Genomic DNA, 54,944 nt, shown 5'->3' on the forward strand with positions numbered 1-54,944 from the left:
TCACCCCGGTGAACTGGCCCGAGGTGAAACCGGCCGACTGGCTGAAAGAGCATGCCCATGCAGGCGCGAAGATCGGCTTCGACCCGTGGCTGCATGCCAAATCCGAGATCGCGAAAATCCGCGAGGGGCTGGAAGGCACCGGCATCGCGCTGATCGAGAGCGAGAACCTCGTGGACCGCGTCTGGGAGGATCGCCCCGCCCCGCCCGCCGAACCGGCCCGCATTCACCCGCCGGAATTCGCAGGCGAGACCGCCGCAGAGAAACGCGCCCGTCTGGCCGAGGGCTTGCGCGACGACGATATCGCGGCCGCCGTCCTCACCCTGCCGGATTCTATCTGCTGGCTGCTGAACATTCGCGGCTCCGACATTCCCCGCAACCCGGTGGTGCAGTCCTTCGCGGTGCTCTTCGACGATGGCGCGGTGAAGCTCTTTGCCGATGACGCGAAATTCGACGCCGACCTGCGCGCCCATCTGGGCGACGAGGTCTCGATCCTGCCGCCCGACAGCCTGACCGCCGCGCTGGAGGCGATCGAAGGCCCGGTGCTTGTCGACCCCGACAGCGCGCCGCTCGCCGTCTCGCTGCTGCTGGCCGATCACGACACCAAGATCCATGAGGCGCGCGATCCCTGCATCCTGCCGAAAGCGCGCAAGAACGCCGCCGAAGTCGCAGGCATGGAGGCGGCGCATCTGCGTGACGCCTCCGCGATGGTCGAATTCCTCAGCTGGCTCGACACAGAAGCCCCGAAAGGCCAGCTGACCGAGATCGACGTGGTCACCGCGCTCGAAGGCTTCCGCCGCGACACGAACGCGCTGCTCGACATCTCCTTCGAGACGATCTGCGGCGCGGGCGGCAATGGCGCGATCGTCCATTACCGCGTGAACGAGGACACCAACCGGCCCGTGAAACCGGGTGAATTGCTGCTGGTGGATTCGGGCGGGCAATATGTCGACGGCACGACCGACATCACCCGCACCGTGGCCGTGGGCGATGTGCCGGACGACGCCAAACGCCCCTTCACCCGGGTGCTGCAAGGCATGATCGCTCTGTCGCGCACGCGCTTTCCGCGCAGCGTGGCGGGCGCCCATCTCGATGCGCTCGCCCGTGCGCCCCTTTGGGCCGAGGGTTGGGATTACGATCACGGCACGGGCCACGGCGTGGGCGCTGCGCTCTGCGTGCATGAAGGCCCCGCGCGGATCGCGCGCGTCTCGACCCTGCCGCTCGAACCGGGAATGATCCTGTCGAACGAGCCGGGCTATTACCGCGAGGGCGCATTCGGCATCCGGATCGAGAACCTGATCCTCACCGAGGAGGCCGAGGCCAAGGGCGACAACCGCGACCAATTCTCCTTCTCGACGCTGACCTGGGTGCCGATCGACCGCCGCCTGATCGACGTGGATCTGCTTGGCCCCGAGGAGCGCGACTGGCTCAACGCCTATCACGCCGAGGTGCTGGAGCGGATCGCACCGAAGGTCGGCGAGACCGCCAAGGCCTGGCTGCAAGCCGCCTGCGCGCCGCTCTGAGACGGTGCGGGCGGCAAGCCGTCGGATGCCTCCGGCGGGGATATTTCTGCCAAGCCGAAAAGCAGGGCGCCCTCTTTCGTATTGGCCCAAATATCCCCCGCGGAGCGTCCCGCAGGGGCCACACGCGCCGTCGCCTACAGGTCGAGCACCGCCTTCGCCGCCCGCGCGATGACGATTTCCTCATTGGTCGGGATCACGAGCACCCGCACCGCGCCCGACCCGATCTCGCGCGCATTCTCGGCATTGGCGCCGACGTCGATCGCGACCCCGAGGAAGCCCAGACCCTCGCAGGCCTGCGCACGCACGCGCGCCGAGTTCTCTCCGATCCCGCCGGTGAAGACGATCCCGTCCAAGCCTCCCATCGCCGCCGCCATTGCGCCGATCTGACGTTTGATGCGGAAGCAGAAATAGTCGATCGCCTCTTTCGCCTTGGGGTCGCTTGATCCTTCCAGCGTGCGCATATCGTTGGAGATGCCGGACATGCCCAGAAGCCCGGATTCCTTGTAGAGCAGCGTCGAGATTTCGGACGCGCTCATCCCCTCCTGATCCATCATGTAGAGCAGGATGCCGGGATCGAGCTCGCCCGGACGCGTGCCCATCGGCAGCCCTTCGAGCGCGGAGAACCCCATCGTCGAGGTGACCGACTGGCCATTCTCGATCGCGCACATCGACGCGCCCGAGCCTAAATGCGCGACGATCATCCGGCCCTTATGCAAGTCGGGCTCGGTGCGGGTCAGCTCGCCATTGATGAAATCATAGCTCAGCCCATGAAAGCCGTAGCGGCGCACGCCCTTCTCGTAATAGCGGCGCGGCAGGGCGAAGGTGTCGCTGACGAAGGGATGGCCGCGATGAAAGGCCGTGTCGTAGCAGGCGACCTGCGGCGTGCCGGGGAAGGTATCGACCGCCGCGCGGACACCGGCGAGGTTATGCGGCTGGTGCAGCGGCGCGAAGGGAGCGAGCTTGGCCAGCTCCTTCATCAGCGGTTCGGACAGGGGCTCGGGGGCGGCATGGTCGATCCCGCCATGCACGATCCGGTGGCCGACCGCGATCACTTCCAGCCCCGGAAAGGCCGCCTGAAAGGCCGCAAGCGCGGTGTGGAGCGCCGCCGCATTGGTCGCGAAATCGTCCGGGGCGGAGGCGGGCAGCGGTAGCGGCGCGCCATCGGGGCCGCTGAGTTTCATCGCTGCCTCGCGCCGCCCGATCCGGTCGACATGTCCAAGTGCGAGCGTGTCGAGGTCTTCCGAGAACAGCCCCAGTTTCAGCGAGGAGGAGCCGGAGTTCAGTGTCAGGATCGCGCGGGTGCTCATGCGCGATCCCCGCAGGTGCGGTGGTAGTGGATCGAGGCCACGGCGGCGGAGGCCAGCCGCGCCATCCCGCTATCGGAGCGCGAGTTCAGGATCACCGGCACTTTCGCGCCCAGCATCAGCCCCGCCCCTTCCGCATGGGAGATATAGGCGAGCTGCTTGGCCAGCATATTCGCGGAATCGATCCCGGGTGCTACCAGCACCTCGGCCCGGCCCGCGACCGCCGAGCGGATGCCCTTGGTGCGCGCGGCAGCCAGATCGACGGCATTGTCCATCGCCAGCGGCCCATCGACCTCGCCCCCGGTGATCTGCCCGCGCTCTGCCATCTTCGACAAGAGCGCCGCATCGAGGGACGACGGGATCGCGGGCGTCACGGTCTCGACCGCAGACAGCACGCCCACTTTCGGCACGTCGATCCCGATCGAGATCGCCACGTCGATCGCGTTTTGCACGATATGCACCTTGGTCTCGAGATCGGGCGCGATGTTGATCGCCGCATCGGTGACGATCAGCGGATGCACGACGCCGGGCACGTCCATCACGAAGACATGGGTGAAGCGTTTGCCGATCCGCAGCCCCGTCGCCTTGTCGAGCATCGGCTTCAAGAGCGCATCGGTATGCAGATGGCCCTTCATCACCGCGCCGGCGCGCCCCTCGTTGACCAGCTGCACCGCCATGCGGGCTGCATCGCGGGGGTGCTCTGCGGGCAGGATCTCGAACTTGGTCACGTCGCGGCCCAGTTCCTTCGCGACGGACATGATCTTTTCGGGATGGCCGATCAGCAGCGGCTCGATCAGGTGATGTTCGGCGGCGAGGAGCGCACCGTCGAGCGACACCGGCTCTTCGGGGCAGACGACGGCGGTGACCAGATCGGGCAGCGGCTCGGCCTTCTCCAGCAGCTTCTCGAAATGGCGATGGCGCTGCGAGATCAGGCCCGGCACTTCGAGCGCATCGAATTTCAGGTGTTTCTGCGGGGCATGGACCTCGGCCTCGCCCTCGACGATCAGCGCGTCATCGCCCACGCGGCGCACCTCCGTCTTCATCCGCAGAAGATCGCCGGGCAGCTTCTCGAGTACTTCGACGCGGGCGCAGAGCTCCTGTCCGGCGGCCGCGAGATCGTGGAAGCGCAGGCTTTGCGACCGGTAGAGCGTCCCCGGCCCCGGCAGCAGATTGCCCAACACGGCGGTGATCAGCGAGGCCACGAACATGCCCGGCGCATAGGCTTCCTTCTGGCCGTCGCCATCGCCGTCCTCGGCCTCCAGATGAACCGGGTTGTGATTGCCCGAGGCCGCCGCGAAGACATAGAAATCATCGGCCGTGCACAGCCGCTTCAACTCCGCCGATTGACCGACCTCGATCTCGTCCCATTTCCGGCTCTCGAACATCATGGCGCGCTCCTTCTTCATTGCCTGCTACGCAAGTCTGCCGGACCTGCGCGCTGCTAGCTAGGCAGAGATTCGCGACAAATCCTTGATCCGAGACAAAAACCGCCGACAAACCGCAGGAACCCTTTCACTCGCGCGCGGCTGAGCCTAAAGCTTGGGCAGCTAAAAGGGGAGGCGGGCATGGCATTGGCAGAGGCGCTGGCGGAACTCGAAACTTTGCTGGGCGACCGGCTCGACATCTCGAAGGGCGCGCGCGACCAGCACGGCCGCAACGAGACATGGTTCGCTTTCGCGCCGCCCGATGCGGTGGCCTATCCGATCAGCGCCGAAGAGGTCAGCGCGATCGTGAAAATCTGCGCCGCCCATGACGTGCCGATCACGCCCTATGGCACGGGCACCTCGCTGGAGGGCCATGCCGTGCCGGTGCGCGGCGGGATCAGCCTCGATCTGATGAAGATGGACCGCGTGGTGGACGTTCTGGCCGAGGACATGCAGGTGCGCGTCCAGCCCGGCGTGACCCGCGAGGCGCTCAACGAAGACCTGCGCGCGACGGGGCTGTTCTTCCCGGTCGATCCGGGCGCAAATGCCTCTCTTGGCGGTATGGCGGCGACCCGGGCGAGCGGGACGACGACGGTGGGCTATGGCTCGATGCGCGACAATGTGGCGGCGCTGGAAGTGGTGCTGGCCGACGGTCGCATCATCCGCACCGGCAGCCGCGCGAAGAAATCCTCGGCAGGTTACGATCTGACCGCGCTGATGGTCGGCTCGGAAGGCACGCTCGGGATCATCACCGAGCTGACGCTGCGCCTGCATGGCCAGCCCGAGGCGATCTCGTCTGCGGTCTGTGCCTTCGACACGCTGGAAGCGGCGGTCGAGACGGTGCAGATGACGATCCAGATGGGCATCCCGATGGCGCGGATCGAATTCGTCGACGACCTGACCGCGCAGATCTTCAACGAGGCGAACGGCACCGATTTCCCCGCGAAACCGCATCTGATGATCGAGTTTCACGGCTCGGAAAGCGGCGTGGCCGAGGCGTCCGAGCGGTTCGGCGAGGTCGTGGCCGAGATGGGCGGCGCCGATTTCCAATGGGCGACGACGACCGAGGACCGCAACAAGCTGTGGAAGATGCGCCACGGCGCCTACCCCGCCACGATCGCGCATCGCCCCGGCTGCATGGGGCTGGTGACCGATATCTGCGTGCCGATCTCGCGGCTGGCAGAGGCCGTGGCTGCGACGAAGCATGACATCCTCGAAGCCGGGCTGATCGGCCCCGTTGTGGGCCATGTCGGCGACGGAAATTTCCACTCGGTCCTGCTGCTCGATCCCGAGGATAAGGACGAGTTCAAACGCGCCAAGCAGGTGGCCGCGAAGATGGCCGAACGTGCGCTGGAGATGCAGGGCACCGTCACTGGCGAACACGGCATCGGCATGGGCAAGATGGGCTATATGCGCGGCGAGCATGGTGCAGGCTGGGACGTGATGGGCCAGATCAAGCGCGCGCTCGACCCGCAGAACATTCTCAATCCCGGCAAACTGGTGGAGCAGGACGAATGAGCTTCGAGACCCCGGACGCGCTGCCGCGCGCCTTTGCGAAAGCCTGGGGCGCGCGCGATGCGCAGGCGCTTGCGGGCTTCTTCGCGGAAGACGCCGATTTCATCTCGCTCACCGGCGGGATTGCCTCGGGCCGCACCCAGATCGCGGAACTGTTCGCAGGCGAACTCGCCGGCGCCTTCTCGCGCGCGCGGCTGGTGACCGGCAAGGCCAAATCGCGCGCCGTCGGCGCCGAGGCCGCGGTCGTCCTCCAACGCTTCGTCCTGACCGGGATCATCACCGAAAACGGCGCCGATGCCGGCCGGATCGGCTGCACGCTGGCCGCGACGCTTGGGCTGGCACCAGCGGGCTGGGAAATCGTCGCCGCGCAATTCGTGGTGGAGGCGGGGTAAGACGCCGTATGGCGGCTCCCAGCCGCTTAACCTATGGTTGCGACATGGGAGACATCAGACCAAGAATCGTCTTCGTTTGCAGCGACCGGCACCTCTCGCTGGGCAGCACCTTCATGCGCGCCCATCAGCTGATTGAACTGATTTCGCCCGAGCTTGGCGACGAGATCGATCTCTCCATTTCCCTCGCGCCGCGCAAGTCGAAGCTTTGGGGCAAGATCGCGCGCCGTCTCTGGGCCGCACGCCAACCTGAAGACGCGATCTTCTTCGTCACGAAAAGCGCCCTGCCCGTGCTGCGCCCCGAGGTCGCCGCGATCCTGAAGAAACGCGGCGGGACAATTTGCGCCGACTATGTCGATGGCGATCTCGACCGGCTTTTGTCGCCCGCCGCCGATCTGCATATCGCAAGCTCCTACCAATCCGAGCGTCAGCTGCTCGACCTTATCGCTGAGCGGAACGCCGACGGCCCCCGCTTTTCGTCCAAAGTCCACACAATCCTGCACGGCCCCGATATTCGCCTCGCCAATCAGGCTGTACGCGCGCAGCAGGACAAATTCCGCATGGTCTATTTCGGCGACCCGCTGAACTGCCAAATGAGCGAGGCGCTGCGAGACAAGATCGACGTGCTCAACGCGGCCCATGCCGAAGATTTCGAGGCCACTTTCGAGGCGCTTGGAGATTACAGCGCGCATTACTGTGTCCGCCCCGACGCGCAAGGCGGCCGCGTGACGAAACCATTCACCAAGGGGATGATCGCCGCCGCCTGCGGAGCCGTTCCGCTGGTGAACCGCTCGGTGCCCGATGCCGAAGCGCTGCTTGGCGCGGACTATCCCTATTTCACCGAAGACGACAGCGACACGGCGGTAGAAGCCGCGTTCGAGAAGATGGCAACGGAATTCGGCGGGCCAAACTGGACACAGGCCTTGAGCGCAACACAGGCGATGGCTGCGCTTATTTCCGCCCCCGCCATTGCTGAGAGATTCAGAGAACTCGTGAAAATCGCGCGCGGGAGCGTGTTTTCACTTTGAGCCGAGTGGCGCTTTGGATAAGGGGACAGTCACTATGACGATAGCTTCGCGCTCTTCATTTCCTAGAAAGATGGTCGTCTACTCGGCCATCATAGACGATTACGATGTGCCCTTGCCTCCTCGGCGGCTCAATCCGGCCTTCGACTATATTCTTCTGTCCAACACGGCGATGAAGGCTCACGGTTGGACCGTCAGGCCGCTCCCAGAGCCCGCCCGGGGTTTAAGTTCCAGCGATGCGAACCGCTGGTGCAAGATGTTCGCGCATGAAATCTTTCCCGAGTACGACTATTCTGTCTATCTCGATGGCAATATGCGAAGCGTCGGTGAACTCGAAATATTGCTCAACGAGTTCATCACATCGGGTGCCGAGATCGGCCTCTTCAAACATCCGGCGCGCCGCACCGTTTCCGAAGAGCTGATCGCCCTTTGCGCCAGCGATCGGTTCACGAGCGAAGAGAAGCTTGCAATGGCGGCTCAAGCGGCCCGCTACAAGAACGAGTTGCCCCCTGATAGCGGAATTCCTCTCTCTGAAAACGGTGTGATATTTCGAAGGCACGTCAGCCCCCATTTGTCCGATGCGATGTCACTATGGTGGCAGGAATTCCGTCACGGCTCCAAACGGGATCAACTCTCTTTGCCTTGGGTACTCAAGAAGATCCCGCTTCAGGTCCATCGCTGGGGGTGGTCATTCCGCAAACCCAACCCCTACTTCATTCATATGCCGCATCTTCACACGAAACAGCGCACGAAGCTCTCGATCGCGCGTTACTATCTCTCGATGCATCGAAAGACCCTGCGCAATCAGGTACGGCGCTACCTGTCCAATCGCCGCAAAACACGCGCGACCGACGCTTAACCCTTCAGCAAATCCAGTGCCGCCGCCTTCGCGGCTTCGGTGACTTCGGCGCCTGCGATCATGCGGGCGATTTCGTCGGTGCGCTCGGCTGTAGCCAGTGCGCGGACCTCGGAGGTGGTCATGTCGTTGTTGACCGATTTGGCGACGCAGAAATGGGTCGCGCCGCGGGCGGCGACCTGCGGGGAATGGGTAACGACGAGGACCTGCGCGCCCTCAGCGAGCTTCGCGAGACGACGGCCCACAGCATCGGCTGTGGCCCCGCCCACGCCGCGGTCGATTTCGTCGAAGATCAGGGTCAGCGTATCGGCGCCGCGCGCGAGCACGACTTTCAGCGCGAGCAGGAAGCGTGACAGCTCGCCGCCCGACGCGATCTTGTTGAGCGGCCCTGCCGGTGCGCCCGGGTTGGTGGCGACGGTGAAGCGGACGGTATCGGTGCCCTCGGCACCGGGCTCGCCCGCGGAGATCCGCGTCTCGAACACGGCGCGGTCCATCTTCAGCGGCGCCAACTCACCCGCCATCGCGGCGTCGAGCTGCCCCGCAGCCTCGGCACGCGCCTTCGACAGCGCAGCGGCGGCCTTGTCATAGGTCGCGCCTGCTTTCGCCAGATCGGCTTCCAGCGCACCGATCCCTTCCTCGCCCGCGTCCAAGGCCGCAAGCTTCTCGCGCAGACCTTCGGCGAAATCGGCCAGTTCATCGGCGAGCACACCATGTTTGCGCGCAAGGCCACGGATCGCGAACAGACGTTCCTCGCAGGCCTCCAAAGCATGGGGATCGAAATCGAGCGCATCCAGCGCGGTCTCCACGCCTTGCGCCGCGTCACCCAGTTCGAGGAAGGCACGCTCCAAGGCCTCCAGCGGCGCGTCGAGCCGCCCCTCGGCCCGGTCCGCAGCGCCCTGCAGCCAGCGATCGGCGTCGCGCATCATCCCCTCCGCCCCTTCCGGGCCGAGAGCGGCAAAGGCGCGCGACACATCCTCGCGGATTTTCGCGGCGCCCTGCATCAGGCGGCGCTGGCTGTCGAGCTCGGCTTCCTCACCGGGTTTCGGATCGAGCGTGTCGAATTCCTTCACCGCATAGCGCAGGAATTCTTCCTCTTCCTTCACCGCCGCGAGAGAACTCCGCGCCGCCTCCAGCTTGCGCGCAGCCGCCGCCCGCGCTTTCCACGCCGCGCGGGTGGCCTCCAGCAGATCGGAATGGCCCGCGAAGGCATCGAGCAGCGCCCGGTGGCCGCGTTCGTTGAGTAGGCCGCCATCGTCGGATTGGCCGTGCAGCTCCACCAGCGAGGCGGAGACCTGCCGCAGCACGTCGCCCGACGCCCGGCGGTCGTTGATCCACGCGGTCTTGCGCCCGTCGCGCGCATTCACCCGGCGCAGGATCAATTCGTCTGAGACGGGGATGCCCGCTTCGGCCAGCACTTCGCGTGCGGGGTGATCGGAGGGCAGCTCGAACACGGCCGTCACTTCGCCCTGATCGGCGCCCTGACGCACGAGTTCGGCCCGGCCGCGCCAGCCCAGCACGAAGCCCAGACAATCAAGCAGAATCGACTTGCCCGCCCCGGTCTCGCCGGTGAGCACATTGAGGCCGGGGCCGAAGTCCAGCTCCAGCCTCTCGATAATCAGAATGTCGCGGATATCCAGCGAATGTAGCATTTCAGACCATGAGGGCCCCGATCAGAGCCACTTGCCCTGAACCACCTGACGATACACGCTGGACAGCCATCCGTTGCCCTTCGCCTCGGGCTTCAACCCACGCTTTTGCAGCAGGTTGAAAGCGTCCTGATAGAAGGGCGAGGACTGGAAGTTGTGGCCGAGGATCGCGCCTGCGGTCTGGGCCTGATCGGTGATGCCGAGTGCCAGATAAGCCTCCACCAGACGTTCCAGCGCCTCGGGCGTGTGGCTCGTCGTTTGGAATTGCTCCACCACCACGCGGAAGCGGTTGATCGCCGCGGTGTAGTTGCCGCGCTTGAGGTAGTAGCGCCCGATCTCCATCTCCTTGCCCGCGAGGTGGTCGAAGGCGAGGTCGAATTTCAGGATCGCCGACTGGGCATATTCCGAATCCGGGTATTTCTCGATCACGTCGCGCAGCGCCTGCAGCGCCTGGAAGGTCAGGCCCTGATCGCGGCCGACCTCGTCGATCTGATCGTAATAGCTGAGCGCCAGAAGATATTGCGCATAGGCCGCGTCTTCGTCGCCCGGATAGGTGTCGAGGAATCGCTGCGCCGAAGCGCGGGCTTCTTCGTAATTCTTCGCCTTATGCTGGGCATAGGCTTCCATGATCAACGCGCGCTTGGCCCATTGCGAATAGGGGTAAAGCCGCTCGACCTCGGAGAAATACTTCAGCGCGGTATTGGGGCGGCGCGGATTGCCGACCTCCAGCTCGTATTCGCCACGCTCGTAGATTTGCTTCGCCGTGAAGTTTTCGAGGTTCGGTGCTTTGTTCGGGTCAGTACCGCAGGCGGAAAGCGCCATTACAAGACCAAGAGCCCCGAGTTTCGCTGCCGCCAGTTTGCCGCGCGCCATGCCCTGCCCCATCCCTCTTTCGTTGCCGGAGAAAGGCCCCGGACCCGTCAATCACTACCCCGTTTCGGAGGCCGTTCGGCATGTCCTAGCATAGAAAAATCCGGGGCGCAAAATGCCTTTGCGGGTTTTGACGCCCCTTTTCCCGATGCCCGCGAACCCGTGACCGGGCCGCGATGCATTCAGGCCGATGCCAGTGCCGCTGCCGAGCATACACCAGCGCCGGGCAAGCTGTAAGCCTGCGCGGGCGAACAGGTTTCCCAGCACCACGCATCGGGGCGTTCGAACAACGCCCGCAGAAGCTGGTTGGTCATCGCGTGACCCGCACGGTTGCCACGATAGCGACCGAGGATCGGCGCGCCTGCAAGCGCGAGATCGCCGAGCGCATCGAGCATCTTGTGGCGCACGGGTTCATCCGCATGACGCAGACCGCCGGGGCTGAGCACCTTGTCGCCATCGACGACCACGGCATTCTCGAACGTGCCGCCGAGGCTGAGCCCCTTCTCGCGCATCGCGTCGACATCGGCGAGACGGCAGAAGGTGCGGCTGTCCATCAACTCGCGCACGAAGGCGCCATTGGCCATCTTGAGGCGCTTGCTCTGACGACCGATCGCGGCGTCGGTGAAGTCGATCGCGAAATCGATCTCGAGGCCCGCGGCAGGTTCGATGCGCGCCACGGCCTGACCGTTGCGCACTTCGACCGGCTTGAGAATGCGGATCGCGCGCAGTTCAGCGGCAAGCTCACGCAAACCAGCCGCGCGGAACGCCGCGACGAACTGGGCCGAAGACCCGTCGAGGATCGGCACTTCCGGCCCGTCCAGCGAGATCAGCGCATTGTGGATGCCCGAGCCCACGAGAGCCGCCATCAGGTGCTCGATCGTGGAGACCTGAACGCCGTCCTCGTTTTCGATCAGCGTGCAGAGCGTCGCGCTCGGCACGTTGCTCCACAAAGCGGGCACACGCGGGTTCACGCCGGACACATCGGTGCGACGGAACACGATCCCATGGCCCGCAGGCGCCGGATGCACATGCATCTCGACCGGGGCGCCCGAATGGAGCCCAACGCCGGAAAAGGCCACGGATTTGGCAAGCGTCGTCTGCACGATAACCTCACAACTTTTTTCTCTGGCGATCCACGAACACACGGGTCCGAGAGCCGCAGCATCAGTTAGTCAGAGACGGCGGGGTTAACAATTCACTCTTTGTAACGGCCTGAAACATTGCGGCCGTGATCTGGCGGAAGGCCGCGCAGAAGCACATAAGCCGCTGATATAGAATGAAAAAAGGCCCGCTTTCGCGGACCTTTTTCGGCGTTTCGTGAAGCCTTTGTGACCGATTAATTCGCCTGACGGCGCAGGAAGGCCGGGATCTCGATGCGATCCTGATCATCGGATTGCTCGTCATCATAGGCCTCGGCACGCGGCTGAGCGGTTTGCGGACGCTGCTGCTGGGGCTGCGGCGCGGGCTGCTGCGGAGCGTGCTGCTGGGGCGCGTGGCCCTGCTCGGCATGGCCGTGGCCGGTCATGCGATTGATCAGCGAATTGATGCCAAAGCGCGGACGCTCTGCCTGCGGCTGCGGTTGCGGCTGCTGCGGTGCGGCCGGGCGAGTCGCCGCCATCGGACGCTGCGCGGGCGCGCTCGACGGAGCCTTGTTCACCGCCGCCTCGAGACGACGCAGGGCTTCCGGCGACGGGGTGCCGGGCTGACGCGGACGCGGTGCGACATAGTCATGCGCGCCGTCTTCGACATGCAGATCCTGCGCGGGCGCAGGCTGCGGACGATAGGCCGGCGGCGGCAGGTCGTCAGCGGCTTCCTGAGCGCGCGGCTGCTCCATCGTGGCGCGAGCTGCGGGCGCGTCGAACAGGGTCCGCTCTTGCGCGGTCTGCTGCGGCTGCGGCGCGGGCTGCGGGGCTGCCTGAGCGGCCGGTGCCTGTTGCGGCGCGGGCTGCGGGGCCGGAGCGGGCTGCGGCGCCGGAGCAGGCGCATGCTCGATGGTGGCCTCGGCTGCGGTTTCCGCGGGCTTCAGCGGCTCGGCGAGCGAGCGGCGCGGCACCGGGACTTCCGCCGGGGTGGCCAGCGCATCTATACCGGTCGCGACCACGGAGACACGCATCGCGCCTTCCATGTCGGGGTCCAGCGTCGAGCCGACGATGATGTTGGCATCCGCATCGACCTCTTCGCGAATGCGGTTCGCCGCTTCATCGAGTTCGAACAGCGTCAGGTCGTAGCCGCCGGTGATGTTGATCAGCACGCCCTTGGCGCCTGCCAGCGAAATCTCGTCGAGGAGCGGGTTCGCGATGGCCTTCTCGGCAGCCTGAACCGCGCGATCTTCGCCCGTCGCCTCGCCGGTGCCCATCATCGCCTTGCCCATCTCGTCCATCACCGCGCGCACGTCGGCGAAGTCGAGGTTGATCAGGCCAGGACGGACCATCAGGTCGGTCACGCCCTTCACGCCCTGATACAGAACGTCATCCGCCATCGAGAAGGCTTCGGTGAAGGTGGTCTTCTCATTGGCCAGACGGAACAGGTTCTGGTTCGGAATGATGATCAGCGTGTCGACGACCTTCTGGAGCTCTTCGAGGCCCTGCTCGGCCTGACGCATCCGCTTGGAGCCTTCGAACTGGAAGGGCTTGGTCACGACGCCGACGGTCAGCACGCCCAGCTCACGCGCGGCCTGCGCGATGATCGGGGCCGCGCCGGTGCCGGTGCCGCCGCCCATGCCGGCGGTGATGAAGCACATATGCGCGCCAGCGAGGTGATCGACGATCGCCTCGATGCTTTCTTCAGCGGCCGCGGCACCCACGGTGGGACGCGCGCCTGCGCCCAGACCCTCGGTGACTTTGGTGCCCATCTGGACCCGGGCCTGCGACTTGGACTGCTGCAGCGCCTGAGCGTCGGTATTCGCAACCACGAACTCCACGCCTTCAAGCTGCTGCTCGATCATGTTGTTGACCGCGTTCCCGCCCGCGCCCCCGACGCCGAATACGGTGATCCGGGGCTTGAGGTCCTCGTGCTCTGACATCATCAAATTCAACGCCATGTGGTATGTCCGCCTGTTGTTGCTGCCCGACCCTGTCCCAGGCCGATTTCAATGGAAATTAGACCGATTTTAGCGATGAATCGCCGCAGCGTCACGTAAAAAACCGCTTCGGACCACAAAATCTGGAGCTCCAGATTCCGTGACCAGCGGTATTTCGCGCAGACGTCAGGATATTGTGTGGATCATACAGTCAGACCGCCGCCGCTACGCGAACTTGAAGTTCGCGCGACAGGCGTCTGAGATCAGTCAATTTTCACTTTTGCAACATTTCACCAATTATCGCGGAACCAGCGGATGGCCCGGCGCAGCGAGCGCCCGCCCAGCGTTTCTGGGGGCATTTCGAAATCCCACCACTCGTCTTGCGGATGCGCCGCGAAAAGCGACAGCCCCACCACGGAAGAGAAGCCCGACCCGGTCGCGGCCTGCGGCAGACCCTGCACCCGCATCGGGCGTCCGAGCCGCACATTCTGGCCGAGGATTCGCGCGGCCAGCCCGTCGAGCCCCGGGATCTGGCTCGCCCCACCCGTCAGCACGATCTGCTTCGAGGGCAGATGCTCGAAGCCCGCGGCATCGAGGATCGCGCGCACGTCTTCGAGGATTTCCTCGACGCGCGGACGCATTATTCCGATCAGTTCGGCGCGGCTCACCTGGCGGCGGTCCTTCTCCCAGTCGCCCGAGTCGCCGCCCAGCTCGATCATCTCGCGATCGTCCATGCCGGTGGCGACGACGCCGCCGTGGAAGGTCTTGATCCGCTCGGCCACCGACATCGGCACCCGCAGCCCCGCCGCTATGTCGCGGGTGACATGCTCGCCGCCCAGCCGCACAGCATCGGCATAGATCATGTGTTTCTTCATGAAGATCGACACGCCGGTCGCGCCACCGCCCATGTCGATGCAGGCGGCGCCCAGCTCCTGCTCGTCCTCGACGAGGCTGGAGACGCCCGAGACATAGGCCGAGCTGGCGATACCCGCGAGTTCGAGATCGCAGCGCCGGATGCAATAGATCAGGTTCTGGATCGCGGTGTCGGAGACGGTCAGCAGATGCATGTCGACCGCGAGGCGCTGCCCCGCATGGCCCCGCGGATCGGCCAGACCCGAGCGGTGATCGAGCGCGAAGTTCACCGGCTGCGCATGCAGCACCTCGCGCCCTGCCCCGAGCGGCGGGATATCGCACGATGCCAGCACGCGGCTCACGTCGACTTCGGTGACCTGATCGCCCTGCACCTCGATCTCGCCCGCGAGACCATAGGAACGCGGCTCGGCGCCCGCGAAACAGGCAATGACGTGATCGACGCGCGTATTGGCCATCTTCTGTGCGGCCTGCACGGCGGTCCGGATCGCGCGTTCGGTCTCTGCCATCGCGTCGATCTCGCCGAAGCGCACGCCGCGCGAACGGGTCGTCGCGGCCCCGATCACCCGGACCGAGGCGTGCCCGGCCAGCGAGTCTTCGTCCTCGGACCCGTTCGGATTGTCGAATTTCAGAACGAGGCAGGCGATCTTGGAACTGCCGATATCGAGAAGCGCGATCACGCCCCGTTGCATCGCTGCCTTACGCATGTTGCGCATTGCGCGCTGGAACTCGTAGAGATCGGTCATTGCGTGGCCCTCGCTTTGAGAATGTCAGACTGCACCCGGCGGAATTCGGCGAGCGCGTTATCGCTGAGCCGGATCGTCGGACGGTCCTTGTTTCGAAAATCAATCACGGTGAAATCGCGGGCGAGCAGATCCTCGGCGGTATTGAGCGCGAGGATGCGGTCGAGTGCGGCGACGGGGTCTGTCTCGGGAAGCATGATGCGCTGATCGTGATCGAGCACGAGATCCCAGCGTCGTTCGCCCAACCGCTCCAGCCCGCGCAGACGCGGCAGAAGCGGACCGGCATCGGCAATGATTTCCAGCGCCTCGGGCACCGCCTTATCCGCGCCCATGCCGGAAATCACCGGCAGATCGGGGCGCGCTTCGCGGGAAATCAGCGTGGCGACCCGGTGGCCCGACGCATCGAGCATCTCAAGCCCCGCAGGCTGGCGCCAGAGGATCGCGGGGACGCGCTCGGTCACGTCGGCCTCGAGCACCCCGCCCGGACGGATCACCAGCCGCGCATCGGCCACCGCATCGAGGCGGCGGATCGTGTCGCGATAGGCGTCGAGGTCGATATCGAAGCTGGAAGCAGGCAGCCCCACCGGCAACATCGCGCGCACGGCATGGGCGACCTCGGGGCTCGCGCCTTCGATCTTCAGCAGCTTGACCATGAATTCAGGGCGATGCTCGATCGCGTCCTTCACATCCTGCACCTGTGCGACCAGCTCGGCGCGGCGGCCCGGATCGCCCAGCCACACCCCGAGGCCCGCGACGATCAGAACAATCGGCACGCCGATCCGGGTGAAGGCACGCACGGCGGGCGTGAGCCACAGCCGTTCGAGTTTGAAAGCAAGCCGCGACGGTGCGGGATCGCGGCGGGTAGGACGTTTGGAGCGTTGGTAAACACGAGGGGCCATGCCACCCGAAGGGCCTTGGCGATGCCCGGGGGCTTCGCGCGGCGGGGCACCGTTCAGCGGCCGCATGAGGCGTCCTCCACCAACCACGCGCAGAGCTCGGGGAAATCGATGCCGCAATGGGCGGCCTGTTCGGGCGAAAGCGAGGTGGGCGTCATGCCCGGCTGGGTGTTGGTCTCCAGCAGCACGAGACCGGCGAGCCCCCTGCCCTCGTCCCAGCGGAAATCGGTGCGCGAGAGGCCCCGGCAGCCCAGAACCTGATGCGCGCGGACCGCATAATCGAGGCAGGCTTCGGTGATCTCGACGGGGATTTCGGCGGGCAGAACGTGACGCGAGCCGCCGGGGCGGTATTTCGCGTCATAGTCGTACCAGCCCTCGGTGATGATCTCGGTCACGCAGAGCGCGCGCTCGCCCATCACGGAGACGGTCAGTTCGCGGCCCGGAGCGTAGGTCTCGACCATCACCTCTTCGGGCATCTCGGCCGATAGCTGCGGCGGCGAGTTCGCGCCATCCATCACCAGATAGACGCCGACCGACGAGCCCTCGTTATTCGGCTTCACGACATAAGGCGCGGGCAGCACGTGCCGCGCCATCACGTCGTCTTTCGTGGCGATCACGGATTGCACGATGGGCAGGTTCGCCGCGGCATAGGCTTGCTTTGCGCGGGCCTTGTCCATCGCCAGCGCCGAGGCCAGCACACCAGAATGGGTGTAAGGAATGCGGAGCCATTCGAGCATACCCTGAACGCAGCCATCCTCGCCCCAGCGACCATGCAAAGCATTGAAAACGCAATGGGGTGCGGCATCGCTCAGCCGTTGCGGAAGATCCTCTCCCGCGTCGATCTCGATCACTTCGAAACCCGCCGTGCGCAACGCCTTGGCGCATTCGCGCCCCGAGGACAGAGACACCTCCCGCTCAGCAGAAGGGCCGCCCAGAAGAACCGCCACACGGTGGGATGCCCTGCTCGACATACCCGCTACTTTCGCCTCATGCGGGGGTTGACCCCCGTCCGGTAATTGCGTTGCAGGGTGGAGGTCTTACGCCTCGAATTCTCCTACACGCATGATTTCCCACTCTAGCGAAATTCCGCTCGATTGCACAACCTTTTTGCGCACCTCTTCCCCGAGATTTTCGAGATCGGCCGCGGTCGCCCCGCCAGTGTTGATCATAAAGTTGCTGTGTTTTTCCGACATTTGCGCGCCACCGATGCGCGCGCCGCGCATTCCGGCATCGTCGATGATCTTCCACGCCTTCAGCTCATGCGTGTCATCGGCCCGCCCCGTCGAAGAGAAACCGGCGGGGTTGCGGAAGGTCGATCCGGCGGTGCGGTCCTTGGTCGGTTGGGTCGCATCGCGCTTGGCCAGTTGCTCGGCCATCCGCGCCTCGAGCGCTTCCGGCTCGCCCGCCTCCGCGCGGAACGTCGCGCCGGTCAGCACCCAGCCTTCGGGCAGGTCGCTCTGACGGTAAGCGAAGTTGAGATCCTCGGGCGTGAGCGTGACCCGCTCCCCTGCCCGCGTGATCGCGCGCGCTTCGATCAGGTGATCGGCGACGTAAGAGCCGTAGCAGCCCGCATTCATCCGCACCGCCCCGCCGATCGCGCCGGGAATGGTGCGCAGGAAGGTCAGGTCGAGCCCCGCCTGCGCCGCCTTGCGCGCGACATGTGCGTCCAGCGCCGCGGCGCCTGCCGTGACCGTCTCGCCCTCGCAGGCGATCCCGTTGAAGCCGCGCCCCATCCGGATCACCACCGCCCGCAGCCCCCCATCGCGCACGATCAGGTTCGAGCCTACGCCCATCGGGAAGACCGCGATCTCCTCGGGCAGCCCTTTCAGGAACTCTGCAAGGTCTTCCTCGTCGGCAGGCTGGAACAGCCAGTCTGCCGGGCCGCCCACGCGCAGCCAGGTCAGCGAGTCGAGCGGACGGTTCGGCGTCAGCGCGCCGCGCGGGGTATAGGTCGAAGGACAATCAGTCATGGCGCATCTCGTAGCCGCGCGCGCGGGGCGAGGCAAGCGATCTCGATCTCATTCAGCGGGGTCACGCGCGCCGCGCAGCGCCCGGACCAGAAAAATCACCGGCCAGCGCAGCACAGACATGCCACCCGCCAGAACCAGCAGCCCCATGATCGGGCCGTTCTGATAGGTCACCCAGCCCACCAGCGGCACGCCCACCGCGATCAGCCCCCACGCGCCCGGCCAGTGGAACCGCCTCGGTCCCATCGCGATCAGCGTGGCAATGAGCGCCCAGACACAGGCAAGAACGAGCGAGACGGTCATGAGAAACCTCCCAGGGCTGCGATCAGGGCCGCTCCGGCGACCAATGCGCCCACGACCGGAACGGCCATAGGCACCTTGAACGGCGCATAGTCGGACCGGCTTTTCAGCGCGACGAGCGACAGGTTAACGAGAAGGAAGACGCCCAGGAGCACCTTCGAAGTGATACCGGCCAATTGCTCGACCGGGGCAGCGAGCGCAAGCGCAATCATCGCCACACCGCAAAGAAGAGTCGCCAGCACCGGTGTGCCAAAGCGCGGATGCGCCTGATGAAAAACGGACAGCGCGGGGCTGCGGCGACCCAGACCGAACAGCACGCGCGCCGCCATCACCACCTGCGCGAGCACCCCGTTCAGCGCCGCCGCCACCGCGATCGCAGCGAGGATACCGGGCGCATGTCCCGCCGATTGCCAGACCAGCGCCAGCGGCTGCTCGGAGCGGGCGAGATCGGCCAGCGGCACCGCGCGCACGGCAGCGTAGCTTACGGTCAGATAGAGGATCGCGGTGATCCCGAGCGCGGCGAGGATCGCACGCGGCATGTCGCGGATCGGGTCGCGCATCTCCTCGGACATGTTCACCATGTCCTCGAAACCGATGAAGGCGAAGAAAGCGAGCGACGCGGCCGCCGCGATCCCGGCCCAATGCGGCGCGGGCACCGGCGTGAGATCGGGGCTCGGATCGGCGGAGAGCCCGGCCCAGATCACCAGCGCGAGCCCGACCACCTCGACCAGCGTCAGGGCCACGGCGAGGCCCACGGATTCCAGAACGCCGAGGCAGGCCACGCCGATCAGCACCAGCCCGAAGGCGATCATCACGCCCTCGACCGGTAACGGCACCAGCAGTGTCAGATAGCCAGCCCCACCACGCAGCACCGCCGCCGCCGACACCGTGCCCGCGACCACGATACCCAGCCCCACGATCAGCGCCAGCGCGTGACTGCGCAGGCCTTCCTCGACAAAGGCGGCTTCTCCGGCGGCTTCGGGGATACGCGAGGACAATTCGGCATAGGAGAGCGCGGAGGGCGCCGCGATCAGCCCCGCCAGCACGAAGGCCAGCGGCGCCCAGATCCCGGCCTGCGCGGCGACCGCGCCGACCAGCACATAGATACCCGCGCCCACCATGACGCCGACCCCGTAGCCGGTCATCAGCCACGGACCCAATCGGCGTTTCAGATGCGTCTCGTCACGCATGACGCGGCCCTTCTTGCCCACATAAGACGACGTGGCAGCGCCGCAAGTCTTTTCGATGTCGTGCCGGGTCGCCCCGGCGCCTGCTCAGCCCCCCAGCTTCGCAGGCAGGTTGTTCGCCCAGGTCGAGATCGTCCCCGCCCCGAGGCAGACGACGATATCACCGGGACGCGCCTGTTCACGCACCAGCCGAGCCAGATCATCTTCCGACAAAATGGCACGAGCATGACGGTGACCATGCGCGATCAGCCCGGCGACCAGATCGTCGCGCGTAGCCCCCTCGATCGGTTCCTCGCCCGCCGAGAAAACTTCGGCGATGGCGACCACATCGGCCTCGTTGAAACAGGTGCAGAAATCGTCGAACAGCGAATGCAGGCGCGAATAGCGGTGCGGCTGGTGGACCGCGATCACCCGCGCACCGGGCTTCACCGCCTGACGCGCGGCTTTCAGCACGGCGGCAATCTCGACCGGGTGGTGGCCGTAATCATCGATGATCGTGACCCCGCCCAGCACGTCGCCGACCTTGGTGAAGCGTCGGTTCACGCCGCCGAAACTCGCCAGAGCTTCCTTGATCTCGCCCATCTTCATCCCGAGATGGCGCGCCACCGCGACGGCGGCCAGCGCGTTCGAGACGTTATGATCGCCCGGCATCGGCAGCGTGCAGCCCTCGATCACCGGCTTGCCCTCTTCGCCCTGCAGCGCGATGTCGAAATGCGCGACGCCAGCGTCGTAATGCAGGTTGATCGCACGGATATCGGCCTGCGCGTTGAAGCCGAAGGTCACGACGCGGCGGTCATTGAGCTTGCCGACCAGCGTCTGCACTTCCGGGTGATCGGTGCAACAGACCGCGAGCCCGTAGAACGGGATGTTCGAGACGAAATCGTAAAACCCTTTGCGCAGCGCGTCGAAAGAACCCCAATGCTCCATATGCTCGGGGTCGATATTGGTCACGATGGCGATGGTCGCGGGCAGACGGTTGAAGGAACCATCGCTCTCGTCGGCCTCCACCACCATCCACTCGCCCGCGCCTGCGCGCGCGTTCGAGCCATAGGCGTGGATGATCCCGCCATTGATCACGGTTGGGTCGAAATTGCCCTTGTCGAGTAGCGTCGCGACCATCGTCGTGGTCGTGGTCTTGCCGTGGGTGCCGCCGATCGCGATGTTCGATTTCAGGCGCATCAGCTCGGCCAGCATCTCGGCGCGGCGCACGACCGGAAGACCACGGCGGCGCGCTTCTTCCAGCTCGGGATTGCCCGGCTTGATCGCGGTGGAGATCACCACGACGCCCGCCTCGCCGATATTCTCGGCGCGCTGACCCTCGAAGATGGTCGCGCCCAGCTTCGCCAGACGGTCGGTGATCTTGGAGGATTTCGCATCCGAGCCCTGAACCGTGAACCCTTGGGTCATCAGCACTTCGGCGATGCCGGACATGCCGATCCCGCCGATACCGACGAAATGGATGGGGCCGAGTTCTCCGGGCAGTTTGGTCGCGTTCATAGAGTCTTTCCTGCTAGGTCTTCGACGAGGGCGACGAGCCGCTCGGTGGCGTCCGGCACCCCGTAGGAGAGGGCCGCGCGCGACATCTGCAGCGCGCCCTCGGGGTTGTCCAGCACCAGTGAAATTTGATCCGCGAGGCTCTCCGTCGAGAGCTGGCTTTCGGGGATGGTGATCGCGCCGCCGGTCTTCGCGAGACCGCGCGCGTTGGCCGCTTGGTGATCGCCAGCGGCGGCGGCATAGGGGATCAGGATCGCGGGCCGCCCGATGACGGAGATATCCGCGACCGAGGACGCACCGGCGCGCGAGATCACCAGCTGGCATTCGCTGAGACGGCGCGGCACGTCGATGAAGAAGGGCTCGACCTCGGCGCTGATGCCCGCGGCCTCATAAGCGGCGACCACCCGGTCGAGGTCTTCGGGGCGCGCCTGATGAGAGACGCGCAGATTGGCGCGGGCGGCCTCGGGAAGGCTCGCCATCGCCGCCGGAACCGTGTCCGACAGGATGCGCGCGCCCTGAGAGCCGCCAATCACGAGGACCGACATCGGGTAGTCGCCCGGCGGGATATAGGCCGCGCCCGCCCGCTCCAGCACGGCAGCCCGCACCGGGTTGCCCGTATGCTCGCCCTGCACGCCCTCGGGCAGATCGGTCGGCCAGGTGCCGCAGGCGAAGCGGTTCACCTTCTTGGCGAAGACGCGGTTCACCTTGCCCATAATGCCGTTCTGTTCGTGAATGGCGCGGGGAATACCCAGAGCGACCGCAGAAGACAGCGCCGGGATCGTCGGATACCCGCCAAATCCCACCACCACCGTCGGTTTGTCCGACAGGTTCTTGCGGATGGCCGAAGCCACGCCGCCCGCGATCTTGAACGGCACGCCCAACTTGCCGAGCGCGCCGCCGCGCGCAAATGTCGCCGAGGCGATCTGCTCCACCGTCACCGTATGGGGAAAGCCGCCCGCGTAGCGCGCGCCGCGCGCATCGGTGGACAGCTTGACGCGCCAGCCCCGGCGCACCATCGCCTCGGCCAGCGCCTGTGCGGGGAACATATGCCCGCCGGTGCCGCCAGCGGCGATCAGCAGTAGCGGGGTCGTGTCCTTGGCCATGTCCCCCTCCTGAGGGTTTTAGCGACCGCGTCGGGCGAGAATATCCGAAATCTGTCCCTGCGGCCGGGTCCGAGTCAGCGCGAGCAACATACCCACCGCAATCCCCGAAGCAATGACCGAAGAGCCCCCGTAGCTGACGAACGGCAAAGTCATGCCTTTCGCGGGCAGAAGGCGCACCGCGACGCCCATATTGATGATCGCCTGAACGCCGAAGGCGCAGGCCAGACCGGAGCCTGCAAGCCGGGTGAAGGGATCGCGCTCGCGCATCAGGCGCAGCAGCGAGCGGATCACCACGGTCGCATAAAGCGCGATGATGACCAGCACGAGGATGAGACCGTATTCCTCGGCGGCGACCGCGATGATGAAGTCGGTATGCGCATCGGGCAGCGACCACTTGACCGAGCCCTGCCCCACACCGACGCCGAAGAACCCACCCTCTTGGATCGCGTTGGTCGCGTAACCGATCTGGGTGCGCGGATCGACATCCGTCGACAGGAAGCCGTTGATCCGGCGCGCGAAGTGTTCCGAGAAGTTATAGGCGAAGAAGCCGCCCGCCACGGTCAGCGCCCCGATCCCTGTCAGCAGCGCAATCGGCGCGCCCGAGATGAAATACATCACCGACCATGCGAACAGCACCAGCGAGGCCTGCCCGAAATCGGGTTGCAAGGCGAGCGCCACCACGATGATGACCATCAGAAGGAAGGAATAGAGCCGCCCCTTCGGGCCCCCGACGTCATGGGCTGCGGCCATGAACCAGCCGGAGATGATGACGAAACCGGGCTTGAGGAATTCGGACGGCTGGATCGATGCGAAGCCGAAGGAATACCACCGCACCGCGCCCTTGCCGAAATCGGTGCCCAGCACCGGCAGCAGCATCACCGCGACGAAGGCGCCGACGAAGCCGATCACGCCCAGCCTGCGCACCTGTTTCGGGTCGAGCATCGAGATGCCCAGCATCACGCCCAGCGCCACCACCCCGAAGAAGGCCTGACGTTTGACGTAATAGAAAGGCTCGAGACCGTTGCGCTCTGCCAGCGGCACCGAGGCCGCGAGCCCCAGCAACATGCCAAGGCCGAACAACGCCAAAACGGCGCCGAGCGCCCATTTGTCGATCGTGCGCCACCATTTCGGTAGGACGGGTTCACCGGCCCGTACGGGGACGGTGCCGAATGCCATTTCTGTCATGGGCTATACTGCCGTTACTGCCTCGAATACGCCCGTTTTCCGGGTCTGATCGGAATCGTAGCCCAAAAGCTTTGAGATGACTAGGAAAATTCCGAAGCGGCGCGATCACTCGGCGATGATCGGCAAGGGCGCGCGCAATTCCCCCTGCCCTCAGGGCAAGCCAAGCTCTGCAAGGATTTGGGGGAGCTTCTTTTTGACCTTGAAGAACCCGGCCGTGGCATGGGGCCAGATCACGCGATCCCACTCCCGTGTCAGCTCGCACAGCGCGATGTCATGCGCGCCCAGCGCCGCCTCCATCCTCTCGCGCCAATCGCCGAGCGGCCCGACCGGGATATACGGCGTGACGATCTGCTGCACGCCGAGGCTTTGCGCCCAATCTAGCAGCGCAGACGGGGCATCGGCCTTCAGGTGTTGCACGTCCGGCACCCCCGCGCGCTCAGCAGCATCGGCGAGCGCGTCGCGCTCGAACCGCGCGACATGCGGCGCCACCTTGCGCGTCGAGCGCAGGTGGCTGGCGCTGAGGGTCGCCGCCCCGCGCAGATCGAACGCGCTCAGATCGAAATCCTCGACGCGGCAATCTTCCTCCGTGATCAGAAGCGCCGTGGGCAGCCCGGGCTCCGCGGCGCGCGGCGCACACAATGGCGCGACCGGGGGCAGCCCCTCGGGCTCGTCCGCCTCCAGCCCCTCGCTGACTTCCGCCAATTGCGCGGGATCGGGCGCGAACCGCCCGCCGGTATAGCGCGCGATATTTTCCGCTTCGGCGGCGTAGAACTTGCCCCGCGTATGAAGCCCCGCCACCCAGCGCCAGCTGAGCGTGTTCGAGGCCGGATCACCGTCGAGCAGATGGCGATAGAAGAAATCCGCTCCGATCCGCCACGGCAGCCGAAGCGTGAAAATCCAGATCGAGGCGAACCACATCCGGGCGTGATTGTGCAGATAGCCGGTCTCGCGCAGCTCACACGCCCACGCGTCGAAACAGGCGATCCCGCTGCGGCCCGCCTCGGCCTCGGCCACGCGCGCGGCCAGATCGGGCGCGTCGTCGAGCGTGGCGAGGTCTTGCGCCAACCCGTCCCGATAGCGCGCCCAGATCTCAGGTCGGTGCTCCAGCCAGCCCTTGAAATACCCCCGCCAGAGCACCTCTTGCACGAATTTCTCCGCAGCCTCCGGCCCATGCGCCTCATACGCCCGCGCCACCGCCTCACGCTCAAGCACAAGACGCCTGCGCAGATAGGGCGACAGTTGCGAGACCGCCGAGTGCCGCCCCGCCCCGCGATCGAAATTGCGCCCCTGCGCGTAATCCGCGCCCATCTTCGGGGCGAACCGCGTCAGGCGGTCCTCACCGGCAGCGCGGGTGGCGGTAGGCAATGGCAAAGGCTCGGCAGCGGTCACGGCATCTCCTTCCGGGTCGGGCAACCGATCTACGCCGCCGAGGGAATATGCGATCACTCCGCGCGCTCGAACCGGACCGTCGGATTGCTCATCAGCGCCTCGAGCGAGCCCTCGAACACGCCCAGCCGCACGAGGCCCGGCGAGTTGGCAAAGGGTTTGTAGAAGATCGCGAGATTGCCCCAAGGCGCATAAAGCGTGATGTCGCCCGTCTTCGGCTCGTAGGCGCGCGGTGCGCCGGTCGTGTCGAGCTTGCGCGGCAGATCGGCGATCTTCTCGATGCCGTGGTAGTCGCGCAAGGTCAGCTCCAGCGGCATGAGCGCCGCGAAATCGCGCCCTGCAGGGGTGTCGTCGAGCTTGGCGGTCAGAACCGTCTCGCCTGCGGTCACGGTGATCGGGATCATGCTGTCTCCTTTCGTCTCCTGAGCGCAAGCCATGCTGGCGGCGACGCATAGCGCCGCGACGGGTGTCAGAAACTTTGTGACGCTCATGGCCGATGCCCTCCTGCTGTCTGGAGACAAATCTATGCGCGATTGCGCAGGAGGATTACCCCCCGCGCAATACTGCCACAGATGAGCGGCACTCATCAGTCGGCTTTTCAGGCCTGGGTCATGTCGATCACATAGCGATAGCGCGCCTGCTTGTTCACGACCTTCTCGCAGGCTTCGCCGATCTGTTCGGGGGTGATCATCTCGTAGGTGGCGGCGATCCCGTGATGCGCGGCGAAGTCGATCACGCGCTGGGTTTGGGCAATGCCGCCCGTCATCGAGCCCGCGAGGCTCTGACGCCCGAAGCCCATCATCATCCCATGCGCCCCCTCAATGGGGAACAGCGCGCCAACATTGACCAGCGTCTTGTCGAGCTTGAGCAGGTTCAGGAACTGCTGCATCGGATAGGCCACCGGGACGGTCGAGAGCATCAGATCGAAGCTGCCCATCTGGCTCCGCATCGCGGCCTCGTCGGACCAGAGATAGGCCTCGGCGGCACCGAAAGCCTTGGCATCGGCGATCTTGTCCTCGGAAGTGGTGAAGACGACGACCTCGGCCCCTTTCGCCGCCGCCAGCTTCACCGCGAGATGGCCCAGACCGCCCATGCCGATCACGCCGTAGCGCTGGCCGGGCTGCAGATCCCAGTGATTGATCGGCGAAAAGGTCGTGATTCCCGCGCACAGAAGCGGCGCGAACCCGGCCAGATCGACCCCCGGCGGGATGCGCAGCGCGAAGTCTTCCTTCACGACGATCTTCTTGGAATAGCCGCCATAGGTCACCCCGCCCGAGATCTTGTCCTCGGAATTATAGGTGAAGGTCGTGCCGTTGAGACAGTTCTGCTCGCGATCGGCCAGGCAATTGGCGCAGGTGCCACAGCTGTCGACCATCGTGCCGACTCCGGCGATATCGCCCTCGCGGAACTTGGTGACTTCCGCGCCGATGCCGACGACCCGGCCGACCATCTCGTGACCGGGAACAAGCGGGAACTGCGGCATCCCCCAGTCGCCCTTGTAGGTGTGAATGTCCGAGTGGCAGATCGAGCTATACATAATCTCGACCACGACATCCTTCGGGCCAGCGGCACGGCGCGGGATCGTATGGGGCGCGAAACTGCCATTCGTGTCGAAGGCCGCCCAAGTCTGCACCTCGGAAGCTTCGAGCGATGCGCCACCCTCTTGCGCGGCCGCTTGCGTGGCGACGCTCGCCGCCAAGGGGGCTGCGGCCAGCGCGGCGCCGCTGCGCAGGAAATTGCGGCGGCTCTCGCCATCGCGGGTCAGGGTTTGGAACGTGTCATTGCAGGACTGGCACATCTCGGGCCTCCTTTTTCGGGAACTGACGAAGAGCGCCGGAACATAGGGTGGCGCCTGCCTTCCAACATGCCGCGAAACGCGCCGCAGATAATCACCGCTTTGTGCACAGCATCCATGAATCCTGCTCATGAGGCTTTCCGGCTTTTGCGGCATTAACCCCGCGACGGCGCCCCTTACGTCAATGAAGGCGAGGCCAGGGAGATCACGGCCTTGCCATTAAACGCAATCCAAGGGAGACCCCTGATGTTCCGCACCTTCACGACGCTCGCCGTCCTTCTCGCCGCCCCCGCCGCCGTTGCGCAGTCGATGGAACTGACCCCGGCGGAGAGCCGCGCAGCCACGATCGGCAGCTCTGACACCTTCACCGGCACCGCCCTCGTCGCCCCCGTCTTCGGCCCCGACATGGGCGATGTGAGCGCGGGCGAAGTGACCTTCCTTCCCGGCGCGCGCTCGGCTTGGCACACCCATCCCGCGGGCCAGAAGCTCGTCGTGACCGCAGGCTCCGGCTGGGTGCAGGAACGCGGCCAGCCCAAGCAACTGATGCAGGCGGGCGACGTGATCTGGTGCCCGCCGGGCATCGAGCATTGGCATGGCGCGACCGACAAGACCCACGTGACGCATTTCGCGATCCAGCAGGTGGTGGATGGCTCCGCCGTGACTTGGGGCGAGAAGGTGAGCGACGCGGAATATCTGGAGTGACGCCGCCTAATCCACGGCTGAATAATCCGTGGACGTCATGAACAACGCGCATATATCGTGAGGGAGACCCGCCCGATGGCGACACCAACATTCAGCGAGGCCTCCCTCATGCTGCGCGAAAATATCAACGATCTAATCGCCTTGGCCGCCGTCGCCGAAGAGCGCAGCTTCACCAAGGCCGCGGCGCGGCTCAACGTCTCGCAATCCGCGCTGAGCCACACGATCAAGGCGCTGGAGCAACGGTTGGGCCTGCGGTTGCTGACGCGCACCACGCGATCCGTTGCGCCGACGCTGGAGGGCGAGGATCTTCTGGCCACGCTCAACCCCTGTTTCGAGATGATCGAGGCGCGGCTGCGCGCGCTCGACGACGCGCAGGACCAGCCCACGGGCACGGTGCGCATCGTCTCGACCGATTACGCGATCGAGACCGTGCTTTGGCCGAAGCTCTCGCCGCTGCTCAAGCAATACCCGTCGATCAATGTCGAACTGGTGATGGATTACGGCTTCACCGATCTGGCCTCGGCGCAATGCGATGCCGGGGTGCGCTATGGCGACAGCGTGAGCGAGGGGATGATCGCCACAAGGATCGGCCCGGACGAGCGGATGCTCTGCGTCGGTGCGCCGTCCTATTTCGAAGCGGCGGGCGTGCCACAGACCCCGCATGATCTGAGCGAGCATAACTGTATCAACCTGCGGCTGGCGACACATGGTGCGCTCTATGCCTGGGAATTCGAGGATGCCGAGGGCCATGAAATCCGGGTGAAGGTCTCCGGTCAGGCCTGCTTCAACACGATCGGGTTGGTGCAGCACGCGGCGCTGGACGGGCACGGGCTGGCGCTGGTGCCGGACCGGCTCGCCGCGCCTCATCTGGAAAGCGGCGCGCTGCAATCCTGTCTCGAAGAATATTGCCCCTATTTCCCGGGATTTTACCTCTATTACCCCAGCCGTCAGCGCCCTTCTTCGGCCTTCGGCGCGGTACTGGAAGCCCTGCGCGAGCGGGGTTGAGCGGTTCTCTATTATCACGCCTGATTGAATGAACGTGCGCATTCATGCTTTCCATTCATGAGTGCTATAAAAATTCCGCCGATTATCCTCTGGCCCAGCGCGCACTAGATTGCAGGACATGAACCGAAGCCGTGCTCTTGAAAATGAGGGGCGCGGCGCACTCCAATGCAAGGAGCCAGACATGATCCTGAACGAAACCCTTACCCTCCCCAATGGCGTCGAGATCCCGAAACTGGGCCTTGGCACCTGGATGATTGACGATGACAAGGTGGCCGATGCGGTGAAGGCCGCCGTCGAGATGGGCTATCGCCACATCGACACCGCGCAGGCCTATGGCAACGAGCGCGGCGTCGGCGAAGGCATCCGCAATTGCGGTGTTCCGCGCGACGAGATTTTCTTGACCACCAAGCTCGACGCGGGCATCAAGAACTATGCCGATGCGAAAGCCGCCATCGACGGCTCGCTCGAGACGCTCGGGCTCGACAAGATCGACCTGATGATCATCCACAGCCCGAAGCCCTGGACCGAGTTCCACGGCGACGATGGCTACTTCGAGGGCAACCTCGAGGCGTGGCGCGCGCTGGAAGGAGCTTATGAGGCAGGCAAGCTGCGCGCGATCGGCGTGTCGAACTTCGAGAAGGCGGATCTCGACAACCTGCTCGACGATGCGAAGGTGAAGCCGATGATCGACCAGATCCTCGCGCACGTGTCGAACACGCCCTTCGAGCTGATCGACTATATCCAGAGCCACGGCATGGTCGCCGAGGCCTATTCGCCGATCGGCCACGGCCAAATCCTCGACAATGCCGAGATCAAGGCGATGGCCGAGAAATATGGCGTCAGCGTTCCGCAGCTGTCGATCCGCTATGTGCTGCAACTGGGCATGGTCGCGCTGCCGAAGACCGCCAATCCCGATCACATGCGCTCCAATGCGGCGCTCGATTTCGAAATTTCCGACGCCGATATGGAGGCGCTGAAATCGATCGAGGAGATCAAGGATTACGGCGAGGCGAGCATGTTCCCCGTCTATGGCGGGCAGCTTTAAACCAGACCATCGCACCGCCGGGCCTGTCCCGGCGGTGCCTCTCAGGCCTTTCGATGAATCTCGCTCATGAGTGACTTGGCTTGATGCGGCATTAACCTGAACGCCGCCTCCCCCATCTCTGAAGGACAAGATCAACCCGACAGGAGAGATGATATGAAAACCCGTTTTGCAGCTTCTGCTTTCGCCCTGATCGCGTCCTCGGCCTCCGGCGAGGCGCTCGATCGCACTATCCCCGACGCCGTTGGCCGCGCGGCCCCCGCCCTCGAGGCCTATTCCACAAATGACCTTCTCGGGTCGGTCTGGACCGGTGAGCAGCTGTCCATGCGGGACCGCTCGCTCGTGACCTTCGCGGCGCTGATGACCCGCCTCGAGACCGGAAACCTCCAGCGTTTCGTCGAACTCGCGCTCGATAGCGGCGTGACGCCGGCCGAACTGTCGGAAACCGTCACCCATCTCGCCTTCTACACCGGCTGGGGCAACGCCACCGCCGCCGCCGAGGCGATGGCCCCGGTCTACGAGGCGCGCGGGATCGCCACCGAAAGCCTTCCCGGCGCAGAGGTGGACCTGCTGCCGCTCGATGAAGAGGCCGAGGAATCGCGCGAGAGTTTCGTGCGCGGCACCTATGGCGACGTCTCGATGGGTGTGGTCGACAATACCCGCGAACTTCTGTTCCGCGACCTCTGGCTGCGTCCCGACCTCGCGCCGCGCGACCGCTCCATGGTCACCGTCGCGGCCCTGATCGCGGCGGGCCAACCCGAGCAGATGACCTTCCACCTCAACCGTGCGATGGATAACGGGCTGACGCAGGAGGAAGCGGGCGCGATGCTCTCGCATCTGGCCTTCTACGCGGGCTGGCCCAAGGTCTTCTCCGCCCTGCCGGTGGCCAAGGACGTCTTCGAGAACCGCGCCGAATAAAGGACCCTGACATGAAGATCGCCATTCTCGGATCGGGACTGATGGGCGCGAAGCTCGGACGGATCTGGGCGCAATGCGGCCACGATCTGCGCTTCGCCTATTCGCGCAGCCAGGCCAAGCTGGAGCGGCTCGCCGCCGAGACCGGCGGGCGCGCGACGAGCGTCTCCGAGGCGGTCGCGGGCGCGGATGCGATCCTGCTCGCCGTGCATTGGAGCCGGATCGAAGATGTGCTGTCTCAGGCCGGTGACATGGCGGGTCAGGTGGTGCTCAACTGCTGCGTCCCGCTCGATGCGAGCAATAGCGATCTCGTGCTCGGCCCCAAGACCTCCGGGGCCGAGCAACTCGCTGCCATGCGCCCCGATGCGCGCTGGGTGGCCACATGCAACACCTCTCCCTCCGAGAGCTTCGCCCCGGTCTTCGCGCGCAAGGGACAGGCCGACCCGCCGCAGCTTCTGATCTACGGCGATGACGCCGAGGCAAAGTCCATCGCGCGCGGGCTGATCGAAGATATCGGTTTTGCGCCGGTTGATGCGGGCGGGTTGCGCACCGGGCGTTTCGTCGAACCCTTTGCAATGGTCACCGCCGAGCTAGCCTATGGGCAACCCGGCGGCCCCGCCCTGACCTATCGTTTCGAGAAATTGCGCGGCTAAGCCCGCGCGCCCCTACCCCAAGAAAGGAGTTTTCCCATGAAAATCATTCGCTCCGGCACCAACGCCTCGATGCAGGGCCCCGAAGACTGGTTCACCGGCACCGTCCGCGTCGATCCGCTGTTTCAGGCCGAAGAACCCGGCCGCACCTCGGGCAGCCATGTCACCTTCGAGCCCGGCGCGCGCACCGCATGGCACACCCACCCAGCTGGCCAGACCCTGATCGTCACCTTCGGGCGCGGCCGCGTCCAGCGCGACGGTGGCCCCGTCGAAGAGATCAGCCAGGGCGATGTCGTGTGGTTCCCGGCAGGCGAAAAGCACTGGCATGGCGCCTCGTCCGAGACCGCGATGAGCCATATCGCGGTGCAGGAAAGCATCGACGGCTCGCCGGTCACCTGGCTCGAAAAAGTCACCGACGAAGACTATAACGGCTGACCTTGAGGGCCGGGCCTGCGCGGCTCGGCCTTCTCTTTCTTCTTCCCGAGATTTTTCAAAGCACGAGGCCCCGCAATGCCCCGGCCGCACATCACTTGCCACATGATCACCACGCTCGACGGACGGTTGAAGACCGAAGGGTGGCCCTATTCCGAAGACGAATTGCTCACGATCTACGATGCGGTCGGCACCCGTCTGGAGGGGCAAGGCTGGATCATCGGGCGCGCCTCGCTCGAAGGCTGGGTGCCGCATGTCGAACCGATACTCGACCCCGCGCCCACCCCGCGCCCCGATCGACTGGCGGATCTGGCGGGACGCACCCTCGGCATCGTATTCGACCGCAAGGGGCGGCTCTTGCCGGATACGGACGAACTCGAGGGCGACCATCTGGCGATCGTGCTCTCCGAGCGCGTCGCGCAGGCGCATGTCGAGCGGCTGATAGACCGCGGCATCTCGGTCGTGTTCGGCGGCCCCGACGGTGACGATATCGAAGGCGCGCTAAGCCGCATCGCCGAGGGGTTCGGGATCGACCGGCTGCTGCTGGAAGGCGGCGGCACGCTGAACGGCACCTTCCTCGCCAAAGGTTTGATCGACGCGACCAGCACCCTGATCCTGCCGGTGATCGACGGCAATAGCGGCGCGCCCGCGATCTACGAACAAGGCACCGGCCCCGCGCAATCGCTGGAGCTGGTGCAGACCGAGACGCTGGAGAATGGGATCGTCTGGCTTCGCCACCGCGTGAGCAGGGAAAGCTAAGACAGACTTGCCCCAAAGCCCCGCGCGCCATCGTGGCGCTCGGGGCGGCGTAACGCTCAGCGAAGCATGGCGCAACGGTGCCTGCCGACCTTGAGCGATTTTTCCCTCAACTTCCGCGAAAGACTAACGGCGTCGGGCATACCCCCCTCGCCTTTTTCCTGAAGTTGTCAGAAGACATAAGGGGCTGAGTCAAAATTCTTGCTACTGACTGACCGGTCAGTTATTTTCTACCCATGACAGATCCCGACTCGCCCGAGCCCAAATTTCGCCGTCGCGCCGAGGCGCGGCCTGACGAGGTGCTCGACGCGGCGCTCTCACTCTTCGATGAAAAGGGTTACGCCCATACGTCGGTGGCGCAGATCGCCAAGACGGCGGGTCTCTCCAAGGGCGCCGTCTATCTCTATTTCCCGTCAAAACAGGCGATCCTCGAAGGCTTGGTGCGTCGGGCGGTTTCTCCGATCGCTACGCGGGCGCAAGCCCTTGTCGAACCGACCCCCGATGATGCGCGCGCCACACTGCGTGCGCTGTTCTCGTTGATTGCGACCTCGCTCGGGGATCCGAAAGTGCTGGCGGTGCCCAAGGTCGTGATCCGCGAGGCCGTCGTCGCCCCCGAAATCGCCGCGATGTATCGGCGCGAGGTGTTCGACCACGTCCTGCCCGCCGCCACCGAAATCATCAGACAGGGCATCGCCTCGGGCCAGTTGCGCGCGGTCGATCCCGAACTGACCCTACGCTCGATCATCGGCCCGATCGTCGTCCATCTCCTGCTTGCGGAGATCTTCGACATCATGCCGGAGGACGGGCTCTCGCTCGATCAGCTGATCGAGAACCACCTCGACATTCTATTCCACGGCGTTTTCCTGTCACCGGAGGGTTCGACCGATGCTTGATACCATTGTTGCGTGGATCAGCGCCCTGCTCACCGCGATCATTCCCGGCTATGGGGACGCCCCGGTGCCGCATTACTCGGGCTATGTGGAGGGCGAATACGTCTATGTCGCCCCTTCGGTCACCGGACGCATCAAGACGCTGGCGGCGATCGAAGGCGACAGCGTGAAGGCCGATCAGTTCCTCTTCGACATGGATTCGACGAAACAGCAGGCGGCGCTGCGGGCGGCCGAGGCCAAGATCGGGACCGCCAAAGCCAATCTGAACAACCTCGAAACCGGCTCGCGCGACCCCGAGATCGAGGTAATCAAGGCCTCGCTGGAACAAGCCATCGCCCATCGCAATCTCGCGGAATCCGCGCTCAAGCGCACCGAGGATCTGTTCGCTCGGGAAATCGTCGCCCAGGCCAAGGTGGATGTCGATCGCGCCGCGCTGGAAGAGGCCGACGCGCAGGTAGCCCAGCTCAAGGCTCAGCTCGAAGTGGCAGCCCTGCCCGCGCGCAGTGCGCAGGTTCTGGCCGCCCAGAAAACGCTCGAGGCGGCACAGGCCGATGCCGATCTCGCCCGCTCGCAACTCGATGACATGACGGTCACCGCCCCCGTGGCCGGTCGGATCGAGACAGTCTATTACAAGGCCGGGGAAGTGGCCGCAGCCGGAGCGCCCGTGCTGTCGATCCTGCCGCCGAATGCGCTCAAGGTCCTGTTCTTCCTGCCCGAGGCCGAGCGCGCGGATTTCGCCATTGGCGATCAGCTGGAGATGGAATGCGACGGCTGCGATCCGGGCATCAAGGTGACGATCAGCAAGATGGCCTCCGAGCCGCAATACACGCCGCCGATCATCTATTCGCGCGAAGAGCGCTCGCGGCTCGTCTTCCGGGCCGAGGCGCGCATCTCGGCGGGCGCGTCGCTCCTGCCGGGCCAGCCGGTCAGCCTGAGGCGGGTGAAATGAGCACGACAGCCGCCGACAGCGTGAGCACCCAGAGCGAGCCCGCGATCGTCGTGAAGGGGCTCACGAAGATCTTCAACGGCAAGAAGGTAGTCAACGCGGTCGATATGTCGGTGCCCAAAGGCGCGATCTACGGCTTCATTGGCCCCAACGGCTCGGGCAAGACCACCACGATCCGGATGATGTGCGCCCTGCTCACCCCCGATGGCGGCGAAGGTCACACCCTTGGCTACGACATCCACAAGGAGGCGCGCGCGATCAAGGAAAACGTCGGCTACATGACGCAGAAGTTTTCGCTCTATGGCGATCTGACGATCCGCGAGAACCTCGACTTCATGGCGCGGATGTATCGGGTGAAGAACCGCAAGAAGGTGGTGGACGAGACGCTGCGGACCCTTGGCCTCGAAGGGCGCGGCAAGCAGCTGGCGGGCACTCTGTCGGGGGGCTGGAAACAGCGTCTGGCACTGGCCGCCTGCATGCAGCACAAGCCCGCGCTCCTGCTTCTCGACGAACCCACCGCCGGGGTCGACCCGAAGGCGCGGCGCGACTTCTGGGACGAGATCCGCCAGCTCAGCAAGCAGGGCGTCACGGTGCTGGTCTCGACGCATTACATGGATGAGGCCGTGCAATGCGATTACATCGCCTATATCGCCTATGGGAAGAAGCTGATCGACGGCCCGGCGACCGAGATCCCGCATCAGGTCGGCCTGACCACGTGGCGGGTCTCCGGCCCCGACTTGATCCAGTTGGAGGAAGAGCTGCGCGCCGATCCGCGGGTCGAGCAGGTCGCGCGCTTCGGCGCCCAGCTTCATGTCTCCTCGACCGACAGCGCCGGGCTCGACGCGGTCGTCGCTGAAAAGAGCGGGGAGAACGACGCGCGCAAATGGGAGAAGAAAGAGGCCGAGCTTGAAGAAGTCTTCATCTACCTGATGGCGACCGCGGCCGACAATTTCGGCGTCAACGGAGGCCCCTCGCCATGAGCTGGTTCTCTCTGTCGCGTTTCGGAGCGGTGCTCTACAAGGAATTCATCCAGATGCGGCGCGACCGGATGACCTTCGCGATGATGATCGGCATCCCGATCCTGCAGCTGGTCATGTTCGGCTACATCATCAATTCCGACCCGCATCACCTGCCGACCCTGATCGAGATGGCCGATGAAAGCCCGGTGGCGCGTGCGGTGCTGTCGGGCATGGAGACCTCGGATTACTTCAAATTCGAGGGCATCGTCACCAGCGCCGAGGAAGGCGATCAGGCGCTCCGCGACGGCACCGCGAATTTCGTCGTGGTCATTCCGCCCAATTTCGAGCGCGACATCGTGCGAGGCCTGTCGCCGAAGCTGCTCGTCAGCGCCGACGCGTCCGATCCGACGGCCGTGGGCACCGCAGTCGGCGCGCTGTCGGGGATCATCGACACTGCGGTGAAACAGACCTTCCAGGGCCCCCTCGCCCCGGTCGCAGGCCAGCCCCCGCCCTTCTCGGTCGTGGTGCACAAGCAATTCAACCCGGCGAGCAAGACCTCGCTGAACATCGTGCCCGGCCTGATCGCCGTGATCCTCGCGATGACGATGGTGTTGATCACCGCGATCGCGATCGTACGCGAGACAGAGCGCGGCACGATGGAAACCCTGATCGCCACGCCGGTCCGGCCGCTCGAGGTGATGCTGGGAAAGATCCTGCCCTATGTCGTGATCGGTTACATCCAGACCGTCGTGTTCCTGATCGCCGGGAAGCTTCTGTTCGGGGTGCCGTTCCTCGGATCGGGGCTGGCCTTCTTCATCGGTTTCAACCTCTATATCGTGGTGAACCTCGCCCTCGGCTTCCTGATCTCGACCCTCGTGCGCACGCAGATGCAGGCGATGCAGGCGAGCTTCATGACGATCCTGCCGACGATCCTGCTCTCGGGTTTCATGTTCCCCTACGCAGGCATGCCCGGCTGGGCGCAGGTGATCGGCTCGGCGATCCCCGCCACACATTTCCTGCGCATCGTGCGCAAGGTGATGCTGAAAGGCGCCCACCTAGCCGACATCACCGGCGACTTGCGGGCGATCGCTATAATCGGCGTGGTGATCATGCTGATCTCGATGCTGCGCTATCGGCAGACGCTGGATTGAGGCGCTTCGGCAAGGGGTTCGGATCAGGTCGGAGCGCGTCGCGATTTCTCACGGCACCTGATCCCAGAAAAAGGGGCGCGCCGCTCTGCGGCCGCCCCTTTCGCCTGCAAGCCGCGCGCCTCGCGGGGCGCGCAGATTTTTCAGTCGAAGCTCGGGTAGATACCCTGCATGGCGATGCAATAGACGAGCCCTAGCGTCGGCTGATCGTTCTCATGCGGCTGGCTACCGCCAGTGGGTGCGATCGCGCCGGGCGCGAAGCTGGTCGCATCCTGGATCGGCGTGCCGGTATATCCATTGGCCCCCGTCGAGATCCAGGTATCGCCCGCAGTCGGCGCGGCACTCGCATCCGCGCCTTCGGGAAACACCGAAAGCGAATGCGAATGCGGCGGCAGATCGGCCTCGGTCAGCGTCACCGTATCGCTGCCCACCCGCTGGCCGAGCGCGCGAGGGGTAAGCCCCGGCCCTGCGCCCTGCCCGGCAACGACACTCAACGACGAACCACTGCCTCCGTTGAGATTGGGCAGCCCGAAGGTCGTGCGCCCGTCCCCGCCATAGGTCGTCCCGATCAACGAGTAGACCGCCGAGTATTGTGACATCGGCAAGACCTGCCCGTCACAAGGCATCCAGCCCTGGGGAATGAAGTTGTAGGGAAATGGCATAACCGTGCAAAGAATGGGGTCCATATCCTGTCCTTTCCGAAAAGACCGGGCGCGCTTACGAGCGCGGCGGGTAAATACCGTCATAGGCGATGCAGTAGTTCATCACCGTGGTCGGCATCATGTTCTGGTGCGGGTGGGAAGCACCGCTCGATCCGATCGAGGCCGGATTCAGCGTCGCCGGCGCGCCACCGGGCTGGGCCGCGTAGCGCGTGACACCCGTGCCATCTGCGGTCGCGAACTCGACCTCCGGGCCGGGCACGGCGGTCGCGTTGGCGGCCGGGCTCTGGCTCGACGCCTGGATCGCGTGGGAATGCGACGGCATCTCCGCGACGCTCAACGTGACCGTCTCCTCACCGACATTATCGCCGACCTTGTAGACCGACAGCCCCGGCGCGTGTCCCATGCCGAGCGGAATGCGCCCGCGCAGATCCGGCACGCCGAAAGTCGTGACGCCGTCGCCGCCATATTGGGTTCCGATAAGCGAGAACAGCATCTGATATTGGTTGATGGGCAACAACTGCCCCTGACAGCTGAGCCAGCCGCGCGGCGTGCGCGGGAAGGCAAACAGCGTGATTTGTCCGACAATGGGGTCCATGAATATATCCTCTCCGTTCCGGCGGATCCGTTGCGCGCTTTACGCGCGCTGCGGGAAGATGCCCTGGAGGGCGATGACGTAATTGACGCAAAGCGAGGGCTGCATGTTGGGATGCGCGATGCCGCCGCCCGTGTGACCGATATTGGTCTGCGCCAGCGCGACCGGCGCCTCGGCGCTGCCATAGAGATTGCCAGCGGGAATATTGCCCGAAGCGATCACCATGTCGTCGGGCGCAATCGGCGCGCGTCCCGCGATCGCCAGCTGCGAGGCCACGAAAGGGTGGCTGTGGCTGGGCATCGTGGCGTCCGTGAGCGTGACCGCCTCGCTCCCCAGTTTTTGCCCGCGCGCCTGCATGGTGGCACCGCGCGGGCTGCGCCCACGAAGATCCGGGAGGCCGAACGTGGTCCGCCCGTCCCCGCCGAACTCGGTCCCGAGAAGCGAGAAAAGCGCAGAATACTGCGCGATGCTCATCAACTGTCCATTACACAACGCCCAGCCCTGCGGCGCGAAATCGAAGGCTACGGGCATGATCATGCCCAGAAATGGTTCCATCGAACTGTTCCCTTGAATTCTCCTCTAAGGCGAGGCTACGGGCGAACATGTCCTACGACAACTTACAACTATGTGTTGTGTGACTATATTGACAAATTACCCAAACGGGAGCTCGCGATGCGCGCGCGAGAGCGCTGCAGATGGCGCCCCTGGCCACCCGGCGACTGCGCTCTTCGCGCCACAGCCCTGTCGGCACATTTCGGCAAGATCCCGGCAATACGCGCTAAAGATTGACGAAAATTAATACGCGACATAGCGTCAACATCAGGGAGCAGAGACTCGCGCATTATTTCACCAATTGCCCCACGGGGATTTTCAGACGATTTTCTTTGATGCGTCCGAGCCACGCTGCAATTTCAGTGGGGACAACAAGATATGTTCAGGGCATTGACGCTGAGCGGTCGCATTGCATGCGCCGTCAATCAGGCATCCAACCGATTTTCTCGCATAACGCGAATTTCGACCCTCCGGATTTTCATTCTGCGAATTCTGGCAGGTGTGCTTCTGACAACCGCCGGGGCGAGCGCCTCTCTGGCCGCCTGCGGCAGCGGCACGACGCTGTTATTGGATGGCGGGCAGGGGTCGACAAAGACGCTCAACGTGAGTGCGGAATGTCTCGATGTCCAATATGGCCTCTATGACGCGACGGGGGTCAACGCGAACGCCTATTGGCCGATCCAGGGCGACACGGTTAATAATCAGATCACGAGCCAGACCTTCACGGATCCGAATTCAGGCGCGGTGATCACGGTATCCCCGAATCTCGACACAAGCACCGGCACCTATATTTTCCCGACTTACACGGTCACTCTGGACACCGCTCCGACGACCTATCCGGCCAGCGGAGTTCCGGTCACGCTCTATTACGCATCGGGCATCTCGTCGGGCGGAAATTCCACAACCGATACTACCTACACCGTCACATTCACCTTCCCGGCCCCCGCGACCGCACCGGATGCACCGACGAATGTCTCGGCCACGGCAGGCGATAGCAGCGCGCAGATCAGCTTCTCCGCCCCGGCCTCGAATGGCGGCGACCCGATCACCGGCTATACCGCGACCTCCTCGCCGGGCGGGTTCACGGGCACCGGCACGACCGCCTCCCCGATCACGGTGAACGGCCTCACGAACGGCACCAGCTATACCTTCACCGTCACCGCGACGAACAACTTCGGGACGAGCCCGGCCTCCAGCGCCTCGAACGCGGTTACGCCGAAGGCTGCACAGACGATCACCTTCGCCAATCCAGGCGCGCAGAATTACGGCACCTCGCCGACGCTGAACGCAACCGCGTCCTCCGGCCTGACGGTTAGCTTCACGTCCTCCACGACGAGCGTCTGCACGATCACCTCGGGCGGCGCACTGACATTCGTCTCGGCGGGCACCTGCTCGGTCGATGCAGATCAGGCGGGCAATAACGCCTATAACGCCGCCCCGACCGTCACGCAGAGCTTCGCCGTTAACGCGGCCGCGCCGGGCGCACCCACGATCGGCACCGCGACGGCGGGCGCTGGGCAGGCCGAGGTCAGCTTCACCCCGCCCGCCTCCGATGGCGGCGCGACGATCACCGGATACACCGTGACCTCCACGCAGGGCGGGTTCACCGGTACCGGGAGCAGCTCGCCGATTACGGTAACGGGCCTCGCGAACGGCACCAGCTACAGCTTCACCGTCACAGCGGCGAACTCCGTCGGGACGAGCCCGGCCTCCAGCCCCTCGAACGCGGTAACGCCGAAGGCCGCGCAGACGATCACCTTCGCCAATCCGGGCGCTCAGACCTACGGCACTTCGCCGACGCTGAGCGCAACCGCTTCGTCCGGCCTGACGGTCAGCTTCTCTTCGACCACCACAGGGGTCTGCACGATCACTTCGAGCGGCGCTCTGACCTTTATCTCGACCGGCACCTGCTCGATCGATGCCGATCAGGGGGGCGATGGCACCTATAACCCCGCCCCGACCGTCTCGCAGAGTTTCGCCGTGAACGCGGTCGTACCGGGAGCGCCCACAATCGGCACCGCGACGGCGGGCGATGGGCAGGCCGAGGTCAGCTTCACCCCGCCCGCCTCCGACGGTGGCGCGACGATCACCGGATACACCGTGACCTCCACGCCGGGCGCGTTCACCGGATCCGGGGCCAGCTCGCCGATTACGGTAACAGGCCTGACCAAAGGCACCAGCTATACCTTCACCGTCACAGCAACGAATTCCGTCGGAACGAGCCCGGCCTCGAACCCCTCGAATTCAGTGATACCGAAGGCCGCGCAGACGATCACCTTCGCCAATCCGGGCGCGCAGACCTACGGCACCTCGCCGACGCTGAGCGCAACCGCTTCGTCCGGCCTGACGGTCAGCTTCTCGTCGACCACCACCGGTGTCTGCACGATCACCTCGGGCGGTGCGCTGACATTCGTCTCGGCGGGCACCTGCTCGATCGATGCCGATCAGGGGGGCAATGGCACCTATCAGGCAGCCCAAACCGTCACGCAGAGTTTCACGGTCAACCCGACCACGGCCCCGCCGCCCACCAATGTCACAGCCGTCGCCGGCGTCGAGAGCGCCACCGTGAGCTTCACCCCACCCACCGATACCGGGGGCGCGCCGATCCAGGATTACACAGTGGTGTCTTCACCTGGAAACAAAACCGCGACTGGCACCGGCACGTCGATCACGGTCAACGGACTGACCGCCGGTACGGCTTATACGTTCACGGTCAGCGCCGATAACGGCTATGGATCGGCCGGGCTCTCAGCGCCCTCGAACAGCGTCACGCCGACGGCGGGCCAAACCATCAGTTTCGCCAATCCGGGCGCGCAGGATTACGGCACATCGCCGACGCTGAGCGCAACCGCGTCCTCCGGCCTGCCGGTCAGCTTCTCGTCGACCACAACCGGGGTCTGCACCATCACCGCAGGTGGCTCGCTGACCTTCGCCTCGACCGGCACCTGCTCGATCGATGCCGATCAGGGGGGCGACAGCACCTATAACCCTGCCCCGACCGTCACGCAGAGCTTCGCCGTGAACGCGGTCGTGCCGGGCGCGCCGACAATCGGCACCGCGACGGCAGGCGATAGCCAAGCCGAGATCAGCTTCACCCCGCCCGCCTCCGATGGCGGCGCGACGATCACCGGATACACCGTGACCTCCTCGCCGGGTGGCTTCACCGGAACCGGGACCAGTTCGCCGATCTCGGTGAACGGCCTCACGAACGGCACCAGCTACAGCTTCACCGTCACCGCGACCAACTCTGCGGGCACCGGCTCGGCCTCGGCCGCGTCGAACAGCGTCTCGCCGCTGGCGGCGCCGACCGCGAATGCCGTGAGCCTCACCGCAGGATATGGCTCGACCGACAACGCGGTGCCGCTGAACTTCTCCGGCGGCGCGGCGACATCGGTCACGGTCGCCTCCGGGCCCAGCCACGGCTCGACCAAGGTGAGCGGCACCGCGATCAGCTATACGCCCACGGCGGGCTATCACGGCGCGGACAGCTTCACCTATACCGGCACGAACGCGACGGGCACCTCCGCCCCTGCGACGGTCACGATCACCGTCTCGGCGCCCACCTTCACCGTCACGTCGGGCGCGCTGTCCGATGGGCAGGTCGGCACGAGCTTCGCGGCCACGCTGAGCGTCTCGGGCGGCACCGGGCCCTACACGTTCGACACCGCTGCGAAGACCGGCTCATTCCCGCCGGGGCTGTCGCTCTCACCCACCGGCACGCTCAGCGGCACGCCCAGCGCCAATGGCAGCTACAGCTTCACCGTAAGCGGCCATGATTCAAGCGCGCCGAATGCGAGTTTCCAAAGCGCCACGATCTCCATCGCGATCCAGCGCGCCGCCCCCACGATCACCGCGATCAGCCCGGCACAGGGGTCGGCAAGCGGTGGCACCTCCGTCACGCTGACGGGAAGCGATTTCACCGGCGCGACGGCGGTCAGCTTCGGGGGGGCACCTGCGAGCGGCTTTACCGTCAATTCCGACAGCCAGATCACCGCGACCGCGCCTTCGGGCACGGGCACGGTGCATGTAAGCGTGACCGCGCCGGGCGGCACCTCGAGCGCCACCAGCGCGGATCAGTTCGCCTATCTGTCAAATGTCGCGACGCTCTCGGCGCTGAGCGTGAGCCAGGGCACGTTGAGCCCCGTGTTCAGTTCGGGCACGAGCGGCTATTCGGTGGACCTGCCCTATGGCACGGGCTCGATCACCGTCACGCCGACGGCCACGGATAGCGGCGCGAGCCTCACCGTGAACGGCAATGCGACCGCCTCGGGCAGCGCCTCGGCGCCAGTCTCGCTGGCGACGGGAGCGAACACGATCACCGTGGCCGCCACCGCAGCCGATGGGATCGCGACGCAGAGCTACACGATCACCGCCACCGTGGCGCGCCAGACCGATACGATCACCTTCGCGCCGGTCAGCTCTCCGGTGCGGATCGGCAGTGCGCCTTTCGCAGCAACCGCGACGGCGAGCTCTGGCCTGACGGTGACGCTGAGCAACGCGACGCCGTCGGTCTGCACACTCAGCGGGGCTGTGGTCACGCCGGTCGCGGCGGGTAGCTGCCAGATCACCGGCACGACCGCCGGCAATGCGAGCTACGCGCCGGGCAGCGCCACGTTGACGGTTCTGGTCGAGGTGGCCCCCGATCCGACACAGGATCCGGATGTGATCGGGATCGTGACCGCGCAGAACACGATGGCGATGCAATTCGCCCGCACGCAGATCGGGAACTTCTCCTCGCATCTCGAAGCGCTGCGTGACGGCAATGGCCTGCGCGACAGTTTCGGCGCGCGTCTCGGCATTCCCAGCGTGACCCGCGCGCGCGGTTTTGCCGACCCGGTCGATCCGTTCGAGAACCAGACCGGTCGCACGCCCGCGCCGAGCCGAGGGGTTACGCGTGGCGCAGCTGCTACGCCGACCCCATCCGTCTCGACCAGCGGCACCTCCGAAAACCTGTTCGGCCCGCAAACCGCGATCTGGACGGCGGGCACGCTGAACCTGACGAAGGACGGCGCGATCGACCTTCATAGCAACGGGCTCAGCGCGGGTCTCGACTACCAACCCAGCGCGGACGCGATCCTCGGGCTCGGGCTCGGCTATGGCAACGGGCGCTCGGATATCGGCAGCGATGGTTCGAAGACCAGCGGGCATAGCGTGAACGCGGTAGTCTACGGGACCTTCCGCACCGGCGAACGCGGCTTTGTCGATGTGCTGGCGGGCTATGGCACACTGGGCTTCGACAGCCGCCGCGCGATCTCGGGCGGGCCGGATATGGCCTATGGTTCGCGCGATGGCTCTCAGGTCTTCGCACAGGTCCGCGCGGGGATGGAGTTCCGGCAGGATAACTGGATGCTCTCACCCTATGCGGGGATGCAGGTGATCTCGGGGCATCTGAATGCCTTTACCGAGCGCACTGCGGACCCGGCCGATGCGCTGAGCTTCGACCGCCAAAGCTTCGGCTCGACCCAGCTCGACTTCGGCCTGCGCGGTGGCTTCACCCGAAAAACGAGCTTCGGGACGGTCTCGCCGAACTTCCGGCTGGAATATAACCGGGTGATGAACCGCGATATCGCCGCGGGGATGAGCTATGCGGATCTGGTGAACGGCTCGCAATATGTGCTGAACCTGCCGCAATCCGATCAGGACCTGCTCACGATCGGGCTGGGCACGAATATCGCCTTCGAGGGCGGCACGCAGCTCAGCATCGACCTGCGCAACACCTCGGGGTCGAACAGCCACAGCAACAGCATCTCGCTGAGACTGTCCAAGCAGTTCTGACGCGGGAGACAGGCGAAAACCAAACGGGGCGAGGATATGCATCCTCGCCCCGTTCCTGTTTCAGCCTGACGCCCTGAGATCAACGATAGACCAGCTTGGGCGGTCCATGCGCAGGCTTATGCTTTCGCCTGCGCAGTCAGTTGCTTTTTTTGGCTTCAAGCCAGAGAAACCAAAAGAGTGCCCAAGAATTCACCCCGCCGATTCGAGGGCGACAATTTTCCTTTTACTTATAAACGCTTACGAATAAAGCAAGCTTCACCGGAAACCATATCCATGCGCAGAAAACCATAAAGCTGCGCGGGAAAACTCAGTCTTCAACCGGTCCTTGTGGAGAGGCGCAGGACAAAAGAAAACCCGCGCCGAGGCGCGGGTTCATCAAGCGAGACGAAGTGGTGCGGGGAAGTGTCAGTCGACGTAAGCCTCTTCGAAGGGGCGATCCCGACGGTAGACACTTTTGTAGTTCGGATTTGAGAAGGGGGAGGAGATTTCTACGGCGCCGGTCTTGTCAGCCCAAGCCCTGTCGAAATCCTGCCGCGTCAACTCGCGTGCCCCACGACCGATAGCGACTTGAAGGGCAGCGAGCACAATCTCGAAAACCAACCCCCATCGCAACGCGGCGGCGGTCGCGAGGCGATGAAGGAATTCAAGCTCTCGGAGCTCATCAGGCACATCGATGGCGACCTTGTCAGCGTAGCTGCCCAAGATCGTGTTCAGGGTGAGGTAGTCGCCCAACGAGCCGTCATCGCGTTCCGCGAGGTCGATATTCTCGAACCGCACGCGGGTGGTCAGGCGAAACAGCTGGGGCTCTTGGCGAATGTAATCGGCTAGTTCCGGAACACCTGACAGAATCAGCATCAGTGGCCAATCATGAGACTTCATCAACGCCTTGAACGCATCCAAAATAACGAGCAGCTCTCCCTGCCCCCTGCCCCGCATTATATGCTGGGCTTCGTCGTAATGGATGCCGATGCACCCTTTCCTTTTCGCCTGATCGACGACGAGGTTCCAGATTTCAGTTTGAGTGCGGCGTGCCTTGTCGTCGATAGGGTAACCAAGAGCCCTGAGCGTATGTTTCCCGAGATCCTTCCAGCCGCCCTTCGAGCTGAGCACGCAACAGGCGAAGGAGGCCTTCTCACCGGAGGGCAACCGCGTGTCGCTGGCATTGAAGCGCCCTAGCAGGTCGCCAATTTCCTTACTCTTTCCGGCACCGGACTGGCCGGTGACGAGAAGCGCCCCCGTCTCGAAACGAGTCCTGCTTTGCAATCCTCCGAGGTGGCGGCTCAAAAGCTGGGAGAAGCTGTGTTGAAGGACACGAGCACGGTCCAACGGATAATGCCGCGCAGCAAGGTCACCGCTCAGGGCCACGACTTCGGGGATGATGAATTCATTCAAAACTTGGTTTCCTTGGTTGGCGGCAGGACAATTCGTTTTGCGCCCTCATCCGCAGCTTTCGGCGCGCTCAAATCGCTCCGCGGCGGGCTCGTGGAAGAAGGGCGCTCTTGGTCCACTTCATGTCGCTCCATGATTTCGCCGGGCGCCACCAGGTGCTTCATCGGAGCGCTCGACGTGGTCGATACTCCCAGAATCCGCGCGGCACGTTTTTCGAGCTGGGCGATCGTCTGGTAGTTCGAAGGGTCACGCGAATCCGGGAAGAATCCGGATCTTCTCGCGCGATCGGCAATAGCCTCGCGCAGGTGCCCCTCGTGAAGGGCGCGCTGTTTCGGGTTGGAACGGGTCGCCTCCTCCATGATTTCGATAGCTTCTTCAAGCGTCAGGTCATTGAAAACCGTCATGCTCAACTTCGCCTCGATCACCTCTTTCTCTCCTTGAGCGACAATGAAAACGCGGCGAAGGTCGTCGGGGTCGAGATGAACAAGCACCTTCTTCGGCTGCCCATCCGCAAACCGCTGAAGTGCAGAAGAGTTAAAGGGCAAGCCGAAAACTCTCACACCTTCAGATGTCGTGGTCGCCTCGCGCTTCACGCCAAGGTGCAGGCACCTGTCTCGCTGAGACGGCGGGTCGATCTTTCCATAGAGCCGCAATACTTCCTCACTCTTTTGTCGGATTGTCGCGCCAAACATCCCGGTCCCCCGGTGAGGACGGAACGGATACTCATCGATGAAATACCGGGTGAGAGCCCCGTAGAGCTCGTCATGCGTCAAGCTCGCCGATCCCTTCGGGTTCACCTCTTTCAGTTCACCCGGCCTACTACCCGTATAGCCCGAATGAAAATTCAGGACCTGAAACTGAGTCGGCCCGAACAGGCTCTCCTGGAAAGGTTTGTCCGGACCGTGATAGGTGCGGCCAAGTATGAGTGTTGACCCACTCCCGAGGAGAGCCGCGAAGATTCCGCCGTTCCGGATAGCGCTGCCGTTGTCTGTAGAGACGACGCGGAGGCCGACTGGCGGCGCCGGGTCGTGTTTACACCCATAACGGATCTTTTCCCGGGTCTTGTCGCGCGTTGCCATGCGAACCAGTGCTGCGCTGTGATCTTCATCTGCGGTTTCCGAAATAATCCACGCGAGCGCCTCTCGGGTCGCTACGTCGACCATGAAATGTAACCAGACCCTTCTAACCTCGTCTTTCTCCAGTTCTTCGTCCGTAGTATCTGGATCGATTACTTTCGCCGCCATCCGTCCGTTTGGTAGCGAGAAGATAGAAAGATAGCACTGATCAGTCTCCACCCTCGATCCGAACTTCAATGCCCGCACATCAGTCGAACCGGCCCCGAGGCGGTTTGTTGCATGACGCACGCCCTCGCGACCGATGGTTTTCACGACCGCCGAAATTGCGTTGAGCCGGGCGCGAATTGTCGTGATCGAGGGAAAGCAGAAGCCACGTGCATGCTCCTCAGGCGGGACATCGAATAGTTCCTGCGCACCTGCAACAAGAGGCGCAAGTTGCGGCTGCAACTTGCTATTCCAACGATTGAGAACGTATTCAATGAAGCGTTCCTGGTGCGGAGAAAGTCTCGGCTCGCGACGCCCCTTCAATTGATCGCGGTCGGCAAGGACGACCGGGTTACGGCCAAAACTCTGAAAAAGCTTGTAATAACGCAAAAGCGTCCTGCCCTGTGGCCAATTGAAATTGAGGGTGGCTTTTCCGCCTCGCAAAGCCGGCGTAAAACTCGCATCTTTCGAACGGCTACGCACGCGAGCGAGCAGACGAGACCGGAGCACACCGCCCTTATCGAGCGCCCTCTGGGTAAGCTGCCAGCCTTCTGCTTCCAAGGCTTCGAGCTCCAGCATTACTACCAATCGCCTCTTTGCTTCGCGCTGCGCGTCTTCCTCGAGCTGCTCGAGACGTTCAAAGCCGCCGGTGTATTCGAGAAGCTCGCGGTTCTTTGCAGCCGCAACTGGCAATGTGACGTCACACTCCCTGTTGAGGATCGCGCGTTCAACGTGGTCTACCGAGAGGGTAATACACTCGCCATCTTCAACATCCGAAAGATCAAATGCGCTGTCATCGCGCTGATCCACGCGCCAGCGACGCCCGTCCATGACGAGCTCGGATCCACTTGGGACGTTAAAGATAGATTTGTGCGTCACCGGCGTAGTTCCACCCGCGAATAGTAGTTGATCAACGCATTCCAATCGGCGCGAAGAACCTTCCGCCCGATCAGGCGCAGTGAAGCGTCAAAGCATCGCGAAGGCTCGATCTGACACCGTCCGATCAGTTCTCTCAGCAGCCAATAGCCATCCCGCCGGGCAACCCGTTCGACTTCAGTGTCGGCCGCTTCGTCTTCTTTGTTCCAGACGTCCCAGACCTGGCGCAGATTGTCCCGGTAGGCGCGAGAATAGTCGTCCGTCCGAACAACCACGCAGTCATCGGCGAACTCAGGCGGCACCGCCGAGAAGAGATCGGCGATTTCGGCTTGTGTGTCCAACCGAGCCAAGCTTGCAGCGTGCCGAATAAAGTAGGCCCGCCGGAATCCGTCCCGAAACGTAATACGCATATCGAAAGAATGCTTGCGCCGCTTACGCGCGGTCCGGCTGAAATACGTAACTGGCGGGAGCTGCACTTCGAGTTCGAACAGATTCGGATTCAACAGAGCATCGATTGCTACAGCGGACTCACCTTCGGACTCGAAGTGATATACCCGCCGGACACCCTCGGTCGCAGGCGTCGCAAACGCCATCGAGACTCGACGCGCGGTGTTGCTGCGCGTCATCGGGTTTCTCCAACCGCTATAGGGAAGGACCCCGTGGATCGGGGCGACTTGCAGCGCGGGCATCTTGCGAGAGACGACCGTTTCGGGCTCCCAATCGCCGTAACGGCCCTCGATATAATCGGCTTGTTCAGCCATGCAGTCTCCGTTCTCCCGAGGCGAAGGCCTCGGAAAGTCTCAAGTTTACAACGGGACTCTGAGCAGGCTTGCCGGGACCGTTTTCGGCCTCTAACGTGACAAGTAACAACCGGACGCTCGTCGTCCCAACTTTCGGCGCGCGCTCCATCAGGGCGCGCGTTTCTTCTTCGCGATCACAGCCTTCCGTTCATCCGATCTCGCTGTGGCAGACGTTCGTCGAATCTCGTGAAAATCCCAACGAAAAAAATCGCTCGGTCTTTTCCGACGCTCAAAGACATGAGTCAAGCTATTGATTTTATGCGAAAAAATGAAAAACACTAGCTTTCCAAGTTAAACACTTTGGTAAGCTCGTGGAGGACTAGGCTTGAAAGCCAGTGCATCCGGTCAAGCAAAAATCCAGATTTTGCACTCTCTGGAGTGCAGCCCCATCTGGGGCCTGCGCGTTGATCGATCGGCCAACCTGTCCTCTTGCCCTGCCAGAAATTTCATCGCACACCGGCAGATCAACCCGAGATAGAGATCTGACCGCACCTTGACTGCACCATTGACACTCACGCCCATGCTGGGATTTCGCGAGCCCGCCTTTTCGTTCCTGTCTCGAACGGCTCGTCTGAACGGTGTTCCGACACAGATCTTCGCAGGTGACATGGGGCTGAGCTTCAGCAAAATGATTGAGGGCGATGAGGAACAGATCTCGAAGCTCGCCGGCCTGACGGGTTGCGATACCGATACCTTGATGGCTTGGACGCCCCGCTATCTGGGCGGGCGTGAGCACTCGTTTCGCGGACACGTCATGCATGCGAAGGCGATTAAGGAAATCCATCTCCGCGGATGTCCCGAATGCCTGCGAGAGGATATGGCCCATCTGCGAGGTGGCCCCGCTCTTCGAGGAGACTGGCTATTTCGTCCGGTGTCGCTCTGCCACAAGCACCAACGGCCGCTGGTATTTCTCTGGGCGGGGCGCGACCGGACCGAACGCTACGACGTCTCCGCGCGGATGGCCGAGATCAGCGCACAGATTCTTGCTGGCGAACTTGATTTGCCTCCGAGAGAAGAAACCAATTTCGACAGGTGGCTCGCGACACGCCTCGAAGGTGAGTGCTCCACGCTCTGGATCGATCAATTTTCGCTCTACCCGGCAGCGCATTTCTGTGAGCTTCTGGGGCGGGCGTGTTGGGCGCCGAAAATTCCGAAATGGCAGAAGTTCTCGCCTGACGAGGTTTGGCACAGTTTCGATCTCGGATTTGAGGTCGCTAAAGGTGGAGAACGTCAGATCCGCGAGGTCCTATCCGATCTGCAGGCCATCGTCGGCGAGCCGACGGATGGGCCAAAGAAGAAATTTGGTGATCTCTACGACCGCTTATCCTTCGACCTAACATCTCAAGACTACGCACCTTTCAGAGCCTTGCTGCGAGATCATATTGCTCAAACCTGGCCCTTAGGGCCCGGTGACGAGTTGATGGGCGAACCGATTTTGGAGCGGCGGCGCCATTCGGTTCTAACAGCGGCCCGCGAACTCGGAATGGACTCTCGGCGCCTTCGCAGCCTACTCGTGGAGGCACGCGTCGTTCGACCAACCGATGCTGGACGTTCGGATGCATGGGAATTGTTCGACGTAGCAGATGCCGCCCCGATTTTGGATAAGATCCCGACGCTTGTCGCCGCGACAGAATTTCAGGCGGCGCTCAGCATATCGCGATCCCAATTCGAGATCCTACGCTCGGACGGTTTTTTCGAGCCGCATCTCGCCGGTTCCGGTCACAAGCCGCTTTGGGATGTTCGCGCCGCGCGTCGGTTCGTTGAGGACATCTTGACCGGTGCTGAGCAAATCTACGTTCCGATGCACAACTGGGGTGACCTCGCGAAGACAGCGCAACGTTTGAGAATCTCTCCCGGACAAATCCTGCGTATGATCGAAAGACGTCAGCTACGACGTATCGGCAAGCATATGACCCGAGACGGCTATGCATCTATTCTCGTCACGCTCGACGAGGTCGAGCGGCAGCTCGAGCGACCGAATACGCCGGGCATCACGATCGAAGTTTTTGCCCGGCAATGTGGCCTGAAGCCCACCAGCGCGAACAGGCTCGTCCGCCTCGGTCATACGCCGTCGACTTCGGGTCGCAACCCTAAGACCAAGGTTGAGCAAGCGTTTCTGTCTTCTGCCGATATCGAGGCCTTTCACGCGCGGTTCGTAACGCTAAGGGGACTCGCGGTCGAGCGTGGCAGCACATGGCAAGCTTTGAGACACGAGCTCTCTGCAGCCGGCATCTCACCGTTTAGCCCAGACGGAAGTGACTATGGTGCCATATATGAAAGAAGCGAGGTTCATCGCCTTGACTGATGCCGATCCATTGGGCGGTCAGAACGGTGTTATCATGCGCCTTGAAGAAGCGCCTCGAGGTTCGCCCGAATAGCCAGCAAAGACGAAAGCCCGCCTCGGGTAGCAATCTCGCTAGGTCGGGCACCGCCGAACATTGGGCCCGCGTTTGGAAGGGTGAACCACGTCTTGGAAAGAGGTTCGCCAAAATAGACCTCGAGAGCATGGTAGATCCCAAGCACCGCGCTCAAACGATGCATCTGGTCGTCGGAAAGTTCAATACGCCCGCCCTCTCCTTCGAACATGCGCCACCGGTCTGAGGCGAAACCTGCGAGACTCGCAGCTTCGTCTTCGGTCAGTCCCCATTCAAGCACCAGGCGACGATACGCTTTCAGCGCGACCACGTTCGATGCTTCAGTGTCGAGGTTTGATGACATACGCTCTCCCTAGTGACGCGATCGGTCATTCTGCACCATTTACGGTCGTGGGTGACGGCGCTGGAAGCAGAAAATCGAAAGGTTCCATTCGCTCATTTTGCGAAAAGATGACTTAGCTGGACGCGTCTGCCTGCTTCACTCAACGATCTCAACGGGTTGTTCCGAAAATCCCACCTTGTGAAAAACAAATTTTTTGTTTTCAAAGACTTATTGACCCGTCGACCTCTGGGACACAAGGTGACAGCCGGACGGTCGACCACCATTGTCAAGATCAGGGCCGCACGACGAAACCGTGATGAAGAAACTCCCCAATACTCTCATCCTCGCTGACCTTCATCTCGACCTTTGGCACAAGGCGGGGCTGAACCCTCTGGACCTCGTCGACTTCGATGCAGTCGAATTGATGATCATCGCGGGCGATCTGACAAACAAGCCCCTGACTCGGTGGAAGCAAGCGCTTGCGCTTATCGGAGAGCGGCTCCCATTGGAGCGCGTGCACATAGTTCCGGGCAATCACGATTACTACGATTTCCAGCTCGATGGCGATGCACGGCTTGCTGACATCGCACAGACAGCCGGAGCCAACTTCGCGCAAAAAGCAGAGATTAAGTGCGCGACGACACGCTACCTATGCTGCACGCTCTGGACCGACATGCTTTCTGGCTATGGAACACTGGAAGAAAACGCCGCCGAGGCAGCCCGGATCATGAACGATTACTACCGTATCAGGATCGCGCGGCCCGCCTTCCGGAAGGCACGACCGCTCGACACGGTGGAGCGACATCGTGACCACGTAGCGTGGTTGGAAGCGAAGTTATCAGAACCCTTTAATAGTGAAACCGTGGTCGTCACGCATCATGCTCCGCACCCATTCGCCTTAGCGCCGCAGAGTCCCGTCCCGCAAGCATATGCCTCGGATCTGAGCGACCTCATCAACCGATACCGCCCTCACCGATGGCTCTACGGACATACCCATCTCGCGACGGAGTTTAAGATCGGAATGACCACGCTGCGGAATGTCTCGATAGGCTATCCATCGAAGGCGACAAGTGGGCGTGACGACCGGTGGGCGGCGGCCCTGGGGGACAGCGAGTGAGATGAAGGAGCACTACCTTTGCGTCCTCAACGCGGTTCACATCAGCAGGGGGCGTTCCGGGACCGGGACTCGCGATTGGCGCGCGGACTGCTGCAGGCGCCCTTGCGCGCCCTAGACAGCAATCAATCCGTTTTGCCCAACCACAAAACATCAATGGCTCGTCAGGCCGGCTCCCGAATACCACATGGGGTCAGCTTTCATTGTCACGAAGCGTTATGAGACCTAGACAAAGCAGCGAAACCGCGTGCCGATCGACAGAGCGGCCCTAACGTAACGCAAACAAGATTGTTTCCGCGCATATTCTGCAAGACAAGACCGAACTCATCGGGAATGCGTTGAAGGACGAAAATGACACCTTCCAGCCGAATGGATAAGGCTTCGGTCCGGGCCCTCGAGGAGAACCTGCTCGATCTCCTTGCCGCCGCAGCGCTCGGCGAGGCGGTCGACTTCTCAGTCATGTCTCCCACGGAAGTGGCTGAACTCGGCTATGCGGCCCAGCTCGCACGCGGGCGCGTCGAGGATCCGAATGACAGGCTTGGCACAACGATGCGTAAATGCAGGGATTTGCTCGCGACAGTCACGCTCGAAGAAGTAGAAAATCCAAAGACGAAACTGCAAGCGCGCTGGAAGGCGCCTTTTCCCTTGGACCTCGGCAAGATCCGTTCGGAGCTCAGTCTGCGCATGCGCACCGCAAAGCGGCGCTCAGCATTGGACACCGGCACTTCAGCGCCATGACGGTCCTTGCGTTTTGAATTTCGAAGCCCGGGAAATCGCCGCGCCGCCGACGAAACACCACGCGACGTCAAATGGCGAATTGTCGTTACGAAATTGAAATCATCAAAGATATCGCCTCCATTCTCCCGCTAGAACAATTCCGCACCGTGCAACTCGGATATCAAGTGGCCAGAAAGTGCCCATTGCCGTGCTCTGCAATAAGTTGATCCAGAAGCCTCTGTTCACGTGGAGTGATTGCATCATGATCAACAAACCGCCAGTTGCGCTCGTAGAGGGCCAGTGCAGTCTCACCGTCCACAACTGCATCGTCAGGACGGTTCCAGCATAGTTGGCGTAGCTGCGGGTATTCATTCACTTTGATGATCATATCATCCTCAGAGGTTTCATGATCGCCGATGTCTATCAAACACCGGTAACATTGCGGGAGCTAGAAAATCTTTCGATGAGGAGACAAACGCTAAACCCCTAAACCCCTAAACCCCTAAACCCCTAAACCCCTAAACCCTTGCTGGACGCTGTGGGTGCAGCGCGACAACCGGTTTTTCGACAAACCGCATCGAAGCGTATTCAAGGGGATGTAACGTTCGCGTCTCGCCCGAAGCGGCCCACCCCTCTCTCCTTGGCCTGTCAAGCTCGCCGAGCTTCTGAATCTGCGCAGCAGTATTTTCCTGCCTGTGCGGTTGCTTCACCTTCCATAGGTGTCCTGCCCTTACGAGACAGGACGTTTGACGGCTGCCACCACGTGCAGGTAGCTCATTGCCCTTGCTCATCAGTAAAGAAGGGATCGTCGGCGTTCTTCAGGCTGCACACGTTGCGGTCCGGGTCGATGAACGCGCCGGTCGTGCCCCAGTCGTGCATTTTGACTTCGACTGGCACGCCTTGAGCCTCCAGCAGGCTGGCTGCAGCCTTCACGTCTGAGACGTTGAAGCGCAACGCAACCGGGTTCTGAGAAATGTCTTTCCGCGTGACTTCGGCGCGTCCGCCGGTCTCGATCATCAAATATCCGTCGCGGAAGCGATCGACGAGGTGCTCGGGCCTAATGACTGTAGCTGCATCGAAGTGCGCACGAGGGAAGCGATCTTTTCGCTTATTATCGATGTCGACAGCTATTCGCGAAGCTGTCTACTGCTCGGCGGTTCGCCGCGGTTCTGCGAGGCGACATCTGCCCCTCAGTGAAGAGGGTGTCCCGAATTGCGCATCCGTTCCAAATCGGAATCTGCCGATGACGAGACCAACTTCGACGGCCAGAGGCACAAGATGAGAGCCGCGAGCGCGAGGGCCGGACGGAACCATGCGCCGAGCGCCATCATCGCGACCGCGGCGACGGCTGACTGCCACGAAATATCGCCGCATCTTAGAGCGATCAGACAGATCTGTGCAAAGAGCCAGAGAAACGGAAGCAAAATGTGGAGACGATCGCGCGTCTCAAGCTCCCCAAATATCAGGTCGAAAGGGGAGTCCGGCCGCGACACCTTGAAGCTCAAGAAGAAAATCACGGCGAGCGCAATGCTTGCGAGCACAAAGCTCCGGCGTCCGAGGCGCAAGCGGGCGAAGCACACACGGATCATGAAGGCTCACCCTGCCGTGGGGTTTTCGCCGATTTCAGGGCGTAGGTATCGGGAACTAGCGGGGGTAACGGGCCGGTGACCAGTTCCTGCGAGGGCTCAGGTTCGCGGGGGAGCAGAGGGCGTGGATTGATCCGCTTCGGCGGCCAGAAGAGGGTCAGGCCGATCCCCACCAGCAGCATGGGCCAGAAGACGAACCCCGACCCGAGAATGACGATTGCCCCGATGAAACGCGGCCAGCCCATGTCGCGAATGCGCTGCGTGAGAAGGCTGATCTGTGCCGCGGCCCATGCGAGGCAGATGAGCAGCATCGCGAGCGCGGCCAGTTCCGACGGGGTTTGGGGCGGGGTGCCCTCACCGCTGACAGCCGCGAATGCGACTGCGACGATGGCGAATATACAGAGGCTCGCAAAGATATAGCTCCCGCGCCCACGTCGCTTTCGGGAGAACACATCACGTGCGAAACGGGCCTCGTTCGCGCGCTGCCATGCCAAGACGGGCTCTTCATAGACCGGCGTGTGGATCGGCGGCGGCTTCGCGATAGCTTTCACCGGCGGCTTCCGCGGCGCCCGCTTGGCGGCCGTCTGCGCCCTCTTCGGCGTCTTTTTCGCCGATTTGCTCCTCGTGCTGTAAGACAGACCCGTGCCGGGAATGCTGAGCGTCGTCCGGACGCCGCGCTTCGATACGTTCACGGTCGCCCCGCGGCCGCCGAAACTCGTCGATATGCCTGATTTGGAGAGGTTGAGCCGGACCCCCGGTGACCTGCCACTGAACTTTCATCCAGCCGCGACCGGAGCCCGGTTGGTGTTGATCCGCACCCCAGAGCTCTACCGCCCTTAGGCAGAGTTTCCCGGCTTTGCTCAGGGTGACGGGCTGGTGACGCCCCCTGATTTCGTCAGCGTGATCGGAGCCTTGTTCCCGATCGCGCCGTGTGGCCGTTCCTCATTGTAGTATCTACGCCAAGC

50 protein-coding genes and 1 pseudogene (1 of these 51 only partly in view) are annotated in these 54,944 nt (G+C 63.6%); 20 read left to right on the forward strand and 31 right to left on the reverse strand.

Annotated features, from left to right (window positions below):
- Positions 1-1,520 carry the 3' portion of an aminopeptidase P family protein gene (locus BMI87_RS18345; protein WP_078522985.1) on the forward strand. It extends 280 nt beyond the left edge of the window, so only the last 1,520 of its 1,800 coding nucleotides appear in the window; its start codon lies beyond the left edge, outside the window; the stop codon is at positions 1,518-1,520.
- Between the two features lie 134 nt (positions 1,521-1,654).
- On the opposite strand, the gene BMI87_RS18350 is transcribed toward BMI87_RS18345, so the two are convergent.
- Both BMI87_RS18350 and BMI87_RS18355 read right to left on the reverse strand, forming a co-directional pair.
- Entirely contained in the window at positions 1,655-2,827 is a 1,173-nt protein-coding gene (locus BMI87_RS18350; protein WP_078522986.1) for an acetate/propionate family kinase, read from the reverse strand.
- Positions 2,824-4,212: a bifunctional enoyl-CoA hydratase/phosphate acetyltransferase gene (locus tag BMI87_RS18355; protein ID WP_078522987.1), complete on the reverse strand. Its 1,389-nt coding sequence runs from the start codon at positions 4,210-4,212 to the stop codon at positions 2,824-2,826. The genes BMI87_RS18350 and BMI87_RS18355 overlap by 4 nt, the downstream gene beginning before the upstream one ends.
- 177 nt (positions 4,213-4,389) lie before the next feature.
- On the opposite strand from BMI87_RS18355, the gene BMI87_RS18360 reads away from it, so the two are divergent.
- The 4 genes from BMI87_RS18360 to BMI87_RS18375 are packed head-to-tail and all read left to right on the forward strand — an operon-like array spanning position 4,390 to position 8,036.
- Entirely contained in the window at positions 4,390-5,766 is a 1,377-nt protein-coding gene (locus tag BMI87_RS18360) for an FAD-binding oxidoreductase (RefSeq protein WP_078522988.1), read from the forward strand.
- Positions 5,763-6,155, forward strand: coding sequence for an SgcJ/EcaC family oxidoreductase (locus tag BMI87_RS18365; RefSeq protein WP_078522989.1), 393 nt, complete (start codon positions 5,763-5,765; stop codon positions 6,153-6,155). Before BMI87_RS18360 ends, BMI87_RS18365 begins: the two co-directional genes overlap by 4 nt.
- Before the next feature lie 44 nt (positions 6,156-6,199).
- Complete coding sequence (locus tag BMI87_RS18370; RefSeq protein WP_146681665.1) at positions 6,200-7,180, forward strand: hypothetical protein; 981 nt, start codon at positions 6,200-6,202, stop codon at positions 7,178-7,180.
- A gap of 34 nt (positions 7,181-7,214) precedes the next feature.
- Positions 7,215-8,036, forward strand: coding sequence for a glycosyltransferase domain-containing protein (locus BMI87_RS18375; RefSeq protein WP_078522991.1), 822 nt, complete (start codon positions 7,215-7,217; stop codon positions 8,034-8,036).
- Here the strand turns inward: BMI87_RS18375 and recN are convergent.
- The 16 genes from recN to BMI87_RS18455 all read right to left on the reverse strand — a co-directional run bounded on the left by recN (position 8,033) and on the right by BMI87_RS18455 (position 26,497).
- Positions 8,033-9,682 carry a DNA repair protein RecN gene (gene recN / locus BMI87_RS18380; protein WP_078522992.1) on the reverse strand — a complete coding sequence of 550 codons (1,650 nt, stop codon included), beginning with the start codon at positions 9,680-9,682 and terminating at the stop codon, positions 8,033-8,035. The two genes, BMI87_RS18375 and recN, sit on opposite strands and share 4 nt — an antisense overlap.
- A 21-nt stretch (positions 9,683-9,703) precedes the next feature.
- Positions 9,704-10,552 (reverse strand): outer membrane protein assembly factor BamD, encoded by an 849-nt coding sequence (locus tag BMI87_RS18385; RefSeq protein WP_078523038.1) that lies wholly within the window; start codon positions 10,550-10,552, stop codon positions 9,704-9,706.
- A 179-nt stretch (positions 10,553-10,731) separates the two neighbouring features.
- Positions 10,732-11,652, reverse strand: a complete 921-nt coding sequence (gene lpxC / locus BMI87_RS18390) for a UDP-3-O-acyl-N-acetylglucosamine deacetylase (RefSeq protein WP_078522993.1) — start codon at positions 11,650-11,652, stop codon at positions 10,732-10,734.
- Positions 11,653-11,885: 233 nt separating this feature from the next.
- Positions 11,886-13,589, reverse strand: a complete 1,704-nt coding sequence (gene ftsZ / locus BMI87_RS18395; RefSeq protein WP_078522994.1) for a cell division protein FtsZ — start codon at positions 13,587-13,589, stop codon at positions 11,886-11,888.
- Positions 13,590-13,858: 269 nt separating this feature from the next.
- A complete protein-coding gene (gene ftsA, locus BMI87_RS18400) occupies positions 13,859-15,184 on the reverse strand; it encodes a cell division protein FtsA (RefSeq protein ID WP_078522995.1) in 1,326 nt (441 codons plus the stop codon).
- Entirely contained in the window at positions 15,181-16,146 is a 966-nt protein-coding gene (locus tag BMI87_RS18405) for a cell division protein FtsQ/DivIB (RefSeq protein ID WP_078522996.1), read from the reverse strand. The genes ftsA and BMI87_RS18405 overlap by 4 nt, the downstream gene beginning before the upstream one ends.
- Entirely contained in the window at positions 16,134-17,048 is a 915-nt protein-coding gene (locus BMI87_RS18410; protein WP_078522997.1) for a D-alanine--D-alanine ligase, read from the reverse strand. Before BMI87_RS18410 ends, BMI87_RS18405 begins: the two co-directional genes overlap by 13 nt.
- 66 nt (positions 17,049-17,114) lie before the next feature.
- Entirely contained in the window at positions 17,115-18,047 is a 933-nt protein-coding gene (gene murB, locus BMI87_RS18415; protein WP_078522998.1) for a UDP-N-acetylmuramate dehydrogenase, read from the reverse strand.
- 48 nt (positions 18,048-18,095) lie between these two features.
- Positions 18,096-18,347, reverse strand: a complete 252-nt coding sequence (locus tag BMI87_RS18420; protein ID WP_078522999.1) for a DUF2484 family protein — start codon at positions 18,345-18,347, stop codon at positions 18,096-18,098.
- Positions 18,344-19,534, reverse strand: coding sequence for an APC family permease (locus tag BMI87_RS18425; protein ID WP_078523000.1), 1,191 nt, complete (start codon positions 19,532-19,534; stop codon positions 18,344-18,346). The genes BMI87_RS18420 and BMI87_RS18425 overlap by 4 nt, the downstream gene beginning before the upstream one ends.
- Before the next feature lie 84 nt (positions 19,535-19,618).
- Entirely contained in the window at positions 19,619-21,028 is a 1,410-nt protein-coding gene (murC, locus tag BMI87_RS18430) for a UDP-N-acetylmuramate--L-alanine ligase (RefSeq protein WP_078523001.1), read from the reverse strand.
- The gene (locus BMI87_RS18435) at positions 21,025-22,128 is read right to left on the reverse strand and encodes a glycosyltransferase (protein WP_078523002.1); all 1,104 of its coding nucleotides are present in this window, start codon (positions 22,126-22,128) and stop codon (positions 21,025-21,027) included. The genes murC and BMI87_RS18435 overlap by 4 nt, the downstream gene beginning before the upstream one ends.
- Positions 22,129-22,146: 18 nt before the next feature.
- On the reverse strand, positions 22,147-23,313 hold the full coding sequence (locus BMI87_RS18440) for a putative peptidoglycan glycosyltransferase FtsW (RefSeq protein ID WP_078523003.1): 1,167 nt from the start codon (positions 23,311-23,313) through the stop codon (positions 22,147-22,149).
- A 150-nt stretch (positions 23,314-23,463) separates the two neighbouring features.
- A complete protein-coding gene (locus BMI87_RS18445) occupies positions 23,464-24,702 on the reverse strand; it encodes an FAD-binding domain-containing protein (RefSeq protein ID WP_246832740.1) in 1,239 nt (412 codons plus the stop codon).
- 53 nt (positions 24,703-24,755) lie between these two features.
- Positions 24,756-25,190 carry a cyclophilin-like fold protein gene (locus tag BMI87_RS18450; protein WP_246832741.1) on the reverse strand — a complete coding sequence of 145 codons (435 nt, stop codon included), beginning with the start codon at positions 25,188-25,190 and terminating at the stop codon, positions 24,756-24,758.
- 107 nt (positions 25,191-25,297) lie between these two features.
- On the reverse strand, positions 25,298-26,497 hold the full coding sequence (locus BMI87_RS18455) for an NAD(P)-dependent alcohol dehydrogenase (RefSeq protein ID WP_078523005.1): 1,200 nt from the start codon (positions 26,495-26,497) through the stop codon (positions 25,298-25,300).
- Between the two features lie 243 nt (positions 26,498-26,740).
- Here BMI87_RS18455 and BMI87_RS18460 point away from each other — a divergent pair, with 243 nt between their 5' ends.
- The 11 genes from BMI87_RS18460 (at position 26,741) to BMI87_RS18510 (ending at position 35,942) form a co-directional block, all read left to right on the forward strand.
- A complete protein-coding gene (locus BMI87_RS18460; protein ID WP_078523006.1) occupies positions 26,741-27,196 on the forward strand; it encodes a cupin domain-containing protein in 456 nt (151 codons plus the stop codon).
- A 75-nt stretch (positions 27,197-27,271) separates the two neighbouring features.
- Complete coding sequence (locus tag BMI87_RS18465) at positions 27,272-28,201, forward strand: LysR family transcriptional regulator (protein WP_246831766.1); 930 nt, start codon at positions 27,272-27,274, stop codon at positions 28,199-28,201.
- Between the two features lie 181 nt (positions 28,202-28,382).
- Complete coding sequence (locus BMI87_RS18470) at positions 28,383-29,246, forward strand: aldo/keto reductase (protein WP_078523008.1); 864 nt, start codon at positions 28,383-28,385, stop codon at positions 29,244-29,246.
- 153 nt (positions 29,247-29,399) lie between these two features.
- Positions 29,400-30,161, forward strand: a complete 762-nt coding sequence (locus tag BMI87_RS18475; RefSeq protein WP_078523009.1) for a carboxymuconolactone decarboxylase family protein — start codon at positions 29,400-29,402, stop codon at positions 30,159-30,161.
- An 11-nt stretch (positions 30,162-30,172) separates the two neighbouring features.
- Positions 30,173-30,811 (forward strand): NADPH-dependent F420 reductase, encoded by a 639-nt coding sequence (locus BMI87_RS18480; RefSeq protein ID WP_078523010.1) that lies wholly within the window; start codon positions 30,173-30,175, stop codon positions 30,809-30,811.
- Positions 30,812-30,847: 36 nt separating this feature from the next.
- The gene (locus BMI87_RS18485) at positions 30,848-31,243 is read left to right on the forward strand and encodes a cupin domain-containing protein (RefSeq protein ID WP_078523011.1); all 396 of its coding nucleotides are present in this window, start codon (positions 30,848-30,850) and stop codon (positions 31,241-31,243) included.
- Between the two features lie 75 nt (positions 31,244-31,318).
- Entirely contained in the window at positions 31,319-31,999 is a 681-nt protein-coding gene (locus tag BMI87_RS18490) for a dihydrofolate reductase family protein (RefSeq protein WP_078523012.1), read from the forward strand.
- Between the two features lie 233 nt (positions 32,000-32,232).
- Positions 32,233-32,889 (forward strand): TetR/AcrR family transcriptional regulator, encoded by a 657-nt coding sequence (locus BMI87_RS18495; protein WP_078523013.1) that lies wholly within the window; start codon positions 32,233-32,235, stop codon positions 32,887-32,889.
- Positions 32,882-33,835, forward strand: a complete 954-nt coding sequence (locus BMI87_RS18500; protein ID WP_078523014.1) for an HlyD family secretion protein — start codon at positions 32,882-32,884, stop codon at positions 33,833-33,835. Before BMI87_RS18495 ends, BMI87_RS18500 begins: the two co-directional genes overlap by 8 nt.
- Positions 33,832-34,812, forward strand: coding sequence for an ABC transporter ATP-binding protein (locus BMI87_RS18505; RefSeq protein WP_078523015.1), 981 nt, complete (start codon positions 33,832-33,834; stop codon positions 34,810-34,812). Before BMI87_RS18500 ends, BMI87_RS18505 begins: the two co-directional genes overlap by 4 nt.
- Positions 34,809-35,942: an ABC transporter permease gene (locus tag BMI87_RS18510; protein ID WP_078523016.1), complete on the forward strand. Its 1,134-nt coding sequence runs from the start codon at positions 34,809-34,811 to the stop codon at positions 35,940-35,942. The genes BMI87_RS18505 and BMI87_RS18510 overlap by 4 nt, the downstream gene beginning before the upstream one ends.
- 140 nt (positions 35,943-36,082) lie before the next feature.
- Here BMI87_RS18510 and BMI87_RS18515 read toward each other — a convergent pair whose 3' ends face one another.
- The 3 genes from BMI87_RS18515 to BMI87_RS18525 are packed head-to-tail and all read right to left on the reverse strand — an operon-like array spanning position 36,083 to position 37,748.
- The gene (locus BMI87_RS18515) at positions 36,083-36,625 is read right to left on the reverse strand and encodes a phage tail protein (protein WP_078523017.1); all 543 of its coding nucleotides are present in this window, start codon (positions 36,623-36,625) and stop codon (positions 36,083-36,085) included.
- Between the two features lie 31 nt (positions 36,626-36,656).
- Complete coding sequence (locus BMI87_RS18520) at positions 36,657-37,196, reverse strand: phage tail protein (protein ID WP_078523018.1); 540 nt, start codon at positions 37,194-37,196, stop codon at positions 36,657-36,659.
- A 39-nt stretch (positions 37,197-37,235) separates the two neighbouring features.
- Entirely contained in the window at positions 37,236-37,748 is a 513-nt protein-coding gene (locus BMI87_RS18525; protein WP_078523019.1) for a phage tail protein, read from the reverse strand.
- A 498-nt stretch (positions 37,749-38,246) separates the two neighbouring features.
- Here BMI87_RS18525 and BMI87_RS18530 point away from each other — a divergent pair, with 498 nt between their 5' ends.
- Positions 38,247-43,520, forward strand: coding sequence for a fibronectin type III domain-containing protein (locus BMI87_RS18530; protein WP_210402491.1), 5,274 nt, complete (start codon positions 38,247-38,249; stop codon positions 43,518-43,520).
- Between the two features lie 405 nt (positions 43,521-43,925).
- Here BMI87_RS18530 and BMI87_RS18535 read toward each other — a convergent pair whose 3' ends face one another.
- From BMI87_RS18535 to BMI87_RS18545, 3 genes are read right to left on the reverse strand one after another with little or no spacing between them, the layout of a single operon-like run.
- Positions 43,926-44,912, reverse strand: coding sequence for an ATP-binding protein (locus tag BMI87_RS18535; protein WP_078523021.1), 987 nt, complete (start codon positions 44,910-44,912; stop codon positions 43,926-43,928).
- Positions 44,909-47,020, reverse strand: a complete 2,112-nt coding sequence (locus BMI87_RS18540) for a Mu transposase C-terminal domain-containing protein (RefSeq protein ID WP_078523022.1) — start codon at positions 47,018-47,020, stop codon at positions 44,909-44,911. Before BMI87_RS18540 ends, BMI87_RS18535 begins: the two co-directional genes overlap by 4 nt.
- A gap of 44 nt (positions 47,021-47,064) precedes the next feature.
- Positions 47,065-47,826: a hypothetical protein gene (locus BMI87_RS18545; protein WP_078523023.1), complete on the reverse strand. Its 762-nt coding sequence runs from the start codon at positions 47,824-47,826 to the stop codon at positions 47,065-47,067.
- Positions 47,827-48,370: 544 nt separating this feature from the next.
- Between BMI87_RS18545 and BMI87_RS18550 the strand changes: the two genes are divergently transcribed.
- On the forward strand, positions 48,371-50,170 hold the full coding sequence (locus BMI87_RS18550; protein WP_168175235.1) for a TniQ family protein: 1,800 nt from the start codon (positions 48,371-48,373) through the stop codon (positions 50,168-50,170).
- A gap of 32 nt (positions 50,171-50,202) precedes the next feature.
- Here the strand turns inward: BMI87_RS18550 and BMI87_RS18555 are convergent, their stop codons facing one another.
- Positions 50,203-50,583 carry a hypothetical protein gene (locus BMI87_RS18555; RefSeq protein WP_078523025.1) on the reverse strand — a complete coding sequence of 127 codons (381 nt, stop codon included), beginning with the start codon at positions 50,581-50,583 and terminating at the stop codon, positions 50,203-50,205.
- Positions 50,584-50,878: 295 nt separating this feature from the next.
- On the opposite strand from BMI87_RS18555, the gene BMI87_RS18560 reads away from it, so the two are divergent.
- Positions 50,879-51,679 carry a metallophosphoesterase gene (locus tag BMI87_RS18560; protein WP_078523026.1) on the forward strand — a complete coding sequence of 267 codons (801 nt, stop codon included), beginning with the start codon at positions 50,879-50,881 and terminating at the stop codon, positions 51,677-51,679.
- A 348-nt stretch (positions 51,680-52,027) separates the two neighbouring features.
- Positions 52,028-52,414 (forward strand): hypothetical protein, encoded by a 387-nt coding sequence (locus tag BMI87_RS18565; RefSeq protein ID WP_146681667.1) that lies wholly within the window; start codon positions 52,028-52,030, stop codon positions 52,412-52,414.
- A 160-nt stretch (positions 52,415-52,574) separates the two neighbouring features.
- Here BMI87_RS18565 and BMI87_RS18570 read toward each other — a convergent pair whose 3' ends face one another.
- The 6 genes and pseudogenes from BMI87_RS18570 to BMI87_RS22250 form a co-directional block, all read right to left on the reverse strand.
- Positions 52,575-52,781, reverse strand: coding sequence for a hypothetical protein (locus tag BMI87_RS18570; protein ID WP_246832742.1), 207 nt, complete (start codon positions 52,779-52,781; stop codon positions 52,575-52,577).
- A 386-nt stretch (positions 52,782-53,167) separates the two neighbouring features.
- Positions 53,168-53,410, reverse strand: a complete 243-nt coding sequence (locus BMI87_RS18575) for a VOC family protein (protein WP_078523028.1) — start codon at positions 53,408-53,410, stop codon at positions 53,168-53,170.
- Positions 53,411-53,583: 173 nt separating this feature from the next.
- Positions 53,584-53,982, reverse strand: a complete 399-nt coding sequence (locus BMI87_RS18580; protein ID WP_078523029.1) for a hypothetical protein — start codon at positions 53,980-53,982, stop codon at positions 53,584-53,586.
- Positions 53,979-54,530, reverse strand: a complete 552-nt coding sequence (locus BMI87_RS18585; RefSeq protein WP_246832743.1) for a hypothetical protein — start codon at positions 54,528-54,530, stop codon at positions 53,979-53,981. Before BMI87_RS18585 ends, BMI87_RS18580 begins: the two co-directional genes overlap by 4 nt.
- A gap of 87 nt (positions 54,531-54,617) precedes the next feature.
- Positions 54,618-54,725 (reverse strand): annotated as a pseudogene (locus tag BMI87_RS22955) (DUF4236 domain-containing protein); the annotation flags it as partial.
- Positions 54,726-54,839: 114 nt separating this feature from the next.
- Positions 54,840-54,944 (reverse strand): integrase core domain-containing protein (locus tag BMI87_RS22250; protein WP_146681604.1); only part of this gene is annotated, 105 nt, incomplete at its 5' end.

The sequence above is a fragment of the Thioclava sp. F28-4 genome (assembly GCF_002020045.1).
Taxonomy (GTDB): Bacteria; Pseudomonadota; Alphaproteobacteria; order Rhodobacterales; family Rhodobacteraceae; genus Thioclava; species Thioclava sediminum.

Coding starts and splice junctions, on each gene's coding strand:
- BMI87_RS18350 (WP_078522986.1), bottom strand. CDS start 2,827: ATGAGCACCCGCGCGATCCTGACACTGAACTCCGGCTCCTCCTCGCTG.
- BMI87_RS18355 (WP_078522987.1), bottom strand. CDS start 4,212: ATGATGTTCGAGAGCCGGAAATGGGACGAGATCGAGGTCGGTCAATCG.
- BMI87_RS18360 (WP_078522988.1), top strand. CDS start 4,390: ATGGCATTGGCAGAGGCGCTGGCGGAACTCGAAACTTTGCTGGGCGAC.
- BMI87_RS18365 (WP_078522989.1), top strand. CDS start 5,763: ATGAGCTTCGAGACCCCGGACGCGCTGCCGCGCGCCTTTGCGAAAGCC.
- BMI87_RS18370 (WP_146681665.1), top strand. CDS start 6,200: ATGGGAGACATCAGACCAAGAATCGTCTTCGTTTGCAGCGACCGGCAC.
- BMI87_RS18375 (WP_078522991.1), top strand. CDS start 7,215: ATGACGATAGCTTCGCGCTCTTCATTTCCTAGAAAGATGGTCGTCTAC.
- recN (WP_078522992.1), bottom strand. CDS start 9,682: ATGCTACATTCGCTGGATATCCGCGACATTCTGATTATCGAGAGGCTG.
- BMI87_RS18385 (WP_078523038.1), bottom strand. CDS start 10,552: ATGGCGCGCGGCAAACTGGCGGCAGCGAAACTCGGGGCTCTTGGTCTT.
- ftsZ (WP_078522994.1), bottom strand. CDS start 13,589: ATGGCGTTGAATTTGATGATGTCAGAGCACGAGGACCTCAAGCCCCGG.
- ftsA (WP_078522995.1), bottom strand. CDS start 15,184: ATGACCGATCTCTACGAGTTCCAGCGCGCAATGCGCAACATGCGTAAG.
- BMI87_RS18405 (WP_078522996.1), bottom strand. CDS start 16,146: ATGCGGCCGCTGAACGGTGCCCCGCCGCGCGAAGCCCCCGGGCATCGC.
- BMI87_RS18410 (WP_078522997.1), bottom strand. CDS start 17,048: ATGTCGAGCAGGGCATCCCACCGTGTGGCGGTTCTTCTGGGCGGCCCT.
- murB (WP_078522998.1), bottom strand. CDS start 18,047: ATGACTGATTGTCCTTCGACCTATACCCCGCGCGGCGCGCTGACGCCG.
- BMI87_RS18420 (WP_078522999.1), bottom strand. CDS start 18,347: ATGACCGTCTCGCTCGTTCTTGCCTGTGTCTGGGCGCTCATTGCCACG.
- BMI87_RS18425 (WP_078523000.1), bottom strand. CDS start 19,534: ATGCGTGACGAGACGCATCTGAAACGCCGATTGGGTCCGTGGCTGATG.
- murC (WP_078523001.1), bottom strand. CDS start 21,028: ATGAACGCGACCAAACTGCCCGGAGAACTCGGCCCCATCCATTTCGTC.
- BMI87_RS18435 (WP_078523002.1), bottom strand. CDS start 22,128: ATGGCCAAGGACACGACCCCGCTACTGCTGATCGCCGCTGGCGGCACC.
- BMI87_RS18440 (WP_078523003.1), bottom strand. CDS start 23,313: ATGACAGAAATGGCATTCGGCACCGTCCCCGTACGGGCCGGTGAACCC.
- BMI87_RS18450 (WP_246832741.1), bottom strand. CDS start 25,190: ATGAGCGTCACAAAGTTTCTGACACCCGTCGCGGCGCTATGCGTCGCC.
- BMI87_RS18455 (WP_078523005.1), bottom strand. CDS start 26,497: ATGTGCCAGTCCTGCAATGACACGTTCCAAACCCTGACCCGCGATGGC.
- BMI87_RS18460 (WP_078523006.1), top strand. CDS start 26,741: ATGTTCCGCACCTTCACGACGCTCGCCGTCCTTCTCGCCGCCCCCGCC.
- BMI87_RS18465 (WP_246831766.1), top strand. CDS start 27,272: ATGGCGACACCAACATTCAGCGAGGCCTCCCTCATGCTGCGCGAAAAT.
- BMI87_RS18470 (WP_078523008.1), top strand. CDS start 28,383: ATGATCCTGAACGAAACCCTTACCCTCCCCAATGGCGTCGAGATCCCG.
- BMI87_RS18475 (WP_078523009.1), top strand. CDS start 29,400: ATGAAAACCCGTTTTGCAGCTTCTGCTTTCGCCCTGATCGCGTCCTCG.
- BMI87_RS18480 (WP_078523010.1), top strand. CDS start 30,173: ATGAAGATCGCCATTCTCGGATCGGGACTGATGGGCGCGAAGCTCGGA.
- BMI87_RS18485 (WP_078523011.1), top strand. CDS start 30,848: ATGAAAATCATTCGCTCCGGCACCAACGCCTCGATGCAGGGCCCCGAA.
- BMI87_RS18490 (WP_078523012.1), top strand. CDS start 31,319: ATGCCCCGGCCGCACATCACTTGCCACATGATCACCACGCTCGACGGA.
- BMI87_RS18495 (WP_078523013.1), top strand. CDS start 32,233: ATGACAGATCCCGACTCGCCCGAGCCCAAATTTCGCCGTCGCGCCGAG.
- BMI87_RS18500 (WP_078523014.1), top strand. CDS start 32,882: ATGCTTGATACCATTGTTGCGTGGATCAGCGCCCTGCTCACCGCGATC.
- BMI87_RS18505 (WP_078523015.1), top strand. CDS start 33,832: ATGAGCACGACAGCCGCCGACAGCGTGAGCACCCAGAGCGAGCCCGCG.
- BMI87_RS18510 (WP_078523016.1), top strand. CDS start 34,809: ATGAGCTGGTTCTCTCTGTCGCGTTTCGGAGCGGTGCTCTACAAGGAA.
- BMI87_RS18515 (WP_078523017.1), bottom strand. CDS start 36,625: ATGGACCCCATTCTTTGCACGGTTATGCCATTTCCCTACAACTTCATT.
- BMI87_RS18520 (WP_078523018.1), bottom strand. CDS start 37,196: ATGGACCCCATTGTCGGACAAATCACGCTGTTTGCCTTCCCGCGCACG.
- BMI87_RS18525 (WP_078523019.1), bottom strand. CDS start 37,748: ATGGAACCATTTCTGGGCATGATCATGCCCGTAGCCTTCGATTTCGCG.
- BMI87_RS18540 (WP_078523022.1), bottom strand. CDS start 47,020: ATGGACGGGCGTCGCTGGCGCGTGGATCAGCGCGATGACAGCGCATTT.
- BMI87_RS18545 (WP_078523023.1), bottom strand. CDS start 47,826: ATGGCTGAACAAGCCGATTATATCGAGGGCCGTTACGGCGATTGGGAG.
- BMI87_RS18555 (WP_078523025.1), bottom strand. CDS start 50,583: ATGTCATCAAACCTCGACACTGAAGCATCGAACGTGGTCGCGCTGAAA.
- BMI87_RS18560 (WP_078523026.1), top strand. CDS start 50,879: ATGAAGAAACTCCCCAATACTCTCATCCTCGCTGACCTTCATCTCGAC.
- BMI87_RS18565 (WP_146681667.1), top strand. CDS start 52,028: ATGACACCTTCCAGCCGAATGGATAAGGCTTCGGTCCGGGCCCTCGAG.
- BMI87_RS18570 (WP_246832742.1), bottom strand. CDS start 52,781: ATGATCATCAAAGTGAATGAATACCCGCAGCTACGCCAACTATGCTGG.
- BMI87_RS18575 (WP_078523028.1), bottom strand. CDS start 53,410: ATGATCGAGACCGGCGGACGCGCCGAAGTCACGCGGAAAGACATTTCT.
- BMI87_RS18580 (WP_078523029.1), bottom strand. CDS start 53,982: ATGATCCGTGTGTGCTTCGCCCGCTTGCGCCTCGGACGCCGGAGCTTT.